The sequence below is a fragment of the Cellulophaga sp. L1A9 genome (assembly GCF_009797025.1).
Classification (GTDB): domain Bacteria; phylum Bacteroidota; class Bacteroidia; order Flavobacteriales; family Flavobacteriaceae; genus Cellulophaga.
This window is the reverse complement of sequence record NZ_CP047027.1, coordinates 3,806,315-3,863,985: the sequence shown is the minus strand read 5'-3', so window position 1 is coordinate 3,863,985 and position 57,671 is coordinate 3,806,315. Positions and strand designations below refer to the sequence as shown.

The following is a 57,671-nucleotide window of genomic DNA, read 5'->3' as shown; positions in this document are numbered from 1 at the left end:
TAGAAATTAATAATAATGATAATTTAGAAAACTTAAATGGTTTTCAAAACATAAATTCAATACAAGGGAATCTAAGTGTTAGGGGAAATGATGGCTTACAGAATTTAGATGAAATAAATAATCTGTCAATTTTGAGCGGTGAACTAGATGTTTTCGGCAACATTAATTTAGAAAATATTAATGGCTTATCGAGCCTAAGTTCGGTAGGTGGACAAATAAAGATTTATTTTAATGATATCTTATCCAACTTAGATGGTTTATCAAATATAACTTCAACTAGTGGTCGTCTAGAAGTTGAAAGTAATACAGTTCTAAAAGATTTTTGTGGATTGAATTCCTTATTTAACAATGGGGGAACACTTTTTGCTATAAGTCTAAATGCTTACAATCCAACTGAACAGGATTTTACAGACAGTAATTGCAGTGTTGAATAAATAAAAACTTTTGCTAACAATACCTATAACAAATAGGGCAGTAAATGCTGAATTTAAAGGCCTGTTCGTGTTTGTGAAGTCCGCCAAATCTTTTGATTTGGCTTTTAAAAAATGAAGGATAAAAAGAAATAAAAAGCTTTGGCTACGAGCGCAAACGGAAACGAAAAGTTTCCTTGCCTGCCCTACTTGCCATAGCCTAACCGTTACCACACATTGCCTAAAATAGGTCTAAGCTGCACGGTAAATTGCAAAGTCATCGGGTTCGGCCTAGATCCCTGGCAGGATTCATATTTCCACCGAAAAGAGCGTTAAGAATCAAATGCTGTTTGAGCGATAGCGAGTTCATTTGATTTAGCGAATAAGGATGTGAAATATATCCGAAGGGTCAAGCCTTGATTTTTTTGGTTCGTTTTTTTATCAAGAAAAAAATGAATAAACAAATACCTAAATCTTTCTGAAATTGCAATAAACTAATAATCAGTACACTACAACAAATTTATTTTCATATTACCTTGGAAAGGAGTAACTTGAGAAAGTCGTGCAAGCGAGGAGCGCTTAAGCACAGAATGAACAAGTTACTCCCTACCCCTTAATTTGAACATCGATTTTTAGCAGATTTCTACGGTAATTATACCATACTTCAAAAGGAATTTAGCTAGTTTACCTAAGCCGAAATTCTTACTCAAACGCAACTGTTACGGTCGGATTTTAGCCTGTTTATGCGCAAAAGAATTCTACACTCAAAACTAAATAGTAATCGCCAATCTTTACGGAAAATAAAAGCGGAAAAGCGTTACGTAGTCGTATGTTAGAATAAAAAACGTGTGGTAACAAACCCTATAAGTAATGCGGAGGTTTGGTGTTTAATTAAATCGTTTGTGTATATTTACTATGTCGCCAAACCAGTTTGATTAGACATTTAGAACGAAATAAAATTAAACGCAAATAAAATGCTTTGGCTAAGTGCTTAAAGGTAAGTTAAACGCAAGTTTGCTTCCGCACTACTCATAGCCTGAACGTTGTAGGTAAGCTAAAAAAACCGCAGGAAATAAATTAAAATTATGGATAATGACTCTTTTAGTGGACTTTCGTGGATGACGGAAAAAATGAAAGCTGAAATTCGGAAAAGAGATAAAATTGTACGAGATGAAGATATTGAAAGCTTATTTTTATTAGATGACAATTCTGATTTTTCAATTGCGTTATATGAAATTCTTGTAAATAGACACGAAAAAAATCCAAATTCGCTAAACTCAGTACAACTGAATTTATTTTTGTGTATGCATTTGGAAAATGCTGGTCAAGCGGATAGTATTTTAACTTTTTTACAAGAATGGTTTCCTAAACAGAAAAGACAAGTAATAAAATCACTGGGTGAAATTGGAGCGCCTAAATCTGCCGAAATTATAGAGCAAGCGATTGCATTACTTCCAGAAAATGATAGTTGGTTTTTTGAAAGTTCTGACGAAAATTCGGAAAGATTAATGACGGAATTTGACAGCGAATTTTCGAGTTACCCAGACGGACCAAAGAAAGACTTATATCGTGAATATGCACAAAAAAACAGAAACGAACTATAGAAAAGCCTACCTACAACACTATATATAGCAAATTGGGCGATTAGTTTTTAATCCAAAGGCTGTTGCCTATTTACAAAGTCGCCAAATCTTTTGATTTGGTATTAAATGAGAAAAATTAAAACAAAATAAAAAGATTTGGCTTGTGGCTAAACCGATAATAATCGTTTATTTATTGCCCAACATGCCATATATTTAACGTTGGCAACAAGCTGTGAAAATCCGTTAATTCAAGAAAAATGATGACTGAATTGATAATTTTGTATCTTTGATAAAAAGCTTAATAAAATGAATTTAGAAGCTCGAAAAATAGAATTTGTTCAGGAATTTTTAAAACTTCAAAGTGAAGAAGCTGTTTCTCGTCTTGAAAAAATATTGAGAAAAGAAAAAAATGCTTCTGACGAGCCGATATTTGAATCTATGACCGAAGATGAATTGAATAAACGAATTGACCAATCAGAATCTGATTTCCGAAACAATCGATTTAAAAACAGTTCTGAACTTTTAGCCAAATACGAATAATGGTCTTGAAAATTATTTGGTCTGAATTCGCTGAAACTCAACTTGACGAAATCTACGAATATTACGAAAAGAAAGCAAGTCCTAGAATTGCAAAAAAACTTCTGAAAGGAATTATCAACGAACCAAAAAAGTTGATAAAGACACCTCAAATTGGACAAGAAGAGGAATTACTAAAACAAAGAGAAATTCATTATAGATATTTAGTTTACAAAAACTACAAACTGATTTATTCTGTTGATACGGAAAACGGATTTATAAAAATTGCTGACGTTTTTGATACTCGACAGAATCCACCGAAACTCAAACGGACAAAATAAAAGCCAGTTGCCAACACCGCCTATAGTTTACTGCTTGGTAGTTTTTCCTTCGGAAAAACTACGCAAACGTGAATGGTCAGTTTTTATTTACTAAATTTATTGCTTAACCAACGCAGCAAACCATAGCCAAAAACGTTAGCACAAAGTCATCCAAAGTGGAAATTTGGGATCCACTCAAAGCTGTTTACATATAAAAATAGCTGAATTTTTTTTTCAAACTAAAACCTATTTTAAACGCTAAAATCACGCAAACAATTTAGGGGTTTTGCCAGTTTTCATAAACATAACAAAAACTTACTCATACTCAGTCCGATTTAAAACTCAAAAGCTTTAGGACTTTAGCTCGTTTATGCAATAGGATTTAAATGCTTACTCCTACGTAATCGGAATTCTCACTCTTAAGCAGGCGGATTTACAAAGCTGTGCGGTAAAGCAGAAGTTCAAAACTGGTTCGTAGTAGAACGTATAAAAAAACAATGTGCTAACAATACCTATGAAGTAATACGGGGTATGGTGTTTAATTTAATGTTTTGTGTATATTTACTATGTCCGCAAAATCTTTCCGATTTTGCTCTGGCAACAAAAAAATAAATCAAAACCAGCCTCGTCGGCAGGCAGGCAAAAAGCTTTTGCTAAGTGATAAGGCGGAAACAAATAGGTTTCCTCGCCTCCGCACTACTCATAGCTTAAGCGTTGTACATAATGCCAAAAAAAATGAAATTTATATTCTTATTGACATTAATTTTATTTAATATTTCTTGTAAAGAGAGTCCTAAAACCAAAAACTCTAATTTAAAAATAGATGTGATTTCTAAAAAAACTGCACCTATTATTGATGATAAATTAGACTTTAAAAAAGACACTATTATAAATAGCTATGACGAACTCGCTAATACTCAAAATAGAGAGAAATATACTGTTTCGGAATATAATACTGATGATAAAGAAATAGAAAACATAAAGCGTCCTAGTAAATCAATCGTTCGAAATCTTGAAATTGATACAACTAATGCTTTTGGAATTTGGACTTTAGACCCAGACGGCCCACACGCTGATTTTTTACTTGACAAAAACTCTTTTTATATCGTTGATTATGATGGTGATGGTGCAATGCCATATATTTTAGATAAAAATGAGATTACTGTATTTTATAATGACTTTATTCAAAAAGGAATCATTAACTCTTCAAATAAGGACACTCTGAAAATTAAATGGAAAGATTATAAAGAGGAAACTACTTATGTGAAATTCCCACAGTAAAACACTATGTACAACACTATATATAGCAAATAGGGCGGCTTATTGTTTATTCGAAAAGCCTTTGTTTGTTTGCTAGGTCGCCAAATCTTTTGATTTGGCTTTATGATAAAAAAGATAAATCAAAATACAAAAGTTTGGCTTAGTGCTTAACCGAAAATAAGCGTTTATTTTCCGCCCTAAATGCCATATATTTAACGTTGGCAATAATTAAAAAAAATAGAAATAATGATAATTTTTGGATTAAGAAGCTTAAAATTAAAATCATATTCTTTTGAAGAAATAGGAATAGCTAATGAAAATTCTCCTAAATCAAGAGTTGAATATAGACAGAAATATTTTCATCTTTTTTTCATTCCTTTCTTTCCTGTTAAGAAATTTTTCGCTTTAAGAAAAGAAGATGGTAAGCTTTATGATTTAAATTATAGTTTAACTTATAAAATAGAAGATGCAATTAAAGACAAACCAAAAACACCTTGGTATTCGTTCCTAGTATTTATTTTGATTTTTATTATGTATTTTTCAATCTTCTGTAACCTTCAATATAAGAGTTTTAAAGATAAACAATCTGACATAAAAAATTATGAGAAAAAAGCTCTTCAAAACAAAAAGGAATTAAATAATTTAAATACAAATTATTTAATAAAATTAACTCCTTCTAATTCTCCATATTATATGTATAAGACTGATAGATTCCCTTTAAAAGTTGAAAAAATAAATGGAGATAGTATATTATTAAAAAAATTGTTTCCTAATAAATTAAAATATTCAAGTAATAAAAATCTTCTAGAATACTACTTTATAAATAAAAATTTAGTGGATTCTATTTGGATAAAAAAGGAAACACTAAAAAGCACAATATATCTTGATTACGATAAAGTTTATGAGAGTGAAAAAGAAGTGGGATTAGATTTTTTTAATGAAAACAAAAAATATATTATTAGTGATATTGAAAGTATTGAAGGTAGAATAGTTTTACAATTTATTGAAAACAAATTTAATAAAGAGGAAATATCAATAACTTTAATTAATTATGGTGAACCTTGTGAAATCATAAAAATAGAAAATGTATTTGATAATTATATGTTTCCTAATAATATTAAATGGTCTAATCAATTACCTCAGTATTTAAAAAGTAATAATGCTATTGGCGAAAAATTCTATTTAAAAGGTCCAAACCCAAATAACGGGAAATATTCATATAACATTATTATTCATCTAAAAACTATAGATAATAAGATATATAAATTCCAAATAAAAAAAGAAATTCCAAAAGAGGAATCTCGTCCAGAGATAAAAATCATAAAATAAAAACTATTGCCAACAAAGAACTGAGGTAAAAAACAAGTAAATTCTTCCTTAATCTGAGACACTATTATTCTAGGCTCATAAATTCAAAAAACAGATTCTTGAGCTTTTTTTATTCGGTTTATTCCCTATTTATTTAGGTAATACAGAAACATAAGCTTCATCATAGGGTCTGCCAGATTTTGCGATAGCAAAGGACTGTTTAAGTAGTTTGTTAGCAACTGCTATCAGTGCCAGTTTCTTGCTCTTCCCTTTATTCACGATTCGCTCATATACCTCTCTGCATGCCTTGTTGTGTTTACAGGCATTGAAAGAACATAGAAACAATAAATTACGAAGCTTTCTATACCGACCTTACTTATTCTCGCTCGACCTCTTACACTGCTCCCAGACTCTCGTATCGTTGGGGTTATACCTACATAACTACAAAGCTGTGATGCCGTTTCGAACTTACTGAAACCATCAGTGACCACTATTAGGAACAATGCGGTCTTTTGCCCTATGCCAGGTATTGACGTCAACAGGGTCAATTGCTCTTGTTGGTCCTCTTTCACTAATGATAGAATCTTTGATTCGATTGCCGTTACTTCTTTATTGAGCTGCTTCTTGTTGCGTATCAACGAACGATAAACAAACTTTGAGGGTATACCTAAAACCGCTTCCCCATGTATTTTGTTCTTGGTTGCCGTTCGTTGTTTTAAATAGGTATCCAATAACCGGAACAACTGTAGACACTCACTCTGGGTATCCGTCAAAGCATTGTAAATAGGAACCTCGTTGATCAGGGCATATTCACATATAGCCTTGGCATCGCTCTTGTCCGTTTTTACCTTGGCCAGTTTCATTTGAATGAACCGCTTTATCGATAATGGATTTACTACTGAAACTACTACTCCATTCTTGTAAAGAAACTGTGCAAGTCTGTAATGATAATAACCGGTAGCTTCCATAACGACCAATGAACTTTTGGGTAATTCCTTAAGGAATTTCTTAAATCCAATTTCATCATTCTTATACTGGTCGTGACCTTGGTTACTACCATGTACATCAAAGACATCTTTACTGATGTCAACTCCAAAAGTTTCTTTATATTTATTCATAAGAAATGTTTTATGAAAGAACTAGCTACTTCTGCTCACAACAACTTGAAAACGAGATCTAAAGTCTCACACCTGTCTGCCGACAGGCAGGGAACTGAACGTGATTTAAGTAGTAAAAGAGAGAGGATTATCAATGTTGTCGAAGTCTAAAGCTTCACCGTGTATACTAACCTTAATTCTCTCTTTTGTTCTTTCTAGTTATAGCAACAATTTACTAAGAATCAAACTTAAGCCGTATATAATTTATTACTAGTTCTAGCCTACTTACGAAAGTCCTCGCGGACTTTCTTGGTCAGTAATTATTTACTAAATTAGGTGCTTGAAACACGCAACAAACCATATACAACAACGTTATCTCTAATTTTGATCAATAGTCAAAATTTAGTTTAAACGCAATACAGAAGTACATATTTTTAAGGATATACATTAATTACAGGTTAGTATTTCTTTAAGTAAATATTCTAAAAAAACATAAACTTACGTTAAAACAGAACTAATCCGTTTACTCCGCACTTACAATAACCCATTTTTTTAAACTTACGTCAGTATTAGAAATAAGCTCTAATGTTAAAGTACGTGACATATATATACCAGCAACAGCACTTATGGCACCTGCAGCAAGGCAAAGATTATTGTTACCATCTGGTCTAAACTCGCCGCTTTCATCATGATAAATAAACTTCTGCTCAGATGAGTTAGGGTCACTATCAACTAGGCTTAAAGTCATTCCTTCCACGGGACCTCCAGTCATTTCAACACAGAAATCAACATATTCTGCTGAACAAATTTGATTTGTTTCTTCATTATAATAAAATTGAACATCACCACCATCTGGTTTACAAGAATGCGCATGAAGATTTTCAGCGAAGCCATTGCCTTGCGTGTCAATACACCATCCTAATTCATCTTGTTCATCAAGGTTATCTGCAAGGTGAATAAGTGGTGCCGGAGTTTGAATAATAGGAGCATTCAACTCAATCAATACTTCAGGTTCACTTTCTTCATCCTTTTTACAACTCATAATAACAATAAAAAGCATAAGTATGCCTATACTTTTTATTGTTATTGAAAATGTTCTTACCATTTTACTCTGTTTTTTATTTTTTTTCATCAAATTGATTTCTTTAGATTTATACTTACGATTAAAATTTTATTTAGTTAAGATTTTTTTTGAATAGTAAAATAGAAGAACGCTTCAAAATATTAGACCCAACAAGATTAAACTAATTAATAGGTCTAAAGAAAAGTGTATAAAGCGAGCCTGTTCCACCAATTCCTACACCACCACCAAAATTTACTGCAAAAGAACCGTCTCCTTTTATATCTCCTACATAAGATATGGAACGTGCAAAACGATCATCTGAGCCAAGAACCAAATCAAAACCACCTTCCGTTGCACTAATTTTATCAAATGTTTTTACGGTCTTATCTTCATTTAGATATAGGATATACCCGTTACCTTCATTTTGCTGATTGGCTCCCGTAACTAAATCTGTTATCCCATCACCATCAATATCACCAGCTGCGCACATAGCATGCCCAAACTGCGCACCAAAAGTACCATTGGGGTTCTCTTCTAAATCAAGTGTTTCCGTAAAACCATTTAATCCTTCTGTTATTTTAATTTTAGAAACTACATTTAATGTTGTTACATCCAATGAAAGTATCCAGATTGCACCTTTACCACCGTCGGACAAAAATGCCCCTACAGCCATCTCTATAGCCCCATCATTATCTAAATCCCCAAGCATAGCAACTTCCCTTCCTCCAAATTCATCGCCATCTTGCAATCCTTCACCAAAATTGCCTTGTGTAGAACTAATGGTTACCGTACTTTCATTAAGAACTTCAGAACTATCATTTAAAAACAATATATCAATAGCGCCCCTATTTGAACCACCATCATCCGATACTGGGTCGCATGCTACTAAATCAATTCGATTATCGTTATTAATATCCCCGATAGCCGTTAAACCTTGAGCGTTTATATTTTCATTTTTTACATAGCTTTTTACTTTTCCATTCGTATCCAAGTGAATAATATACAATGAGTTATTGGGACTCGTTGGTGCGGAAACTGCAATATCAGGAATACCATCATCATTGTAATCCCCCACACCAGCAACACCGTAACCAAAGAAATTTCCGGCATTTAAAGTTTCATCAAAATTACCTTCTTCTGTGGATATTTTTTGATTAGATGATACAGAACCATCACTATTCATAAACAAAATATATACTGCTCCGGCATCAACCCCACCATCATCATCTGATCGCGCGCCAATAACATAATCTATTACACCATCCCCATTCACATCACCTATGGCATCATGGTCTCTCGCAAACCTGTCTCCAGCATCCAAATCAGCATCAAGCCCTCCCAAACCATTCTCTATCTTTACAAAGCTTTCTGCTTGATAAAACATTGCATCGTCATCAATTACTTCATCATCAATAATTTCTTCAGTACTATTATCGCTACTATTGCAACTAAAAAAAGTAAATGCAATTAAAATTATACTTAAAAGTAAATTGCTTTTTTTGGATTTAATAAACATCAATATCATGTAAAATTATTTTATGTTCTTTATTCTAAGACTTTGATCAACACAAAAGGTTTAATTTGGTCATTTAATAAAATGAGAATTATTATAATCTAATTAGAAAGAAAAACTGTTGCCAACACAAGTAACCGTTGCACAACTCCATAATTTATAAAATAATGGCCTTTATAACCGCCTTTTAAGGCGGTTTCATTTTTCAATTAGTCAAGTAATTGGTTATTTTTGAGGTGCTTAAACATGAGTTTTTTACAGCATATAAGGTCTTTTTTAGAAGAATGAACAAAGACCCCATTCCTGCTCCACTTTTTACGTGTTTTTGAGTGAATTTCAGGTACTCCTGCCTGCCGGCAGGCAGGTCTTCAGATTATAGGCTATTGCTGATAGGTGCATCACCTTATTGGCTTGTTTTAAGCCTAGCGTATTTATTTTCCGTAAGCCCATAAACTGCGTTAAAGTACCAAATACGGGTTCAACTGTACTTTGGCGTTTGCCTTTCATGTATCTGCCCTGTGGACTGTGTACCCTAGCATTATTACGTTCATATTCTTCTCGGTAATACGTTACACTAAACTTCTTTTCTTGGGCACTTTTCCCTAGACAACTACTGCGCATTGGGCAAGCAACACAAACATGTTTTCGTGCCCTATATTCTTTCTTCTTTGTTCCCGTTCTATAATCATTAAACGCTTTGGTAAAGGGATAATCTTTCCTTGGGCACTGATAATAATCTTCTTCCCTATTATAAATAAAACCATCCGGTCCACCTTTATAGGTCCCATGTGGAGGAATAAAACTTTTAAGTCCTTTTTGCTCTAAATAAGCATAGTTCTCGCCACTACTGTAGCCAGTGTCCGCAACACAATTTTCCCAAAACAGACCCTGTTGCCACAAACGCTTATGTAAACGTTCTACTATATCTGGCAATTGTTGATTGTCCTTCCATCAGCATGATACGCCCGAATGTCGGTGATGACATGACTAGCCGTATCCACACTTAACTGACTCAAGTAATTTAGCTTCCGAGCCTTGCCAGGCTTTACACTAATCCGAGCATCTGGATCAGTAGGACTATAATGGGTTTTATTACTGGTATACTTCGAGCCTTTGTTTCCTGACCCTGGTCGTTGGTCTTGATCTGTACTCCATTTCTTATTTCTGCTTTGGATAGCACCTAGTTCTTTCTTGCTCGCTGTAACGATACGCTGACCTCTATCTGACTTATCGCCTTTGCTTTTACGATGCGGTGTTTCTTTGTCCATAGAACTAAACACACGAACCTTTCGCAAATGTGCTTGCAAATCTTCTTCAGGTACTTTAAGCTCCAAAGTATCCATACTTGCATTCGCTTTTATAGGGGCAGAATCAATAGCTTGGGTATGACCACTCACCATTCCCTTTTCTATACACATACTAAGTACTTTAGTGAAAACTTCTTCAAATACTGACTCAGGAAACAACTGACGAGTCCTACTTATCGTACTGTGCCAAGGAAGCTCCTCGTCTAAATCGTAATCAATGAAATAGAGAATATCTAATCGCATAGAACAATGCTGTATTAATTTACGGTCACTGATAATATTCTCTAAATAACCAACTAAACACAACTTGAAAAACACTACCGGATCTATACTCTTCTGGCCGCTATCGCCATAGTAACTCTTGGTTTGAACATAGAGAAAATTTAAATCTAATACACCTTTTAATAAACGATAAAAATTGTCTTGAGGAACTCGTTCGCTTAAGCGAAAACTATTAAAAAGCTTTTCTTGATATGTTTTTTTGCCTTGCATCCTTAAAGTTAAGAAATCAATCAATAATTTACTTTAACGATATGTCAATTAATTGCTAACTTGTGCAACAGGCACAAAGTATATAATTTATTGCTAGTTTTAGTTTAATTAAGAAAAATAGAACTAATTTACCTTTTAGTTTTTATTAATTAAATTAGCTATTTAAACACGCAACAAACCATATACTAACCGTTGTGTGTAATTACACTGCTCCTGCCTCCATTCAATAACTTAATGCTACAAATCTAAGTTTATAGGTTTTTAAAATAAAAGTAAAAAATTGGAATATCTTAAAAAGCACATAAATAATATTGTTTCTTTAAATGAAGAAGAATGGAATGTTTTAAAAAATGGTATTCAAGAAATATCATGCGCAAAAGGAGATTTAATTTTATCCGAAGGGGATGAATGTGATTTTATTGGCATCATCAAAACAGGTCTTTTTCGTTTTTATACGACAAAAGAGGGCAATGAAAAAACAAATGAATTTTGGTTTCCCATGGATTATTTTTCAGATTACCGAAGTTACCTTACGAATACCCCTTCTAATTTTAATATTGAAGCGATGAGTCCTGGAACTATTTGGAAATTAAAGAGAACTTATATGTATAAACTTTATGAGGAATCTGTTAATTTTAATAAGCTAGGAAGAATAGTGTCAGAACAGCTTTTTTTAAAAAAGGCCTTACGTTTGGACGGTTTTTTAAAAGACTCTCCTAAAGAGCGTTATCTTCAACTTTTAATTAAAGACCCAAATATTCTTCAAGCTGTTCCGCAGTATATGATTGCTTCGTATTTAGGTATTACGCCAGAATCTTTAAGTAGAATACGAAAACGCATATAGTTTTATTGACGAAAGTCAATCATTTTAAGTCCAAATTGATCTTATTTTTACGTCAAATTAAATGTTAATTTGATGTCATGAAAAAACCATTAAAATATATTATATCAATTTTGTCCCTAATAATTCTAGTTGCATTATTTATTGGTTGTAAGCTAACTGATTTACGTCCTCAAGGTTATGAGTATCCGAACAATATTGAAAAAGCCAAGTATCTTCTTGAAGAAATGGGAAAGGCACATCAAATTGAAAAGTGGAATGATATTGAGACATACAATGTGATATTTGAGGATGAATTTTATGGCTTCCTAGGTGAAAGAACACATGGGTTTAAAGAACAAAAAATGGAGTTCTCTTTAAATTATATTCCCAAAACCTTTGATGGTCAATTAAAAATCCTGAATGGTAAAGAAAAGAGTGAAATTTGGGGAATTCAATCAGGGAATACATACCGTTTAGATGAAAAAGGTAATCTTAAAGTAGAAGAAAATAAGAATATGAAGTTTTACATTCCTACCTATCAATATTTCATAGAATTTCCGAGTAGAATTCAAGAGGCTACAGCAATTGATTACTTAGGCACCAAAATGATTAATGGTGCAAAAGCAGAAGGAATAATAGCTTCATGGAATACAGTTGAACCTCAAAATGATTTAGACCAATATGTTATTTGGATAGACGCTATCAGCAAAAGAATTATCAAAATAGCCTATACGGTTAGAGATAAATACCGATTTGTTTCTGGTGTAGCTCATTACCAAGATTATAAGGAGTATAATGGAATTATTCTACCCAGCACTATGCCAGTAGAATCGAATCTCCTTAAAAAAGGTTTCCTACATAAGATGTCTATTGTTGATTTTAAAATTAATCAGTTAGACCGTGAATTACTATTACCTATAAAATGATACAGGCTATTTATAAATATAATTTTTACTGCTTGTAAATATTAAAAATTAGCGAATGAAATCCGGTTGTTTAGATTGAATAATATCTATTTAAATATAAACTTTATAAAATAGAATATATGCTACAGGATAATAATACAAGAGTCGCAATAATTGGAGCAGGATGCTCTGGAATTACTGCTATAAAAAATTTAATATAAGCTGGAGTAAAACATGTAGTTTGTTTTGAAAAAGGAAATCAGATTGGAGGGAATTGGGTATTCACAGGTGATGTCTCTCATAGCAGTATTTGTGAAATCACACACTTAATTAGTTCCAAGACGATGTCTCAATATGAAGATTTCCCAATGCCGGAAGACTATCCAGACTATCCTTCTCATACACAGGTATTGGCTTATTTCCAATCTTATGCCCGACATTTTGATCTTGAAAAATATATTCGTTTTAATACAGAAATCAAAAAAGTAATTAAAAAGGAGAATGAAACATGGGAAATCACAAAGGGAGATAGCTCTAGCGAAATATTCGATTATTTAATCGTAGCAAATGGTCATCATGCTGTACTGAGACATCCAGATTTTGCTTCTGATTTTAAGGGAGAATATTTGCATTCGCATGATTTTAAAAATAATTCGCCTTTCAAAGATAAAAGGGTCCTTGTGGTAGGGGTAGGTAATAGCGGATGCGATTATGCTAGTGAAATCAGCAGGGTCGCAGACTATGTGGCGATGAGTATTCGTACACCACAATATATTATTCCCAAGTTTTTAATGGGTAAACCCGTCGATGTTGCTGCTAATATTATTTATAAAATACCAAAATTTATGCGACCATTGGTACAAAGGATCTCCATTGCTATACAACTCGGAAGTTACAAGAGCTATGGTCTTGAAACACCAAAGCATAAATTGCTCGAAGCCCATCCTACGATTAACTCTGAAGTACTTTACAAAATAAAGCATGGGAAAATTTCGCCTAAAAAAGGAATTGAAAAAGTAGAAGAAAAACAAGTAAGGTTCACCGATGGTCAAGTAGAAGAGTTTGATGTTTTATTGGCAGCCACAGGATATAAAATTGTTACGTCTTTCTTTGATAAAGACTTTTTGGATTATTCCGAAGCAGATGAAGTGCCCTTGTATTTGCGTATGTTTCACACAAAGCACCCTTCCTTATTTTTTATTGGCTTATTCCAACCTCAAGGAGCTATATGGCCATGTGCTGATCGACAAGCAAAAATCGCTGCGAATAAAATTATGGGGTGGTATAAAATTCCTAATAATATAGAACAGTTGGCTCTTAAAGATAGTGCTGATATTAATAAGCGATTTTTAAGTAGAAAACGACATACCATTGAGGTCGATTATCATGACTTTATGGACGAATTAAAAAAAGAGATTCCTAAAGATGCTCCTCTATGGAAAGTGGTGTGATATATTAATAAAGACAGCTCCTGAAACAATTGATAGAATATCACGAATAGGACAAACCATAGGTGGATTATAGTTAAGTTACTTGGTTCACTAATATCAACTTATTGTTCATATAGGCTTAAAATTGTATTTTGATTTATAAAAGTAAGCTAGTAAAATATAGACTAAAATGATTAACAGAAAAGTATACCATATAGAAAAGAATAAACTTTCAGTTTTAGAGAGTGGAAATGAACAGAACCCAGTTGTAGTTTTTATACACGGGATACCTGCCTCAGCTGAACTATGGAGAGATACAATGATTAAATTTTCTTCCAAAGGTTATTACTGTTTGGCTCCAGATCTTTCAGGTTATGGAGAGACTGAGATTGAAGATGATGAATATTATAACTTAACAAAATGTTCAGAACTTCTCATTTTGTTTTTTAAACAAAAAGGCTTCACTAACATCAAACTTGTTGCTCATGACATAGGAGGTGGAATTGCTCAGATTTTAATGACAAAAGAAGAAAAATTATTTGATAAAGTTATTTTAAGTAATTGCGTTACAGAAAAAAGCTGGCCAGTTTCTAGCGTGCAAATAATGATTATTGCAAGTAAGCTTGGTCTGTTCTATTGGATAGCAAAATTAGGCTTTCTTAGTTCAAAAATAATGTGTAAAGTAATTTCAAAATCTTTTTATAGAAACGGGATTTCAGAACATGATTTCAAAAGAATATTTTATGATGGGAAATTTAATAAGGACAAAAGTGTAAAGAAATTTCAGAAAATGCTTACATGTTTAGATAATGTTCATACTATGAATAATATGCAAGCTCTTTCAAAAGTGCAGTTACCTGTTGATTTGGTTTGGGCAATGAAAGATAAATTTCAGCCTTGGAATAAAGCTGGAATTACTTTGAATAAAACAATTACAAATAGTGAGGTTTTTAAAATAGAAAACAGTGGACATTTTTTACAAATAGATGCTTTTGAAGATTATGTTCAAATACTGGAAGAACGGTTGTCTTAACTTACACATTACGGTGGAGTAGGAATAGCTTTACGCAGCAAATAAAATTTAATAAAAATGAGTATTAAATCTTTTACTCCAAATAAAGTTTCTTCTATTTCACTCACCTTTTGAAGTAATTCTTTACGTGTATTAATATTTTAGTTTTTGGAAAATTTAAAGATATTAAAAGAGTAATTAGTAATTAAAAACCCGAAATCAAGGCACTAATCTCTTGCCTGAAGTTTCTTATACAGACCGAAATGAAGATTGACGGAAAAACGATTTGGATTACAGGTGCATCATCAGGAATTGGTGAGGCACTAACCTATAATTTAGAAAAAAGAAACTGCAAATTGATTCTTTCTTCACGCAAAGAAGATCAGTTGAATCAGGTAAAGTTAAATTGTAAAAATCAAGAAAATATTAAACTTTTACCATTAGACCTTTGTGATTATGATGGAATGCAGGATAAAGCCAGCAAGGCAATTGCTGCGTTTGGACCTATTGATATATTAATCAATAATGCTGGATTAAGTCAAAGATCACTGATATCTAACACCAATTTTGAAGTTTATAAAAAACTGATAGATGTCAATTACTTGGGCACCGTTGCAATATCTAAAGCATTATTACCTTATTTCATTGAAAATAAAAAAGGAAAATTTGTCATCATAAGTAGTCTTATGGGGAAATTCAGTTCTCCATATCGCTCTGGCTATTGTGGAGCTAAACACGCACTACACGGCTTTTTTGATGCCCTTCGAATGGAGCATGAAAAAGATGGCATCGGTGTTACCATGATTTGCCCTGGATTTATAAACACCAATGTGGCTCAAAATGCTTTAACAGAAGATGGATCTGCACAGAACCAACAAGATGACGCTACGGAAAATGGATTTGATGTGACGGTATTCGGTAAAAAAATGATAAGAGCTATAGAGCGAAATAAATTCGAAGCTTATATCGGTGGTAAAGAAGCGATGGCAACGTATCTGAGAATATTTCCAAAACTACTTCATAGGATTGTACTACGAAGTACTGTTAAATAAACACATTATTTGAAATTAAACCAAAAAATAGTCCTTTGGCTGTTTTATCAATATCTAAATTAGCACCAACATATACTGCTACATCTTTAGCTATTGTTGATTGGGAATGCATATATAAAATTGATAAAAGAATAAACAAAAACTACACACAACAATGGTAACCGTTGCACAACTCCATAATTTATAAAATAATGGCCTTTATAACCGCCTTTTAAGGCGGTTTCATTTTTCAATTAGTTAAGTAACTGGTTATTTTTGAGGTGCTTAAACATGAGTTTTTTAGAGCATATAAGGTCTTTTTTAGAAGAATGAATAAAGACCCCATTCCTGCTCCACTTTTTACGTGTTTTTGAGTGAATTTCAGGTACTCCTGCCTGCCGGCAGGCAGGTCTTCAGATTATAGGCTATTGCTGATAGGTGCATCACCTTATTGGCTTGTTTTAAGCCTAGCGTATTTATTTTCCGTAAGCCCATAAACTGCGTTAAAGTACCAAATACGGGTTCAACTGTACTTTGGCGTTTGCCTTTCATGTATCTGCCCTGTGGACTGTGTACCCTAGCATTATTACGTTCATATTCTTCTCGGTAATACGTTCACTAAACTTCTTTTCTTGGGCACTTTTCCCTAGACAACTACTGCGCATTGGGCAAGCAACACAAACATGTTTTCGTGCCCTATATTCTTTCTTTTTTGTTCCTGTTCTATAATCATTAAACGCTTTAGTAAAGGGGATAATCTTTCCTTGTGGACACTGATAATAATCTTCTTCTCTATTATAAATAAAACCATCCGGACCACCTTTATAGGTCCCATGTGGAGGAATAAAACTTCTAAGTCCTTTCTGCTCTAAATAAGCATAGTTCTCGCCACTACTGTAGCCAGTGTCCGCAACACAATTTTCCCAAAACAGACCCTGTTGCCACAAACGCTTATGTAAACGTTCTACTATATCTGGTAATTGTTGATTGTCTTTTCCATCAGCATGATACGCCCGAATGTCGGTGATGACATGACTAGCCGTATCCACACTTAACTGACTCAAGTAATTTAGCTTCCGAGCCTTGCCAGGCTTTACACTAATCCGAGCATCTGGATCAGTAGGACTATAATGGGTTTTATTACTGGTATACTTCGAGCCTTTGTTTCCTGACCCTGGTCGTTGATCTTGATCTGTACTCCATTTCTTATTTCTGCTTTGGATAGCACCTAGTTCTTTCTTGCTCGCTGTAACGATACGCTGACCTCTATCTGACTTATCGCCTTTGCTTTTACGATGCGGTGTTTCTTTGTCCATAGAACTAAACACACGAACCTTTCGCAAATGTGCTTGCAAATCTTCTTCAGGTACTTTAAGCTCCAAAGTATCCATACTTGCATTCGCTTTTATAGGGGCAGAATCAATAGCTTGTGTATGGCCACTCACCATGCCCTTTTCTATACACATACTAAGTACTTTAGTGAAAACTTCTTCAAATACTGACTCAGGAAACAACTGACGAGTCCTACTTATCGTACTGTGCCAAGGAAGCTCCTCGTCTAAATCGTAATCAATGAAATAGAGAATATCTAATCGCATAGAACAATGCTGTATTAATTTACGGTCACTGATAATATTCTCTAAATAACCAACTAAACACAACTTGAAAAACACTACCGGATCTATACTCTTCTGGCCACTGTCGCCATAGTAACTCTTGGTTTGAACATAGAGAAAATTTAAATCTAATACACCTTTTAATAAACGATAAAAATTGTCTTGAGGAACTCGTTCGCTTAAGCGAAAACTATTAAAAAGCTTTTCTTGATATGTTTTTTTGCCTTGCATCCTTAAAGTTAAGAAATCAATCAATAATTTACTTTAACGATATGTCAATTAATTGCTAACTTGTGCAACAGGCACACCGTATAAAAATAATTGCGGCTTAATAGCTTAATCAAAGGTCCTTGCGTGTTTGTAACGTCTGATTTTCCTTCGGAAAATCCTCGCATACAAACCCGCAACTATTCTTATACATAAACGTTAGCCACAAGTTAAAAAATATCGTTTTTCATAATTATATTATTGTTTATCAATAATTTTATTATATTTGAATAATAATTTATTCGAACATGAAAAACACCATTTTATTTAAATCGCTAGTCGACATTCTTTATTTCCTTCACTTTATTGGATTGATTGGAATAGTATTTATTATACCCTTTGGCATTGTAAATATCAATCAAGTCAATATAAATGTTGAAGATTGGAGTATGTTCTATTGGGCAATTCTAATTTTGAGTTTAATCACTTATGTAATATTTCTAAGAGGATTATATTTTTTAAGAAAAATGGCAAGGTTCTTACTATCAAATAAATATTTCTCGGAAAAAATTATTGGTAATTTAAAAAAATCAGGGAGTCATTTTTTGCTTACTGGAATTATTTCATTTGCACTTTATGCTATTCTGTGGCTAAATAAACTCTATGGAGGTAAATTTGAACTAATTTATGACACCAACTTATTAGTTCCTCTCTTTTTAACGATTATTGGAATGTTTTTTATCATCCAAAGTAACACGCTCAATTTGGCAAAAAATATAAAAGAAGAAAATGAACTAACAGTTTAATTTATGGCTATAATAATAAACCTTGATGTTATGCTAGCCAAACGAAAAATGAAAAGTAAAGAACTCGCAAAAATAATTGGAATTACAACAGCCAATATTTCAATTTTAAAATCAGGAAAGGCTAAGGCTATTCGTTTTTCGACATTAGAATCTATATGTAAAGCTCTTGATTGTCAGCCTGCCGATTTAATGGAATATTCTGATGCTGAATAAAAAACCTGTGGCTAATCGAGTAGACGGCTCCGCCCCTAATTAGGAACGGAGTGCGCCTCTCACACCACCGTACATACGGGTCTCGTATACGGCGGTTAGTAACCCATCTTTCCAATTGCTCTTTACACCAATCAAAACTATTTCTTACTTTATCAAATGGCTACAAATTTTCTAGGGAATCGGTCAACCAATAACGAAAATTAATGCTCCATCTGGCACTTCAGAAAGGATTACTTTCAGTCCTTCCTCACTTGTGAGACCTATGCAGATATGCTGCAACTCGTTTCTCGTGAGTACTATGACCTCTGCTGACTTCTCTACTATACCAACTCGTGGTTATAGAGATCTCCCCAGGTAAGAACATCTTCTTTCTCTCGATCCCTGCCGTATCTACATAACTATCATTTTGGTAATCTTTAGGGCGTTACAATGATGTGGTTGCTTACCCAGATAATTATGCCTCCTATACGGTTCCTGTTCGTCAGTACCGAGTTTTGTAGTCCTGCTTCCTTCAGTCCTAGTCTCACAACTAGCAACCTTGCAGCTTACTAATGGTTCAGGGCGTTACACCTGCCCATAAGGGACTTGCACCCTCTAGATTAATTATTTACCTTTCAGTAAATCAAAAGATGCCCATGCTGGGCACACACAATGTATAAAAAACATAGGGCGTTTGTGCTAAACCGAAAGGTCTGTGAATGTTAAGAAAGTCCGCTAAATATAAAATTTTGGCGTTTATAGTAGATAAGATAAAAGCAAAATATTTATATTTAGCTAAGTAATAAACCGAAACGAAAGTGCTTATCACCTACCCTACGTTTCTTATACTTAACGTTGCCATTAATTTAAAAAACGCAGAAATTGAATGAGAATTAAGGTTTTGAATTACATAATTTTTGGAATAATAACTCTGACTTTAGCAAGTTGCGGAAATAAAACTCAATCGGATTTTGTTTACTCAAAAGCGGATAAAAAAGTAGAAATGGTTTTAGAAAACAATGCGGAATATTTAGTTGTGGGAAAACCGACCAAAGCAAATTTTGTAACGGAAAATATAGACAACCAAAAATTTATGGTTTTCGGAGCAGGAATTATGGTAAATCAAGCCAATAAAAGTGGTTTCCGATTTACAATCACGCCGATTGAAAAAACTCTTGTGGACGGAAAGTTGGAAATACAAGTAACGGAACGAATTGAAAATGGAGAAAATTTCACTCATAAATTTTTATAATCGTGAATAACTCCTGAAAAATGATGCTTACAGAAATGCTGTAGAAAACTATAAACTACACTCTCTGTTTTTCCGCTTCCAGCAGAACCAATAATTGATGCCCCTCGCTTAATATTATTAATTTTGAAACTTCCATGTTTTACTTTGAATTGTACCTGGTATTTATTATTAGCGTCGAAAATGTCATTTTCATTATGAAGAAAAACATATAAAATGGTATTGATAAGCATTAAAGGACAACCAACAAAGAGCAGATGCGAAAACCATGGCGTAAGAAAGTGGTTTGTTTTGAAGAACAGCCACAAACAAACCATAATTAGAATAAGATTTATTGTAAAAGCGTATCGAATCAGTTTAAATGACGCATAAAAAATGATGCTCATTACAAATAACAATACTATCGTAAATGTGAGACCTTGAATTTCCATTTTATATACCTATTGAACCAGATTTAATCGCTAATTCAACACCTTTTTTTAAGTATTTCATCGTTTTTAATGCGAGTTGAACTTGATTTGTTGGAATACTCATTATTGGTACTCCCGATTTTGCAAGCATTTTAAATGCAATTGCTTTTTCACTTGTTGGCAAACCTAATAATGTTGTAAAATACTGTTTTGGATTTTTAATGAAATCCTTTTTCGATTTATAAGATTCTGCATAGTTTCGTTTGTATGCAAACGTTTTGTCGAAGGTTTTTTCTGCTTTTTCAAAGAACGAATCTCTATCAAAACCACGCTTAACCATTTTTCCGTGCATCTCTACTTCTGAAGCTTTATGTATAGATCCTGGGGATAAACTCACAGAATTTGAAACATCTTTTCGACTCACAATAATATGAATATGACTTTGATTACCATCTTTTAGCATCCCTTGAACAATCCGTTTTCCATTTTGTTGATGTGGAGCTTCAGCTTCAAGTTTGGCAATGTGGGATTTCATTTTCTTGATATCCCCCTCTAACTGTTGGTGCTCAATTTTACGAATGTCAGTTTTTAGTTGAAGTATTTTAGTAGCAAAAGGTTGATTTTCTCTTACTTATTTATCAGTACCTTTAAAAGTTCGTTGATGTTCAATTTTTGCAAAATATTTTATGTCGTCTACAGTAACTGGCTTTCCATTAATTTCTCTATTGAATGACGCAGCATAATCATTCATTATAGCACGGGTGTACTTTTTTAAATCTTCATAATTGTTCTGTAATTTTCTCAACTCAAACTGACTTGGACTGATGGTTATAGAATAAAATTTTGGTTCTTTATTTTTGAGTTTTGCAGTATTCCCATCAATTTCTTTTACCACTTCTTCAGGGTCTATGTCGTTGTCGTATTGATTGAAAAAAAACTCTTGATCTTCATGTTCCAATCCTTGATTTTCCTTCTCTAAATAATCCACAAAATCTGCTGAACTTTGCGAATAATTTCCACCTAATTTTTGAGCCGTTATAGTTATATACATATTTTTAAAATTGATTATTAGGATCTAATTTTTCAACAATTTGAACCTTCTTTTCCCTGGCATCCTTCTCTAAAACAAGTTTTTTCTCTTTAGGTTCAAATTCCATAAATAAGGATTGCAACATAGCAGTGGTGGGTTTATCATGGTTCTTTTCGATGTCTTTTATAATTGCAATTACAGCATTGATTCGTTTATTTATTTTGTTTTCTAATGTCTGCATATTTGGACCCATCTTTTCTTTTGGAGATATGCCATTATCTTCAAAAAATTCAATCATTAATAATAATGTCATTGACTGTGACTTAGACATTTTCTTGCAAAATTTTCGAAATCTATCTGCTATTGAAGTTTTAATTCCAAGCATCTCAAATCGCTCTTTTTCATATCCTTTATCCATTTTTTCTGAAAAAATTTATTGTTTTAATTGGGCTGACAAGGGTTTTTCTGAAAAAACAATTTTCAAAATTCAAAACCTAAAACGAAAAACCATATAAAACACTGATTTTGTTAGTGTTATAGAATATGAAAAAATGAAACATCGCGCCAGCGTGTTACCCTCTTGCTATTCCTTTTCGTCCCACTTTAGTGGGACAAAAAAATACCATTACATCCAAAAATGTAATGGCTTTTTCTGTAATAGGAATTGAAATTCAATTTTTTAAGAGTGTTATGTTTGAAGTTTAAAACTATCATTAGTAAACTGCTATTTTAGTTGCGGAATATAAAATATTGAAATAAAAAAAAGACCTTTAAAAAATTAAAGGCCCTGGGTTTTACGGTTATATTCTACATATTAAAAACGTAATCGTAGGAATAGAGATTTCTAATGGCTTCTTCTTCCAAAAGCGTTTCATATTCTAAATGATGCTCTTTGGCGTATCGTTTCAAATCATTTCCAAATTTCTGTTCAACATCTTTTTTGGAAACCGAAACCAAACGTTCTTGGGTTTCGTTATCAAGGTTCGAATAATTGAGATATACCACGTTAGAAAATCAATATTCACTAGGAAGCATCAACGTATTATCCACAAAAAATAATCGCAATTCGTCCAATGGAAAATCTGTCACATTATATCTATGAGTTTCAAAAATATTGCCATTTCCATCGCTATAATTAATCAAAGCCTCGCATTGCTTTTCTGCTCTTTCTTTTTCAGAAAGTCGTTTAAAATCGACTATTACAAAATAGCTTTTGTTCATAAAACTTTTTGCTATTACTGAAGCATCGGTTACTAACCAAAAACACTCGGCAGTATCTGCCAAATATTTTATCCCATCTGTAAATCTAGTTCCTATTAAAGGAATTTTATAAAAGGTTTCTGAACCTATAAAATGTTGCAGTTCCGCTTTTATTTTGTTAACTTGTGTTTTCATTGTGATTTTATTTTTAGAAGTTAATAATGAAAAAGAGGGCGCAACTTTCCACGGGAACGCCCTCTTTTATTTTAGTTATTCACTGGCGTTATCATCGCCTTTAATCCCCAAAAGCAGAATTTCATTGGCTACCACTTCGGTAACATATCTTTTTTCTCCTTCTTTGGTTTCATAAGAACGTGAAGTCAATTTGCCCTCTAAGGCAACTTCTTTTCCTTTGCCAACATATTTTTCTATTATTTCGGCAATCTTACCCCATGCCACGACATTGTGCCATTGGGTGTTCTGTTCTTTCTCACCATTTGAGTTTTTATAAAACTCATTGGTAGCGATTGAAAATTTGGCGACTTTCTTTCCGTCATCAAGGTTGGTGATTTCTGGCTCGTTCCCTACGTTGCCAATTAACTGTACTTTGTTTTTTAGAGTACTCATAATTAAAAAATTTAAAGATTAATATTGACCCATCTGAACCCTTCAGAAAGGTTTTAAAATTGATTTACTTATTATATCCAGAGCGTTTTCCTTTTTTTGTTTTTTTAACTTTTGTTCCGCTTCCTTTTTATTGATTTTGTAAGATTTCATAAGATTCATTTTAGATTTACTTCCCATAGTGCCGACGCTGTTACCTTCTTTTGTTGCTTATTTCTTTCGATATTCAGCTTTGTTTAGACATATAAAAAGTGCGAGGAACGAAGCCTGGTTATGCTGTCGTTCAAAGCTGAATGTTGTTATTTTGCCGTCAAAAAAAGGTATAGTGGTGTTGGCACGGGATGTGGATCTAAATTCTTTGTGAAATACAAATGCATAGGAAGTGGAACACAATTACAAATATATGTTCCTATTAAGCGGGCGCTATTTCAAAGTTTTATATTGGGAACGAAGCGTTCCTGCCTGCTTCGGCAGGAAAAAGTGAAGTGGAAATCTAAAACTTTGGGATTGTGTTCAAGACTTTTGTAAGGAAGCTCTTTTCTCGAAATGAAGTTTTTCACGGAATGCAGGGGAATGTGCTGAACGTGTTGTGTAAATGGATCACTCTCTTTTATTAGTATTTCAGGCGGACTTTATTCACGCTTTTTACTTGGAATATAGTGTTCCTTTCCAGCGGAAGGGTCAACGGAATGAAAAGTCAAAAGTGAGGATTATGTCCAAGACTTTTTTTAAGAGAACTAAATGAAGCAAACAAAGAATTGATACTAGGCATACTTGGACTAGGAGCGATTTTTGTGAAGGTGAATGAGGTAATTTATTGTATATAATTAATTGTTAATTATAGAGGTAACAAATTGTAATGAAACTTGTTTTTTCTTAAAGTAATCATTTAATATATCTTTTAGATCAATAGAAACAACTTTTAGTTTATATGAATTATGAATTAGTGTTATTAAATGCTTTGATTCTTCACTAAGAATAAAAACTATATTTAGTTGTGAATTACCATTTGCTATATTGTAAGCATATAGTGCAAAAAACGACAAGACAATACCACCCTCAGCGGAAAAAAAGTGAGCATAGTTAAAATATCAATAACTCATTGTATTGTATTAGTTTAAAGCCGTAAATGGTCTGGTTCAAATTATCCGCTTTTAATGTTTCTCATCATCCGTCCCATTCAACCAATACCTAAACTGGGAAAGTTTGTAGCCATCTGGATGTTTGGTGAGGTACTCTTGCCAGAGCAGCTCTTTGGTTACCCCTGTTTTACGCAGTTCTTTAACAAAATAAGGAAAATACTTTTCCAGGGTTAATAGTTGTTGACTCTTGTCTTTTTTATCCGTTTTAAAAAGCCTGTTCAACTCCTCAAGTATCATAGCGGACACTTCGTAGCTAGTCAGTTGGTACCGCTTAAAAAAATCTATATATTTAGTGATGGTATTTCGAGATAACCTCAATTGTAGGCTCATTTGACGCTTGCTGACTCCTTCACTCTAAAATTTGAAAATCTGTTTTATTTTTCGCATATCTATTTGTAGTGGTTCACTTTCACCCGCCGCACTATGCTCATTTTAATCCGCTGTGGGTGGTATACTATGCCCGTTTTCTGCAGTAATGGCTCATGATAAATCTCAGTTGAAAAACTCAGAAAACTATTATACAGTGATTCTTTAAAATTATTTCATAAGTTATATTTTAGACCCATTTCTTAATTGATATGGTTTTTTTTTATACATTGTATTTTGAAATATAATATGTCATTTGTTGTAGTAATAACCAGTAGAAAAGACAAATTGATATTACTTTGTTATACATATAGGCTAATTATATTTAATTTAAAACACAACAAAAGATTAAAACAATATAATTTACATTGAAAATATTAAACGAACATTTAGACTTCTATGAAATAAACATAGGGAAAAAGAAAATCGTCTCAATAAATTATATAATAAATATCATTTTTAACGAATAAAAGAAACAAGACCATTAGTGGTAATTAATAGGTTTCGGAATGAAAGATGAAATTTTCTACATCATAATAAAAAACAGATATTACATACACGATTACAACAACTATCATATTGAAAGAATATTTTCCAAAAATGATGTCTTGAAAGCGATAGATGAAATATTGGAACAAATGGGTTATGATGATTTCATTGATCATTACAATTCTTATATTATTACAAATGACCGCGAGCTTTTGATGAAATATATTTTTACTTTAACGGTTTCAGATTTTGAGTTATTGTGCGGTTCTAATGACTACAAAATTGAAGAAACTAGAATTAGTAAATATTATTTAAGAAGTTTTAACGAGGAAGTATTATTTTATTTTCGAAAAGTAAAAAACAAAGAAATTGTATCAGCTAATGAAGAAACGGTATGCACATCATTTGAAAGGTTCGGTAATGGAGAATTTCATACATTAACTGGTACTGGATATGGAGATGTTGCAAGTTATTATGAAGGCTGGGTGATGAATAAGAATTTTGAATATTTTAAAACACCTGCTCATTATTCTAATTTAGAAAATAGTAATACAATTTTTTGCCTGAAAAATATAAAAAAAGCAAACTTAGAAGAAATTAATGAACTATTGAATTTTGATATATTGAAGGGGTGTCAAAATATTAATTTATGGGAACAAAGAGATGGGGGACTTTTAAGATATTTTGACAAAAATTCTAATAAAAGATTATATATAGCTCAACATATTTTAGATGCACTGATTATAGATATAAATGCGGTTTTAAGAATAGAGACTACAATTGACCGAGACCAAATTATAGCTTATTATGTTAATGGAATATTTAATGAAAGTACAAAATTGCGAAGGACTACCAATTACGAAAACAGAAATTCTGACTACCCAATAAAATATATTAGAAAACCAGAGGATGATGATCTACTATTTACATAATGATAAATTGGAATTACTACATTAGACTAGACATTCGATTGCGAGATTTAGAGTTACATAAATTAACTTTGAATCATGAAGAAACAACACAGAAATTACAGTACATCATTTAAGCAAAAGGCAGTAGAATTAAGCTAAGCCCGGGGTCATGTCAAGCAAGTTTGTGAGGAACTGGATATTCCTTACTCGGTATTGCACCGCTGGAGACGAGAATCACAAGTTTATGGAAAGAACAGTTTTCCAGGTAGAGGAATCCCAAAATTGACAGATGAACAAAAAGAAATAGCCCTATTAAAGGATATATCGGAAGAACACGAGATATTAAAAAAGGCGGTGAGCATTTTCTCCAAGAGCGACAGGAAAAATTTAGGTTCATAAAACATCATAAATTTAAGTTTTCAGTTGAGAAAATGTGCAAGGTTTTAAAAGTCAGTACCAGTGGTTATTATAATTGGTTAAAATCTAAGTTTTCAAAGCTTTGGTTATATAATCAGAAATTATCCGAGTTGATTACAGCTATTTTTAAAGACAGCAATGAAAGTTATGGAGCTCCACGAATAAAAAAGGCATTGGAAAAACTCGGACACCATGTTTCCAGACCACGAGTGGCAAGACTTATGAAATCCTATGGCTTATTTGCCAGAAGAAAACGCAAGTTCAGAACAACAACAGATAGTAACCACAAATACCCTGTTGCTGCCAATATCTTAAATCAAAACTTTAAAGTATCTAGGGTAGATCAAGTTTGGGTGTCCGACATTACATATATTGAAACCAAGCAAGGTTGGATGTATTTAACAGTGATTATTGATTTATATACTCGAAAAGTAATAGGTTGGTCTATGAGCGCCAATTTAACAACTCAGGACACTATAATACCTGCATGGAATATGGCGGTAAAATCCAATGTAATTACCGAAGAACTTATCTTCCATTCCGATAGAGGTTCTCAGTATGCCAGCTATTTGTTTACTGATATTATCAAAAACTATAATGAATTAGTAATACAAAGCATGAGTAGAAAGGGGAACTGTTGGGACAATGCCGTAGCGGAATCTTTTTTTAAGAGCTTAAAAACAGAATGGGTGTATTTGCACAAATACAATTACAGGTCTCAGGCAGAACTATCCATCTTTTCTTGGATAGAATTTGGTACAATAAAAGAAGAATACACTCTACTTTAGGTTATAAAACTATTAACGAATTTGAAATGGAAATGTATAACCAAAATGTAGCAGCTTAAATCTCGCAATTAATTGTCCAACTTTTTGTTGCAAGTCCATTGTTGTTAGTACAGCTCTATAATTGGCATACTGTCCTCCGCCATGTATTTGCACTAAACCAGGTAGGTTACTCGCGTTTTTTGGATAGCCATAAATAGCGGCCACCATAGCTTTTTTGCCTTTAAAAACTCCAACTCTATATCTTAGAACTTTAAAGATGACCCCATCTTCTTCCCACTCTTTAAGAATATCTGTATCTAAAGGTTCTTTTCTTGCATCATAGTGACTCCACAGCTCATGGAAATTCTGAGGTACATTTCTAGCTTCATTTAGAGTAATAAAAGTATCATTTTCTTGATTTTGGGAAATTAAAATACATGGCATTATAAATAATAATGCGACAATGATATTTTTAAAAATCATCTTTACTTATTTAATTGATAATATTTGAAGATGCGATATTAGTAAAACCTACAACATCAACTAGCGCAATTTTTTCTCTAGCATCACTATTACGCGTAGTCATAATTACATTTTTAAATTCAATGTTTTTTGCATGACGAATATATGCTCCCCAAGAAGGCAATACTCCAAAGAAAAATTGCTCTGGATATCTCGCAATATCTTCAGGGACACTTCTTTTTAGATCCTCTTCAGTTCCCCCTCCTGGATAAGAAATCGTAATGTTTTCTAACAAAACATTTTCCACATAATGACCTGGAATACCAGTAATCATAATGCCACAACGTTTTTGAATAGTGCTAACCACTGTAGCTTTTATATTTCGGATGGTAATATTTTTTATGGAACCCGTTGGAGCTCCTTCACTTCCTCCATCTTTCAAATTATAAATTTGCTCTGTTGGCTTATCATAAATTCTACCTCTATTTCCAAGCCTAATAAAAAGAGGCCCCTCTATATTATTCATAGTAATGTTTTCTATTGTAATATCTTCTAGAATACCACCATCAACTTGTAAAAGTTTTATAGCTCCCATTCGTGTATTAGAAAAATCACAATCAGAAACTTTAATATTTCTAAACCCACCTCTTGAAGATGTTCCGCATTTAAAAGCTGCTGTATGGCTTTCAACCCTGCAGTTTTTAACAACCATATTTTCTGTGATTTTTGAAGTGGTGCTTTTTGGGCAGATAGCATCGTCTCCAGTCTTGATGTCACAATCTTCAATTAAAATATTTGTGCATCCATCTAAATCAAAACCATCGTTATTTATGTTAACTCTACTATCGATTGTAACTTTTTTTACTGTAATATTTTCACAAGAAACCATATGAACACACCAAGAAGCACTATTTAAAAATGAGACATCTTTAAATTCTATATAATTACAATTAATAAATCGCATTAACATGGGTCTCTCTCCTAAGCTATCAGCAACTTTTACTGGGAAATTATCTTTAGTACCTCTACCGTTAATGAGTCCTTGTCCTGTTATTTTGATGTTATGAGCATTCTCCGCATACAATAAACTCTTATTAAATGCTGGTGCCTCTATAGCACCTTTATTTTTTGTGGAATAGTCTTTTAAAGACAAACTCCCCAAAAGTTCTGCTCCTTTTTGAATATGTAATTCAACATTACTTTTTAAATTAATTGTACCTATAACATATTTTCCAGAAGGAACGATTACTTTTCCACCATTCTCAGCACATTTATCAATAGCTTTTTGAACTGCTACTGTATTTACAATTGTAGTATCATTAATTGCTCCATAATCTAGGATATTGTACTCATTATTATTTTTACAGCTTCCAAAACAGATTAAACATAGTGCTATTACAGTAACTTTTAATAATTGATTTTTCATACTTAGTTTTCTAATTATTTAGTTAAATTTTCTCTTTCTTTAGAAAAAGTATTACTTAGAGGAGCTGTAGGTAAAGTGTGTTCAAACGCCTTAATTTTATTTAATAAATCTGAAGTTTTTTCTGGGTATTTATTTGCTACATCTGTTTGTTCCGACCAATCTGTATTGATATTATATAATTCAGTTTTGCCTAATTTTGAATTTGTTAAAAGCTTCCAGTTATCTTCTTGAATACCTGCTGAAGGCCAGAATCCTGGTCTATTATTTGAGAACTTCCAGTCCCAAAAAATTGGTTTTTCTCGTTTAACAGCTTTACCTTTTAAAGCCTCTACAATACTAACACCATCTGATTCATATCCTTCTGGTAATTTACCTCCTGCTAATTCTAAAAAAGTAGGTAACAAATCTACCGTGGATAATTGTGTTGTTTTATCAATAACTCCAGCAGGTACTGAACCTGGCCACCTTACGATAAAAGGAATACGAACACCGCCAGCAAACAACGAGCGCTTTTGTCCTTTAAGACCTGCCGTTTCTCCAACTGAATAATATGATCCAAGACCACCTCCAGTTGAATTATCTCCCTGTGTTTTTGTAGTTCCTGTAAATTCTGGACCATTATCAGAAGAAAAAAGTACAAGTGTGTTATCATCTATTCCTAAATCTTTTAATGTTTGAAATAATTGCCCAATACGATTATCATATTCAGCCACTACTGCAGCATACACTTGCTGTTGTTCATTTAAATCTGAAAACTTATCCATATATTCCTTCTTTGGATAATGGGGTGTGTGTGTTGCATGAATCCATGCATTTACAAAGAAAGGCTTGTCTTTATTTTTCTTTACAAAATCTATGGTTTTATATAATGTAGAATCCACATTCATTTGATGCAAATTACTTGGTAAGTTGAAAGCTCCATATTCATCATACCCATATTCTAAAGGAGATGGTGCATCTGCTACATGCGTATTGGACAAATGCCACTTTCCATAATGAGCAGTTACATACCCTGATTTTTTAAGCATTCGTGGTAACAAAGGTGCTTCTGTACTTAACCAATCGGGCATATTACGTTTCATATGAGACTCAACAGAAGCAAAATGCCCATGCACACTATGTCTCGCAGGAAACTGACCTGTCATGACTCCAACTCTACTAGGTGAACATACTGGGTTTACTACTGAAAAATCCTGGAAATCAATTCCTTCAGCGGCCATTTTATCCAGATTAGGCGTTTTACAAAATGAGCTTTCGTGAATTCCTAAATCACCATAGCCCCAATCATCGGCAAATATAAAAATAATATTAGGTTGGGTTTCTTTGTTTTCAATAGGTTTATCGCTAGTATCAGTTTTACAACTTTGCAAAAGTAAAGTAGTTAAAAATAAACATGTAATAAGTTTAATGGCTTTCATAATAAAATGGTTTTTAGCGAAAATATTTAAATAATAAACTAACCATTTACTCATTTAGATTTATTTGTTTCTCAAATCAATTATTGTAAAATAAAAACACAAAACAGCTCTAAAGTAGTGATATCTAGATTTATTTTTTTAAGGATTTTACTAGCTATACATTAATAAAACAATAGAATAAGCCAGATGTTCTGTGTTTTATTAACTTTTTAGTAAAAAAACCATGATATATGATATTAAAATGATGAGTTTAAAAATGCGAATATAACTACCCGAAGACCAGAATAGTATTAAAACATAGTATTGGTTGATGTATTGGATTTGCTATCGATCAAGGAAGTGTTTATTAGAAATTAATTCTCAATACTTTTATAATTCTAATTGGTTAAATCTTAGTTTATCTAGTTTTAATCAGGTAGAATTTATAAAATATTTTTTACAAAATAGAGAAACGCATTAATTGATTAGAGCAACTGTTTTTTAAGTACCCAAGGTATCTTTACTAAAGAATATATCTAAAAATTAACTAGGACTAATTTTGACAATGGGGATCAACAAATAGCCAAAGCGGTAACGGGACCAAACATGATACCTGGGATACCTAATCATTATATAGAAACGGTGAAACTGGAAAACGTTGAGATTTCTTACCCAGTAGAAGGAACTGCAAAGGACTCGGAAATAGAAGTGCTGGAAGATATTGCACGCTATCCATAACAGTTTTTCTTCGGAGTTCTACTGGCATAGGGAGCATACATCCTCTATGCTAAAAATATTGAATTTAAAAATGATAACACAATCTACCGACAAAAGAGAGATGATTATCTTGGAAGATGTGAAGAGTTTTTGTTAACAACTAGATTTTATTATGATTATGAAAAGACTTGTATTAGCCATTGTGTTTTGTGGTTTGTTTACCACCACCTATGGTCAAAGTAGTCCTAGTGGCAAACTTTCTAAAAATGAGAGAAAACCCAATTTTATCCAAATTCTTACAGATGATCAGGGTTGGGGTGACCTTGGTTCTTTTGGACATGAATATATAAAAACCCCCAACATCAATCAATTGGCTAGGGAAGGCATCAAATTAGTACAATGCTATTCATCTGCTGCAGTTTGTTCCCCTTCTCGCTCATCTATATTAACAGGCAGAACTCCGTTTCGTAACGGTGTTTTCAGATGGGTGCCGGCAGATCATTTCTGTCATTTGCAAAAGGATGAAGTGACTTTGCCTCAGTTGTTAAGGAAAAATGGATATCAAACAACTCATTTTGGAAAATGGCACCTAAGTAATTATACAGAGAAAAAGCAGGGGGAGAGTAAGTGGCCTCAGCCATACTCCGATTTTGGTTTTGGTACTGATCCAAATCAGCCAAGTATGGAGGACTATGGGTACGATTACTGGTTTGCAACAGGAAATGTAGCAAGGCCTTCTCATGAGAATCCGGATAATTTTTTCCTTAATGGAAAACCAATGGGACCGATGAAGGGCTATGCCGCTCAACTTGTGGCGAAAGAAGTTGTGAAGTGGATTCGTAAGTATAAAAATAGCAATCAACCTTTTTTTATGACGCTTTGGTTTCATGAACCCCATGGACCAATAATGAGCGATCCTAAGTTTATTGAAAAATACGATGATGAAATAGACGATCCTAACCTTAAGCATTACTATGCTAATGTGACCCAAATAGATGAAGCAGTTGGAGAAATTGTACGTGTTATGAAAGAAGAAGGGATTTACGATAAAACGCTAATCTGGTATACGAGTGACAACGGACCGGAAGGAGATAACGAATTTGGTTTCCCCGTTAAAAAGGACAATATTGGTAGTGCTAGATATCGTGGAAACACAGGGGGATTAAGAGGAAGAAAACGACATACTCATGAAGGAGGTATTCGAGTTCCAGGGATTATATCTTGGCCTGCTGGGTTTAAGAGAAATGGTCTGATGCCAGGAGGAATTGCAGAAGAGCCCATTATTGGTTCCGATATATTTCCAACCTTTTTGGATATTGCAGGAATTGACTTGCCAAAACACATTACCCTTGATGGTACTTCTATTTTGCCAATTCTTGAGAACAAGAAATTCTGCAGAACAAAACCACTTTATTGGAGGAACAACAGTAATGAGTTTAAGGTAGCATTAAGAGAAGGAGATTGGAAAATACTAGCTAATGGTGATCTAACAAGTTTCGAGTTATACAATCTTGCAATTGATCCAAGGGAAACAACTGATTTATCGGCTCATAAACCAAAGTTATTTGAAAGACTAAAAAAAGCACTTATAGAATATGATGATGAAGTACTCACAGAAGGTCCGAATTGGTGGATAAATGATAGAGTAGTAAATGCTATACCTGAGAAATACCATAAAAAACACTAAGCTATGAGGTGTCTAATCATGCTAATATATAAGTTATGTATTTACAAGCATCCATTTTTCACAGACACAGTTTTTGTCAAGACATTACGACTCTAAATCAATAAATTTTCAGTTTCAAAGATTTTGTACTCTAGGTAAAAGAATAGATTCAAAAATTTTAATTCATGCACAGAACTTAATGTATTCTTTTTTTTGATAGTTCTGACTAGAGGTTTCCATCTTCATTACTTGAAGTTTCAATCCATGTAGAAGGAGTTCATTGGTTATTTCCAATCGATTTTGGCAATTTTGTTTTCTAAGTCAACCCAAATAGAGGCATGTTCAAAATCACGAGTTAACTCCCAACCATTCACTTTCATATTGTTTAATGGTTTGCCCAGTGGTTTATCAAATTCAGGATACCAATCTGTTGCACCGTGTTTAAAGCGATAGCCCCAATTATATATGAGATAAGAGTTTTCTTGTGCGCCTGCTAAAAATGAAGCCAAAGGAAATGTTATATTTTTTCTAGAAATTTCTTGTTTTTCTTTAAGAGGTTTTGCCATAAAATCTTTTTCTAGCCAAGTATATCCAGGCCACCCTTTAAAAATTACTATTTTTCCAGTTTTTCCGGCTTTCTCCATTTCTTGGATGTCTTGTAGCATGCTTTCTTTGGAGCTACTGTTAATAATGCCAAAATGTTCAATCATTACGGCGTCGGTATAATCTGGAAAGTTATTTCCAACATTTCTTCTTGGGTTACTTCGAATACCGTTGTAAACTATTAGATTGTTATTTCCAAGAGCAGCTCTGGTCTCGGCTATTAATTTTTTTAACCCTTCTTGAATCCTATCGTATTTCTCTTGGCCCCATAGTTTAATATTGGCTGGACTTGATACTTGAATAAAAGCATCCATAAAAACCCCATCGGTAGAGCCGTTCGAAATTTCGTTTTTTACTGTTTCTACCCACCATTTACGAACTTCTGGGTTGGACAAATCATAGCGTTTTGTTTTTCCTTTTTTTAAATCAAGTTCCCCCTTCTTTGTTTTTAACCACCATTCTGGATGACTTTTATATACATGATGTGCTTCGTATGTTGAGATATCTAGAAAAGCATTCCAATAGAAAATGACTTTCATATTGGAATTCAATTCTTTTAATTTTTTTGCGTCTACTTTAATGCCAGTTTCGGTGTTTTTAGAATCTGGTAAACCATGTCCTTTTTCTAAAACGACATAATTTGAATGCGATGCAATAAATTTTGCTTCATCGTTAGTTAAAGCTCCCTGTTTTCCAAAATGAAATGCCACAGGTACTTTATCCCAACTGAATTTGGGAAAAGCTTTATTTGATTGTCCTCTTGATTGAAAACAGATAAACAGGATTAAAGCATTAAAAATAACTTTTAAAGTGACGCGCTTCATATCCTAATTAATCATTTATAGGTCTTAAAGCTATTGATTTTAAACTGGCTGTTTTTCTATCTCCTTCTACTAAAGTTGTTGTTATGGTGTGTTTTCCGGGGGTTTTAAATTCTAAAATACCCATATTGTAAAACACATACTTTTCGGTAGCGGCTTGTTGGTTTTGTACTATAATACCTTCATCTGTTGTTGTTTTCCAAACCAAACGATCAGCACCCCTATAATCTAAATCTAAATAGTAATATCCAGCTTTTTTTACGTCGATACTCCAAGATATTTGACCATTTTCTTCCCAATTTCCAACTTGGTTGACGTGTTTCCATTCACCGAACTTCTCCATCCATTTTTTGTTTGCTTGTGTAGCATTGCTAACAGTTCCAAACTCAGTAATTAATTCTGTTCTTGTATTTGGATAGATTCCTAAAGCTGTGTCTTCAGCAATTATGTCTTCTCCCTTTTTGATATTAACTTCAACTTCTATAATGGAAATTAAATGATCCGGAGCTTTAAAGGGAACATTAAAAGTAACCCAATTGTCTTTTCCTTGTTTAAATTTAATTTTTTGATCTCTTCCTTCAGGATTTAGAATTTTAGCAGATTTGATTTTAGTTTTTAAACCAGGTAAATACAATTTACCATCAGTAGGCCATTCTGAAACTGCTAAATACATCTTGTTACCTTTTGTTGTAACATCTCCCCAAGGTAATTTATAATCCCATGGAGAATAGCCGGCATCATAAACCACTTGAGGATATCTTTTTAGCCATTTTCCTGTTTCTCTTAAAAATTCAGCGCCAATTTCTGGAACAATTCCTAATTCGTTTGGACCTACATTAAACAAATAAGAACCACCACGTGCTACTGTTTCCAATAATCTACTTAAAATGACTTTTGGACTTTTAAAATTATTATCGTACCAAGCATAAGACCATGAATCATTATTAGTATCGCATGTTTCCCATAAACCTTCAATACGTTTTGTTGGAACTTCCATATCGCCAACACTGGCATAATCGCCCAAACCATAGCCAACGCGACTACACATCATGGCTTTTGGTTGTAATTCTCTAACCATAGCAGCTAATTCTTCTACATATTCCTTTGGCATATCTCCAGGTGTATCAAACCATACAAAATCTATATCACCATAATTTGTACAAATCTCTTTTACCTGAGGTTTGCATTTATTATAGAAGTAATCTTTAAAAATAGCTTCTTTTCCATTTTCATCTGTCTTAGGACCTCCTTTACCTCCAGGAGCTGTCCAATCTTGGTTGTGCGAGTAATAAAACCCGAAACCTAAACCTATTTCATGACAAGCATCTGCTAACTCGTGCATTGGGTCTCGTCCAAAAGGGGTAGCGTCTACAATGTTAAAATCGCTTACTTTAGAGTCGAACATAGCAAAACCTTCGTGATGCTTACTAGTAATTACAATGTATTTCATTCCAGCATCTTTGGCTAATTGTGCTATTTTTTTTGCATCAAAACCAGTTGGATTAAAGTCATTTGCAATTTGCTTGTAATCTTCAACAGGTATTCCCGCCATTCTTGGATTCATAATCCATTCGCCAATACCATAATAAGTTTTATTGTTCCAAACACCTCCGAGATTTGAGAATAAACCCCAATGAATGAACATTCCGAAATTACTTTCATCAAAGAATTTACCTTTTCCGCTTTTTAAAGCGTCCGGTGAAACATTAGATTCCCCCCACATTTTATCCATACTTTCTGTTTTGACTTGAGCTCTACTAGAAAAAGCGATTAATAGACAAAAGACTACAAGGGATAAATTACTTTTATTAAATATATTCATTTTTTATTAATATTATTTCTTTTAAGCAAGAGAAGGGGCGAATCGGTTAAATAAGCCACTCCTCTTGGTTGTTTCATTTTTAATAACCTTCGTTTTGTTCCCAACCTGTCAAAGTTATATCAACCTGAGGAATAGGCAATAACCATTCTCTATCAGGAAAAGGCGCACTACCATATAAAATATGCATGTTTGTATATTCTGTTGCAGAATCTTCCTCTTCACTCCAAAATCTATCCATTTGATTAGGTACAGAAGGATCTGTAGCAGTAAACAAACGATTGGTTCTAATTAAATCAAAACGTCTCTTAACTTCTCCATTAAACTCACGTCTTCTTTCTAGCCATACTGCAGTTCTAAATTCTTCTTGTGAAAGACCTGAAAAGTCTCTAGAATCATCTGTAACTTCAAAAGCCCTTCTTCTTATCTGGTTTACTGCACCATATGCCAAATCACTTGGTGATCCTTCTGCTTCATTTGCTGCCTCTGCATAGATCAAAAGTGCATCTGCATATCTATATAATATAAAGTTAGAATTGGTTCTAAACTGCGATGTCTCTGGTAATCCTAAATAATAATCTATATCTACATATTTTCTAAATACTGGTGCTATTACATACTCAGTACCATCAGCTGTTTTATACCTAGTCATTAAACTCCATTCTCCTCTAATATCTCCATCTTCAAAAGCTCTGTAAAGATTTGGAGTTGGTATATAATTCCCAGCTGTACCTGGCTTACCAGGAAACCTCATTTGAGAAACTGTAGACGAATTTCCTTCATCTAATAATGGTTGAGCACTAAAAAGTCCCCAATAACTAACACCACTATTAGAGGCTGCACATCCTTTACTTAATCGAGATCCTAAACCATCTTCAGCTAAAGTTGCTACTTCCATCATCGATTCACTAGTAAAAGGATTGTTCCATGCTACTCCATAAGATGGCGTCACATGAAGTCCATCAACCTCTGGTACTGTATTTAAAGAATGAGGAGAATTCTCAATAATTTCTAATGCCTTATCTCGAGCTAATGCCCAATTAACAGGATCTCCTTGTACAAATTCACCTTGAGATGTTCTTCTCCAACCTGCTCTCGTTAGATACACATCAGCCAAAATTATTTTTGCAGTCCATTTAGTAACTCTTCCAAAATGAAGTGCATCTTCGCAGTGTTCTTCTGCAAACTTAAGATCTGGAATAATTATCTCATCGTACACATCATCTACCGGTGCTCTATCTACATTTATTTGAGCTTCCGTAGATACATAATTCAACATTAACGGTACATCTCCAAATGTTTTAACCAAATGCAAATAATAAAGCGCTCTTAATGCTCTAGCCTCACCAACCATACTATTCTTGGTCGCATCATCCATATCTGGTACGTTAGGAATATTTTCCATTGCATAATTTGCTCTAGAAATTCCTTGCCACCATATTGCATATTGTTGTCTTAAATTTATAAAACGGAGGGTAGACGATATATTATGAGATAGAAAATCAGGACTTTCATTATTTTCATTCAGCTTAGAAGAAACATCATCTGTCCCCAAATCTAACATAGGCCATGAAAACCCATAAGCAGATGTTACAGAACTGTGATTATCCAATGAGTTGTAGGCAGCATCTAATCCAGATCTAGCCTGGCTCTCATCTTGATAAAAGTTAGCAGTAGAAATAAATGTTGGAGGATTTTCTTCTAAAAATCCTTCACAAGAAACTACCGATGATAAAGAAATCGTCAATAAAATTTTATATATACTTTTCATTTTTTAGTTTTTTTTTAAAATTGTACATTAACTCCAATTCTTATTAAAGAAGGAACAGGATAGGCCGCATTATCATGACCAAGACTTATAACTCTGGTTCCTGAAAGCGAAACATCAGGATTATATCCAGAATACTTAGTAAGTACAAATAAATTTGATGCTGAAGTGTATAATCTCAGATTATTCAGTCCTAAACTTTGCGTTACCTTTCTAGGGAAAATATAACCTAAGGTTATATTTTGCAACCTAATAAATGAACCATTTTCAATAAACCTATCACTAAAAACATATTGTCCATTATTTTCGCTATTTAATCTTGGATAAACTGAGCTTGGATCTGTAGCTGTCCAAGCCTCCTTAACTATACTCGATTGCTGGTTACCACTAAAAGCTAAGGTCTGTAAAGACATCATGTTAGCAATCTCATTACCTACTTGTCCATCTATGAAGAAGCTAAGGTCAATATTTCCAAATGAGAATGAATTATTTATTCCAAAAACCACATCAGGTTGTGCTCTACCAATTACTTGTTGATCCTCCCCGTTTATAATTCCATTTCCATCAATATCCTCATATAATTGTGCCCCTGGGTTTAGCTGTGTAGTACTTCTAGGTGCTTTTCCTGCTACTTCTTCAACCAATGTATAGTTGGCTGTTGGATTTGCATTATATGTATCTATGCGCTCCTGTTCTGAAAGTCCTTGAAATTCTTGAAAATCATCAAACTGAGCTATTCCAGCAGTTTTATATCCGTAGAAAGCACCAAATTCTTCACCTATAATTAATCTTTGAGTGTCTGTAACAATACCCCATTGTAAACCAGCTTGAACATAATCTTCTGCCAAATCTTTAACTATTGTTTTTCCAAAACTTACATTTCCTCCTAAAGTCCAACTAAATTTTGGTTTGCTAATAATATGAGCATTCATAGAAAACTCAAATCCATTAGTTTCAAGTGATCCATAATTTTTAGTGTATGAAGTAAAACCAGAATGCGAAGGAATCGCTATACCATTAAAGAGTAAATCATCTGTTAATTTATTATAGTATTCTACAGTACCTGTAATTTTATTTTCATACAATCCAAAATCTATTCCAAAATCTAACTGCTTTGTATATTCCCATTTTAAATCTGCATTTGGTAATTGTGAAGGAGCAACAATTGTAGTTGCAGCTTCACCTCCACTACCATCTCCAAAGATATGTTGATCTGTTCCTAGAATAGACAATGATTGATATGGTGACACAGATTGATTTCCAGAATATCCGTAACTTAATCTTAATTTTAAATTGGATATTACATTCGTGTTTTTGATAAAATTCTCTTTATGAAGATTGTATGCCGCAGCTGCTGCTGGGAAAAACCCCCATTTATTATTTTCTGCAAATCTTGAAGAAGCATCCGCTCTAGCCGTAAATGTAAAAAGTAACTTACTGTTATAATTATAATTTAACCTACCAAAGAATGAAAGCAAGTTAGAATCAACAGCACTAATAACATCATCATCTTGATATGTTGCAGATCCTGGGTCATAGATACCTAAAATATCATTAGCAAAACCAAAATTCGACGTTCTAACAGAAAAACTCTCACTCGTATTGATAGACTGACCAATCATTGTTGTGAATTTGTGTTTCTTCCCAAAATCAAAATTATAATTAAAAGTATTTTGATTTACAAGTCCCGTAGACCTACTATCCTGGGTTTTTGCCCATCCACTTCTACCATCTTGAGTACCGCTTCTTGTAGAAAGAGATTTTAACTGATAAAATGTTTGTCCAACATATCTAGTATAATAGGATACATCTGACCTAAAGTACATCTTTTTATTTAGTTCGTATTTCAAGAACACACTTCCTCTAAATTCATTCACAATGTTATTATATATATTACCTTCTAAAGCTTCTAATGGAGAATATAAAGTCAAGTCACCATTAGTCCCATCAACATCATCAAACTCAAAAACAGCATCAGAAGCAACAGTTGGTGCGGTTCTAAGCGCTCTACTAATAACACTATTTGTTCCGTATGCACCTTCTGTATTCGTTGATGTACTTTTTTGATTTGACGTTACATTTGTGTAATTAATTCTTGTTCCAAAGGACAATTTATCATTCACCTTTGTATCTAAATTCAAACGACTTGCGATACGATTAAAATCTGTTCCTTTAAGTATTCCATCAATATTGGAAATATTAGTAGAAAAATTATATGTAGTAGCCTCACTACCTCCACTTATACCTACATTAAAATTTGTACTTTGACCTGTTCTAAAGATTTCATCTTGCCAATTTGTTGTAGGCAACTCTCCTGCAAGAGCACTTTGTAAATCATCTTGAGAAACACGATTTGGATCACCATCATTTGTATACGCCTCGTTCCTAACTATAGTATACTCATTAGCATCAAGTACATCATAATATTTTCTTATCTGTGCCAAACCAGTATCAGAGCTAATTTGCACTTTTCCTTTCCCTGACTTTCCTGTTTTTGTAGTAATTAAAATAACTCCGTTTGCCCCTCTTGATCCGTAAATAGCCGTAGAAGAAGCATCTTTTAAAACCTCAATAGACTCTATATCAGACGGGTTAATTGTTGACAAAGGACTCATACTCGCTGATTGACTTTCAGCATTTAAGCCCTCTATTTGCTCGTTATCAAAAGGGATACCATCTACAACATACAAAGGTTCTGAACCATTCGTAGAAGTAATACCTCTAATTCTAATACTTGCCCCAGCACCTGGAACACCAGAGGTTTGTGTTACCAATACACCTGCTGCTCTACCAGCCAATGCCTGATCTAAAGATACGGCTCCTACTTTGGTAATCTCTTCAGCTTTTACGGATACAACAGCTCCCGTTAAATCGCTCTTCTTTACCGAACCATAACCAATAACAACTACCTCATCTAAGGCCCCGGTATCTTCTAACATGATAATTTTAAGATTCCTATTACTCAATAAAGAAACAAGTTGTTCTTTATATCCAATATAAGAAACTATTAATAATTTATCATCTACTGGTTCTGAAACTTTGATCGTAAAGTTCCCTTCAAAATCGGTGACACCACCAACTTTACTTCCTTTTACAATTATTGTAGCACCAGGAAGAGGGTTTTCATTTTTATCTACAACAAGCCCAGAAACATTCTGCATTTGACCCAATAACAGCATTGAGTTAAACAACATAAATGCACTTAATAATTTTTTCATAATTTTAGTTTAGTTAATAGTTAGGTTTTATAATTCCAACTTGATTTATAAAACACTTTTTAGTTTGTATGCCAAATTTAGTGTCAAATCCTAAAAATGTATTTCTTAAATCACTTTTTTTGTTGCTCAAAAAACCGATTTTCTAAATTTTTATGCTTTTATTACCTAATATTTGTTTTTGGTAGCCAAAATAGAATTCGAAATTTTCTAATTCTTTATTTTACCTCTGCAATTTTTATTTTATCTAAAAAAAGAATAAATTAATAAGAGTAATTCATTTAAAAAGAGATGTAAGGTAATTTTGAATTCATCTTGTTATTTAGGACTAAATGGAAGCAATAAGTGAACAAGAAAAACAGGAAACTTATAAACAAATGCAAATTGGTTAGTCGTTTCTTTGAGAACAAAATTCCCCGTTTTTGGAAGTGAGACAATAAATACTCTAAAAAAAACTACTTTTAAATAATTTTAAAAGATTGTGAATTAATTAATTTTTTTTTGAATATTCAGAAGGTGTAACTCCGTGTAATTTTTTAAACGAGGTAGAAAAATATGATTTAGAACTAATACCTATTTGATACATCACTTCATTAATATTGGCGCCATCATTTTTATTCAATAATTCTGCGGCCCTTTGTAGTCTAAAGTTTCGTAAATAAGCATTGGGAATTTGACCTGTAAGTTGTTTTAGTCGTTTATAAAAATGAGAAGTACTTAAATTCATTTTTGCTGATAATTCTACAACACCAAAATTGGAATCAGAAATATTTTCTTCAATAACTTCAATAATATCACTTAAAAATGCTTTATCTCGCGTAGATAATTCAATTCCTTTTTTAGGAATTGTACTGTTCTTTTTGAAATGTTCTTTTATTCTTATATGATTTTCAATCAGTTTTTTTATACGTAATTCTAAAACTTTTATAGAGAAAGGCTTACTAAGGTATTCGTCTGCTCCAAATTCTAAACCTTTAATAATATCTTCGTTAGTACCTAGTGCCGTGAGTAGTAATATAGGAATGTGGCAGGTTTCAGGGTTTGATTTAATTTTTTCGCAAAAAGCAAACCCGTCCATTTCTGGCATCATGACATCACTAATTACAAGTGTTGGTTCGCATAATTTTATTTTTTCCAGGCCTTCTAATCCGTTATTTGCTAAGGTAATAGAATATGTTTTCGAAAGTGTACTGGTTAAAAAGTTTTGTACATCTTCTTCGTCTTCAACAATTAATAAATGATGTTCCTTTAATTCATCATTTAAAGTTTCATTTTTATATTCGGTTGATAATGGTACCCAATCTTTAATAAATGATTTTGTATTGGTGTTTACTTCAATATTATTATAATCTTTAATGCTACCAGTAGGTATTAAAACTGTAAACCTGGTTTCTTTAAAAGGTTCACTTTTTACAGAAATATCTCCTTCAAATAAATTGATAAGCGATTTACAAAATGTAAGACCTATTCCACCCCCACTTAATTTATTTTCATTGTTTCCTAATTGGTAAAATCTTTCGAAAATATTATCCAAATCTTCTGCAGGTATCCCTTTGCCATTGTCTATAACATCTATTTGTATCATTTTTGTTCCGTTTTTATGAATGATATCAGATTCGATACTAATGTTTCCGTTGGCAGGTGTATTTTTAAAGGCGTTAGATAGTAAATTGAAAAGGATTCGTTCTACTTTTTCTGTGTCTATTACAATGTATTCATTAGGAGAATTAACTTTGTAAAAGAAATTTATGTTTTTTTCGGTAGCATAATTTTCAAATGCTTCTGTAGTTGGGTATATAAAACCTCCTAAAGTATTCTGACTAAAATTTAAGTCTAAATAACCTTGCTCTGCTTTTCTAAAGGTTATTAATTGATCTACTAAACTAAGTAGCCGTTTGGTATTCTTTTGGATAATAGCTAAATACTTAGTCTTTTCGGAATCTTTATTAATGGAAATTATATGCTCAAGCGGTCCTGAAATTAACGTAAGTGGTGTTCTAAATTCATGTGATATATTGGTAAAATATCTAAATTTCCCTTGGTTTATGGTGTCCAATCGTTCTTTGTCGAGTTGTTCATATTTTAAGCGCTGTTTTAGCTTTTCATGCTGAACAAAATAAATAATAATACCAGCACATATTAAAACGGTTAGTAAAACAAAAAGCAAATAACTCCACCAAGTTTGATACCATGGTGGTAAAATTACAACAGCTAAGCTCTTTATTTCGTTGCTCCAAACACCATCACCGTTTGAGGCTTTTACCTGAAACACATAATCGCCCGCAGAAAGATTAGTATAGGTTGCTGTAGTTTTTCCGTTTGGATCTTCAATCCAAGTATCGTAAAACCCCTTTAGTCTGTAAGCTAATTTATTTTTCGATGGCGTAGAGGTGTGTTCTGCTACCAATTGAAAAGCAACAATGTGTTCGTTTTGGCTTATAGAAATGCTTTCTGTTTCTGAAATGGACTTATTTAGAACAACATTATCATCAAGCTTCTCACCAATTTTTATTACTTTATTATTTACAAGTAAAGCCGTGATTATTATTTTTGGAGGCGTGGTGTTTAATTGAATATTTTTAGGTTTAAAAAGTGTTAAACCATTTAATCCTCCAAAATAAAAATAGCCAGATGAACCTTTAAAATATGCACCTTTTCTAAAATTGTTTTGAGCTAAACCATCGTCTCTTACATCGTAAACATTTGTTTTAGTAGTCTCAGTATTAAATTTAACTAATCCCATATCTGTACTAAGCCATAGGTTGGTGTCGTTTTCTGGTAAAATACCATAAATGGCATCATCTGGTAAAATATCGTTTTTCCTGAAATAATCTATTTTAATTGGCGTACCAGTATCATCTAAAGTTATTTTATTTAACCCACCACCAAATGTACCAACCCAAATATTGCCTTTAGGGTCTTCATAGAGTGAGAAAACAGTTGAGTAGCTTAATTTCAATCTGTTATTTCCTTCATCAGAAATTTGATTCTCAATATTGATTTTTTTTCCATCAAAAGTTCCATACAGCAAACCTTTACTGGTTCCGAACCATAGTTTTTTATATTTTGTCTATTATTAGGGTCTGAAATACAATTTTATAATCAAAATCTAAAATGCTTTTAACTTCTAATTCAGGATGTGTTTTATTTTTTATGCTAGTCCATGGATTTTCTACTATTTTAATTTGATTACCTGCAAAAAGTAAATGGTTCTCATCTATTTGGTGGATAATATGGTATAATTGTTTAGGAATTATTTTTCCGTTATGTTTAAAATCAACATGTTTAAAATTGTTTTTTAAAGGATTGTAAACCATTATATTTGAATCTGTAGCAAACCAGATATATCCTGCTTTGTCTTCATATATATTTGTTATTATATCAGAGTCTTCTTTTAAACTATTTTGATTTAATACATTTTCAAACTTAATGTTGTTTACGGTTTTATCATTAATTATTTCGGTACTTCTAAATAAGTCTTTATTATATGTGGAGATCCATAATTTACCTTTACTATCTTCCAAAATGGAATTTATTAAATTATCAGAGATAGAGTGTTTGTCATATGGGTTTTTTGAATAGTTAATAAATTGCTTTTGAGCAATGTCCAATTTATTAATACCTCCTTGCCCTGTTCCAATCCATAAAACATTATAATTGTCTTGATAAAGGGCATTGATAATATTACTGCTCAGTCCATTTTCATTTTTCTGAGTATGTAAATAGTTTAAAAACCTGTCTTCTTTTTCTAGATATTTTAAAAGACCATGTTTTTCTGTTCCAACCCAAACAATATTATTGTTATCTTCAAAAATAGTATTTATTCTTATAGGGGATTTGATATCACCAATATCATATTTACGAATAATTTGTATGCGACTATTTTTAAAACTTGTTTTGAATAAACCATCAAAGGTCCCTATCCAAAGCATGTCTTTTATGTTTTTTATTGTAGAAATATTGTAATTATGAAAATTTTCAAAATCAATTATTTTTTCAATTCTTGAATTAATACCTGTTGATTCCTTACTGAAAAAAGCTTCTTTAAGACCTTTAGAAGTAGCTAAGAGCAGTGCGTTGTTATCCGTAAAACTGAATTGTTTTATAGTAGCTATGTTGGTGTAAGCATCTAAAGAAATATTTGATACTTTAAAAACGCCATCAATAACATCTTCAATATTGCAAGCATATAATTTATTTTCGCCCGAGAACCAAATTGCTCCATTAGGACCAGAGCTAATATGGCTAATGTTTAATTTAGAATCTATAGGTATGGTATGAAATTTTTCAAGCCAGGGCACATATACATTTATTCCTTGTTTGGTACCTATCCATAATAAACCAGAAGGATCATTATATAAATGTGTAATGTAATTACTTGATATGCTCCCGTCGCTTTTGCTTTGCGTGGTATAGGTTGTAAAGTCGTACCCGTCATATTTTATAAGGCCATTAGGAGTGCCAAACCATAATAAACCATAAAGGTCTTTGGTTATTGTAATTACCGTATTTTGATTAAACCCTTCTTTATTCGAAAACTTTTCAAAATTTTGAGCGCTTAAAATACATGAACCAGATAAACTAAAACATATGCAAATAATTAATAAAATTTGTTTGATATGTTTTAGAGCTATAGTCATTAAACTAGTTTTTTTTAGTTTTAATTTATTTTTATTAGCAGAATACATCAAAGATAAAAATAGAGATTAATAATTTTTTAAAAAATGATTTTAATTATCCAACTTTTTTTTGCAAGTCTAGATTAAATAGTAATATATTTTCTATATTCTTTTAACGAATAGCTATTTTAATTACTGCAGCCCTAGCGGGAGGCATTTTGATCTCTATAACATCATCTTTTACCATTCCAATTTTGCATAGTCGAGTCCATTTTTTATCCCATAAATATTTATTCGTTACAACTCTGGTACTCAATTTTATTTTTCCTCAAGCACCTCTAAGCCTCTACCAGAATGCTTATAGAAATATGGAAATACTCCATCACCATGATCCATGTATTCATGTGCTGATTTCCAAAAAGATCCATTTCTATACCCTCTGAATTCAGAAGTATAAGGCTGCTTACGTATTTTTGCAATCACACCTTTTAACATCAAACGTGTTTTATATATATCCATTAAACGAACATGCATAAACATAGTGTCCCATTTCCCATATTCGGATTTGTGAGCTTCCACAATTATGTTTTCAATTTCTACCAAAGCAAGCTCCATCTCATTTGCAAAATCTTGTGGGCTTAGATTTTTCTCATAAGCTTCCAATGCATCTGAAATAATTTGTAATGCTCTTGCAGAATACATATGAACTGCTACTTGATATGTAAAATGTGCTTGATAAAAATCCTTTCTATCTTCTGGAATTTCTTCGGATATCTTTAAGGTTGATTTCCATAAACTAGGAAAGAAATCTGCTGTTTCGGCTAGAGGTTCTTTTGTCTGAGCCAGATTATTCATTCTTTTTCTACCTTTTGTACTTTCTATCATTGCATTAATAGTTTTACCTTTGGCAATTCCATCTCCAAAACGTTGCAATGCAGCTTGTATTAGATACTGTAACAAGTGCTCACCTCGAGCTCCTACCCATCTATCTCCTGAAGGCATTTTTTCTCGCATATAAGGAATATTGTAATAGTGTAATCGTAAATCTGTTAACTCTGAAGCTAATTCCTCTCCAAATTCTTTAGCATACCACCCCTTTAAATAATCTTTCATAGATGCTTCAGGAGATTTACTAAGAGCAGGTGTTGCATCCCATAAAAAGTCATTAATTGCATTCACAGATAGTGCTGCTGGACGAATACCACTCACATTAATTACCGCATATTTTGTAGCTCCTTTATCTACGTAACGTTTTAATTCTTTATAAAAACGTGCAGGTGGAACTCCTTCTGTAGTACGGTTTTGTGTTAACATCATCATCATTACATGATAGTACAAACCATCTCCTTTCTCCAAATATTTTCCACCACTATCTCTCATAAAACCACGACCATCATCAGCAAACATTTTGGTCACTCCTTCAGGTATTTTTAATAATCCTTTATTGTAAAATGCTCCTTGTTCATTCCAAAGTGCAGCTACTATGGTTGCATCTGGCTGGTATTTTCTAATAATATCTGTTTGTGCTTGCATTGCTTCTGCAATTACTTTTGCTCTTCCTTCCTCCGTTTTTGGAGCCGCAGGGTCGCTATGCCAAAAAGCACCATCACTTTCACCTCTAAAACCAATAGTCCAAACAATTTCTTTATCAGCTTGTACTTTTATTGCTTTTTCCCAAGCATCTAACAAAATTTCTTTTTCTGTAATAAACGAAAAAGGAACTTTTTTAGGCCAATTCATCATATTTAAACCAACAGGTGTCACATGATGATGATTTACGGCAACCCCTCTTCTTTTACATAAATCGTACACATTCGCATCTGGATATTGTGCAGATTCAGGAATGATCATATTTCCTTTGGTTCTTAACAAAGTTTCCAAAATTTTATCCATCCACTCTGATGCAATTACATTTCCTCCTAAAGGATCGCGGTGCATACCATCATGCAACTCTTCATCATTTATAAACCAACCTCTATACTCAAATGTTGGCTTTTTAGATTTGATTTCAAAGTCTCCCTTTACTACTATTTCCGATTGCTTTTTTGGAATATGGTCTGTAAAAACATACATAGGATCTATCCCTAAAACTTTTTCTGTAAAAGTATAAATAGCATAAATAGTTCCTCTATCATCTGCTCCAGCAGCAAAAATGGCAGCGTTCTTATTTTTTGATTTTATATTATCTAAAAAAATATGAAAATGCTCTTTCTCTTTAGGAAGCTTAACGTTTGTTAAATTTTTAATATTTTTTGAAGATCCAAATACAATAACTGGACCATCCCAGTTACTGCTTGAATTGTTATGAAAAATTACAGGTGGATAACCAAAAACTCTATACCAATCCTTTTCGGCATCTTTTATAGCCTTTTGTATTGGCATTCTTTTATAATCTGCATCAGTAATTACCCAAGGGGTATCACCAGTAATCTTTATGCCATTTATAACTTTTGTTTGTGCATTCATCGCAATAACAAAAGCACATAAAAAAAGTGTTAAAAAGGTTATTTTTCTTGAAAAATTGTTTTTCATAATTTATATTTATTCATTTTATTCAAACATTCTACTTAACTAAAACTAGTCAACCCAAAATAACTTTTTAAAAGCAGGGATTTTCATATTCTATTTCCCTTCAAGGTTTCTCGTTTTTAGACTACATAATCGTAACCACTCTATATTGAAAACCAAACAATTTACACTAAACTGTCTTCATATTGGATAATTATTTTTTAATGATTTTAAACGTTTCTGTTAGTCCATTTTCAGAAACAATTTTTAAAACATAAACTCCAGATGATAGCTCTAAAATATCAAAGTTAGTCTCATTCCTCGGAAAGCTCTTAACCAACTGTCCACTCATACTATACACCTCTACTAGAGTTACATTTTTTGAAAGTGTAAATGTTGATTCCGATAGATTTGAATATACTCGAATAGCATTATCATTCTCTAGAGATGTACTATTTTTACTTACAGCTATATCTGTCTTGCTACTAACCCCACATGAAACAGCATTTGCATTAAGACCTTCAACCTTCATATAATCAATATTACCTAAACCATTGGTACTTATAGACTCTATTCTTATGTCTTTAACCCCGGCTGGAAGATAAACAGTGACAGAAGTATTTTCTTTCCAAATATTCCATTCTGTTGTTTTATTAAATGTAATTGCATCTAAAACAGATACCCCGTTTACAAACAACTCTCCTTGTCTGTCACTTGGACAGGCATGATTCCAGGTAAATGTATACGAACCCGAATCTCCAAATATTTTCCAATTTACGCCATTACCTGATGCATTATCAGTATTGGCAAAACCATCTCCTGTGTAACCCGGTTGATTATTATTGATCGCCCCATCAACAGAACAAAATCCGATCTCGTTTTCTTGTATTGTAAAAGAAGTTATACTACTACATAAAACAGGCTCAGTATTAGCTCCTACAACTTTCATATAATCAATATTACCTAAACCATTGGTACTTATAGATTCCAATCTTATGTCTTTAATTCCTGCTGGAAGATTAACAGTCACAGAAGTGTTTTCTTCCCAAATATTCCATCCAGTTGTTTTATTAAATGTAATTGCTCCTATAGCAGATACTCCATTTACAAACAACTCGCCTTGCCTATCACTTGGACAAGCATGATTCCATATAAAGGTATATAAACCTGCATCTCCAGATATTTTCCAATTTATTCCATTACCTGTAGCATTATCAGTATTAACAAAACCATCTCCAGTGTAATCTGGCTGATTATTATTAATCGCTCCATCAACAGAACAGAATCCGGTTTCGTTTTCTTGTATTGTGAAAAAATTTATATTGCCACTATTGCATGAAACAGCGGTAACATTAGGCCCTTCAGCCTTCATATAGTCAATATTACCTAAACCATTGGTACTTACAGACTCCAATCTTACATCTTTAATTCCTGCTGGAAGATTAACAGTAACAGAAGTATTTTCTTCCCAAACTGCCCAATCCCCTGTACCGTCAAGTGTTATATTATTTAAAATAGACTCTCCATTTACCAATAAATTCCCTATCCTATCGCTTGGACAGGCATGTCTCCATGTAAATGTATAAGAACCTGCACTTCCTGATATTAGCCAATTGATACCATTACCTGCTGCATTATCTGTATTAACAAAACCATCTCCTGTGTAACCTGGTTGATTATTATTAATCGCCCCATCAACAGAACAAAATCCGACCTCGTTTTCGTTTATAAGTAAATCATCTGAATTAAGACTATTGTTTTGCCCCCAAATAATTGATGATGTTTTATTATCAATATCTATTTCTACCAAACAATGCTCGAATACCCTAGTATATACATAACCATTTTTAGTAGCAACTCCTAAAGGTTCACCTATTTCTTTTGAAAAATCATCTGTCCAATAGGCAAGAGTATCATCAGCAACATAAGAGTTTTCATCTCCTCCCCATGAATAAAATGTGTTGTCGTTTGCTACTATTAAATATGCTGCTAAAGAAAAATCGTGAGTTAAACCAAATTCTCCAGCAGAGCTTCGACAAATAATATATTTATCGTTGGGGATTTCTAATAATGCATCCATTAAAACTTCCGCTGTAGCTGTTGCAAATACTGTACCTCTAAAAAACACTTCTACAAAAACTCCATTTGCGTTATCTAAAACACTTGAGTCTGCATATATCTCTAACCATTGCCTAACATAATAGCCATTGTAAAGCACAAAAGAATTCATATTATCTAAATTCTCCTTTATAGGATCTAACACATTACGTATCTGTGCCCCCGAAAGACCATCTGCAAACACGCCATCAAAATCCGTATTATCAACAACATTATCAGCAGTATTTACCCACCAATTTTGTGCTTCTGTAGTTGGGTACGTCCAACGTAGTACACCTGTAGCATCTTCTTCTACCCAATTAGGATTAGTGGAAACTATATTATCTATACTAGAATAGTTAAAGTCATAAGCTGAATTAGCACTCCAATAATATAAAATCTTAGCACTGGGGTTGTTCTGGCGAATCTTAGTTGCTGTCACTGCCAATGCTTCATCTGAATTTCCAAACCCGTAAATGGCACTAGCATTTCCTTTAGCAACACCAAACATGTAGTAATTATCTTTAATAAATTCATATTGCTCATCTGTAAAATCCTCAGCTCGATATGCATGACCATATAAACGAACTTTAGACCAATCACCAGGACCTGCAGGCTGCGCATAAGTATTAGTTAATAAAAAAAAACTAAATAGTACCAGTAAAACTTTCATAACTTTCATAACTTTTGATTAATGTTAATTACTTTAAATATTGCTTTTAATTCATTCTTGGGAATTACTTCAACAAAACAAACACCTACTGAAAATTCAGAAATATAAAAACTGGTTTCATTAGGTGTTTTTTTTTGAGTAACTACTCATATACAACACCTTAACACTTAAAACAATATTAAATCGAATAAAATGATTTGTATTTCGTGAAATATTAAACTTTTATTATTTTCAATATTTCCTTTGCTCCATTTTCTGAAACAACTTTTAAAAGATACACCCCTGATGACAATTCAGAAATTTCAAAGTTCCTCTCATTCCTAGGAAAACTCTTAACCAATTGTCCATTCATATTATACACCTCTACTTGAACTACGTTTTCGGAAAGCGTAAATGTTGATGAAGATAGATTTGAGTATACCCGAATAGCATTTTCCTCCTCTAAATATATACTGCTATTACTAAGAGGCTCACATGAAGCAGCAGCAGCAGTAGCATTTGGACCTTGTACATTCATGTAATCAATATTACACAAACCCGTATCACTCACGGATTCCAATCTTATATCCTTAATTCCTTCTGATAAATTAACAGTAACAGAGGTTTCTCCCCAAACCGCCCAATTCCCTGTAGAACTAAGCGTTATATTATTTAATATAGGCTCTCCATTTACTAATAAATTAGCTATTCTATTAGTTGTAGCTGCATGTCTCCATGTAAACGTATAAGAACCTTCATCTCCAGATATTTGCCAATCTATACCATTCGCAGCTGCATTATCAGTATTGGCAAAACCATCTCCTGTGTAACCTGGTTGATTATCATTAATCTCCCCATCAACGGAACAAAAACCAGTCTCGTTTTCTTGTATCATAAAAGAGCTTATAATTTCACTATTATCTCTTATTAATAATTCATTAGAATTGAATTTTTCTCCTGGAATAAAGCAATCGTTACAAATTACATCTGAAAGGAGTACCATATTGTCTGTACCAACTTGTGAATTTTCGTCACTCTCAGGCATTATATAGCCTAACATAGCCACCCATTCTGTTTTTCCGTCATAAGGCTGATAGATATCTCTATCTGTAAAATCCGGATGTATAAACTCTTTTCTTCCACAAATAGCATAGGGATCTGTAGTCAAATTATAACTACCAGTATCATTGTCTTTTATCAAAAATAAAGGCACCGAGTTTGTAACCGGAAGGGCATAAGTGTATGCTATCGGTTCAGAATCTGTCGTTGGCATAGAATTCGTGAAAATATTTTGATCATCTACACTAGTAATGTAAAGTGGCAACATTTCAGATGCTTCCTTACTAATGTCTACAATACCATATTCTACCTTATCAACTAAATCATACGATTTTTGAATAACTTCATCTCGTTCTCCCAAAACCATATAAATACGTTTAAAAAAGCCCCTACCTGGCCCAACGTCTGTGCCGTTGTTAAAAGCCGTCATAATAGTAATATCTCTGGTGGAATTAGGAACCCCAGAGATACCAATACTACATAGTGATTTTCTAGGTTGCCAACTTTCTCCATAATGCTTATCCAAACCATGAACAGTACTTATGGTTAACGCTGAAGGATTATCCATTCCATTTTCATCTAATAGCGTTGTTTTAGCTACCCAACCTCCTGCATCGGCGATATTAAATCGAGTCGAATAAGTACCTTCAAACTGCTTAAAACTAACTCCGTCAGGCATAGATTTTATAGAGTTTGCAAATACTGAGAGACGCATCATAGCCCAAGGCATAGCAATGTCTCCATAAGTATTAGATCCGAAATTATATCCGTAATAGGTAATCTCTAACACATTATCGCCTATATGACGATATTTGTGGTAGAACATTATATCTCCTCTATTTATACTTGGTTTTACAACGGGACCCCAGTTAACACAGCTATAACTTCGATCACCCTTATCAAATTTTTCAGTAAATAATGGATGATAAAAAGGAGTTTCGGGATCCATAACAGGATCAAAATCTGTACGAACATACATACCAGCTCCATGAACAAATCCATTTGCGTAAGGAATACCATCCATCAATACACTATCATCATGATTTATTTTATCTCTCCATGTTTGAAGGACCACATCATCTACCCAAGGACTCTCACCTCTAGCACCTGCTTGCGGTGGAATTAACTCCCCTGTACCTTCTAAAATCCAAGAATATATTTGTCCTCCTTTACCTATTCTAATAGACAAATCAAGATCATCTGATGTATGATTCAATTGCGTATGAAAAACATCATCTTCATCCCAAGGTTGACCTGGAAACCAATCTGACTCTGTCCAGTTTTCATCTGCAGTAGTTAATGATAAACTACTTGTTCCTTGCGTTGCCGTTGGTGTGATGCCAAAAGCATCAAAAACATTAAAAAAAGAATTTTGCCCTTGTACTTTAGTAGTGGTAATGACAACTAACAAAAACACAAGTTTAACTATCAATATTTTCATAATCATTTATTTGTAGAAAAATCTTACTATACTAAAGCAAAGACTTAGATAGTTGTTGAATTGGGATGTTAATTTTAAATTATTTAATCTTTATATTAGATTTAATTGAAGCAATATAAAAATCAATCTTTTCTGCTAAGTAATCAGAATCAGACGAAGGGTTTTCAGTTACTGTATAATATTTTTTACCATTAGAATGCCCAGCAAGTGGCTTTCCAAAAACAATTTTAAATTGCGTATATTCATTTATGTTTGATGCATCTTCTTTATCGACTTTAATAGTCCCCTTAAGCGTTTGCCAACCGGGTTTAAAATCTTTTAAATGGCATATTTTGTACCTTCTTTTAACAGCATCTCCATCAATAATAAAAACAATTTTACGTTGCTCTTTTGGCACAGTACTTAAATCCAAACCATCCATCTCTAAATTTACTGAAACATATATTTTTACTTCAAAATTAACAAGTAAAATATCTTCAATTTTCTTGCTTTCTAGATTATTTTTAAATTGAAAAGTAACAGATGGAAAACCAGATGTGCTTTTTGCATTTTTTGTAAACTTAAATGCTTTATGCATATTAACCCCTTCTAACTTAGGTATTAATGGAGTGGCAGATATAAAACTAAAATCATCTTTAGACAATTTCTTATCTTGACTTGATATATCTGCTAACTCCATGTTTTTTATACCATTTCCATAATCTAACCATATTTCGGAGCAATTTTGAGCATTTATGGAGTAAGAAAACAACAACGCCAAACTAATTAAATATATTCTTTTCATTATAATACTTTATTTTATAATAAAAATGAGGTTATGTTATAATTATAAACAAAACCTCATTTCTTATTTACTCTTTCTTATTTTTTCACAAAACGCTAAACCGTTTTTTTACCATTTTCTGATTCCATCTCAATAAGATAAACACCTTTAGAAAAACTACTTATATCTATTTGCTTTACATTAGACTCTTTAACTAGAGAACCTATTGTATTAAAAATTTTAACCGATTCTACATTATTAGATAAAAATATTTTACCTTCTGCTGGGTTAGGATAAAACAAAAGTGACTCAGTTTTATTAATATCGTTATTAGTAGATAATACAGTTGCATCTAAGGCAGTATCAGATACTATACTACTAACATAAATAGATACGTCTTCCTCTAAAAAGTTAGTACCATCTGTGTAATACTTAAGAGTTCCACCAGGCTTTGTTGTAGTAGAACCTAAAACAAGTGTCGCTTGATCATATTGGTTTAAATTTGTAGCATCTTGAGTTCTAATTTGAACCTTAAAATCTAACTCTTGCCACCCCGTATTAAAATCAATCTTAGCACCTAAAGGTCTTGCACTTGTTCTTGTACTAGCTACTCCATCAGAATCTTTTAGTTGCAATGTAAACCTCATGTCAGCTCCTGTAGAAGTTACTAAACCAGCTAAGTCTACTCCTGTACTAGCATCTGGATCTGCAACTATATAAACACTAACCTTTACATTAATATCGATGGTAGCAGTAACTTCTGCATCGTCTAAATCCCCATTAAGCTGAACTGTAAAGCTTGGAGTTTCTGAAGTTGCAACTGTACTAGCTTTCACATATTTAAATGCTGTCTGGTTTGCAGCACCTGTAGGTAGAGGAACCGCAGGCGAGTCTGAAGTGTAATCATAAAACAGAGAAGATCCTGGTTCATCTTGAGATGCAATACTAATTACAGCCCCATAGTATTCTGAGTTTCCATAATCCATCCAAACTTTATCAAAAGTTTGTGAACTCGCAGTAAACGAACCAATACATAAAGTTAATAGACTGCTTAAAAATAATTTTGTTTTCATAAAATATTTAGTTTAAATGTTAATAGAGGGTAAAACTAGCTAGAAATCACATTATTTTGTTTCTCTAATTACTTCTTTTATTGCTTATTTCAATTTATTTAAAAATAAAAAAGCTTTTGCAGCTAGCTATTACAGTAGTCTCTTATAATATTCAGAAGTACTTTAGAATATGCTTAACTAATTAAATAATATCACTAATCATTTTCTTCTTATTAGAAGTCTGAAAGTTGTTTTTTCTGCTTTTTCTAAATCGTTATTTGAAGTTTATTTATCATCGTCAAACCAAGATTGAATAATAATTCTTGATTATGGAGGCGTTTCACCTAAGTAGTATTTAATGAGAGCTGTTTCATCATTTTTAATGTCCTGGTTTACATTGTATACCAAATTAAATAATTTTGTTTCGGGATTGTAATTTGTTTGCCAAAAATCTTTTCCATGTACCGATTGGTCTACAACTTTCCATTCACCACGATAGTATTTCCATAGCACTGGGTTTGTCACAGAACTTAGTCCAGAAAAAACAATAGGAACATATCCTTTTCCTCCAGTAAGGGTAACAAGTCCTGTGTTATTAGAAGTTTCAACAGTTAAAGGGTAAGAGGTGTGAATAGTATTTGTTGATGATGTTGCTCTTATTTTGTTACCAAGAGACTCTCTATATAACAATTCATACGAATTTCCATAAGTAGTTAATGCATTTAAGAAATTTTCATTAGGTCCATAATAATCTACAACTTGTTTAGGGAATACAACAACTTCTACTAACAGCGCTATTTTATCTCCTTTAGTAAAAGAAGTTACCTGAGGAGGTGTTACCAAACAATAGGAAGTAGGATTGATATCTTTTTTTTCTGAATATCCTTTAGAACTAGATCTTTCCATTACGTAGGGCGTGTTGTTTTCAATTCCTCCAAAAGTTGCTGAATAATTTCTGATAATCATTCCATTATTTGTGTCAATTTCTTTTTTGTTTTTAGCACCTTCTTTGTACAATCCATCTCCTGCCCATAGCCATGGGTTATCTCCATTTAGGGCAATTTCACTTGTAGTGTAATCATTAGATCCATTATTTGTGGGGGTAAATTGACCAATCATACCAGAATCATTTCCGTAAACAACACTTTGTGAATTAAAATAGTTATAAAAATCACCTCCTAGTTGAAAAATATCAAATCGATTAAAGGCTGTGTTTTCAAGTGCTTCTACGTTTATTTTGTAATAAATTCTTGTAAAATCATCGGATCTATTTATGTGAAATGTATAATCAAACTTTAGTTTTTTGTCTTCAGATATTGCTGAAATCGAAGTTTCGGTTAAGTTTGGGGAATATGCTTTAAAATCTGTTTTTACTTGTGAGTGATAATTTCTACTTCCAGTTTCGTCTTCGTAAACAAGGATGTCAATTCCACCAACATTACCTGTCCATCCACATTTTTCAGAATTACCTCCATAAGCTTCATTGGTCACTAAAAAAGGACGAACATCTGCACCAATGGTATTTCCATATTCATAATCAGGAGAATGTGTTATAGATTCTCCAAAACTTCCTAAGGCTGCTTCTAGCCATGCTCCTCTAGGAAATCCTGCTCCAACGACTGATAATTGGTGAGAAGATGCCGTGTAGGTTTCCCCCCATTTTGCACCTGTTTTTTTGTAAACGAGATTCATTGTTGTGTTTGCAGGAATAATTATTTCGGTATATTCTTTAATCCAAGAACCTGAATAAAATTGTGAGGTAGTATCATGCCAGTTTTTAGAAACCTGAAGAGGCAAACCTGATGGATCTCCATTGCTGTTACAAATTATCGAATTAAAACCAACTATATTACCTGGGGGAATTTGTCTGAAACATAATTTAACGCTTTGTTCTTTAGAAGATGAATTTTCCAACGTTAAATTAATACTTTGTAATTTATCTGTTGTATCGCAACTACCATATCCCATTGTGTATTTGGGAATATCAATATAATGCATACCTTCATCTTGATTATATGAGATGTTTGATATTTTTTTAACTGAAGGTAATGTTTGTGAAGCTGTAATACTTATTTCTTGTTCATCTCTAA

General features: G+C 32.9%; 41 protein-coding genes and 4 pseudogenes (2 of these 45 running past the window's edge). 17 read left to right on the top strand and 28 right to left on the bottom strand.

Annotated features, from left to right (window positions below):
• The 6 genes from GQR94_RS16960 to GQR94_RS16935 all read left to right on the top strand — a co-directional run.
• Positions 1 to 434 carry the 3' portion of a hypothetical protein gene (locus GQR94_RS16960; RefSeq protein ID WP_158977321.1) on the top strand. 670 nt of this gene lie to the left of the window's left edge, so only the last 434 of its 1,104 coding nucleotides appear in the window; its start codon lies off the left edge, out of view; the stop codon is at positions 432 to 434.
• Between the two features lie 1,061 nt (positions 435 to 1,495).
• Positions 1,496 to 2,014, top strand: coding sequence for a hypothetical protein (locus GQR94_RS16955; protein ID WP_233268395.1), 519 nt, complete (start codon positions 1,496 to 1,498; stop codon positions 2,012 to 2,014).
• Between the two features lie 285 nt (positions 2,015 to 2,299).
• Complete coding sequence (locus tag GQR94_RS16950) at positions 2,300 to 2,533, top strand: hypothetical protein (protein WP_158973594.1); 234 nt, start codon at positions 2,300 to 2,302, stop codon at positions 2,531 to 2,533.
• Entirely contained in the window at positions 2,533 to 2,850 is a 318-nt protein-coding gene (locus tag GQR94_RS16945; RefSeq protein ID WP_158973595.1) for a type II toxin-antitoxin system RelE/ParE family toxin, read from the top strand. The genes GQR94_RS16950 and GQR94_RS16945 overlap by 1 nt, the downstream gene beginning before the upstream one ends.
• Positions 2,851 to 3,564: 714 nt before the next feature.
• Entirely contained in the window at positions 3,565 to 4,110 is a 546-nt protein-coding gene (locus GQR94_RS16940) for a hypothetical protein (protein ID WP_158977318.1), read from the top strand.
• 225 nt (positions 4,111 to 4,335) lie between these two features.
• Complete coding sequence (locus GQR94_RS16935) at positions 4,336 to 5,418, top strand: hypothetical protein (protein ID WP_158977315.1); 1,083 nt, start codon at positions 4,336 to 4,338, stop codon at positions 5,416 to 5,418.
• Positions 5,419 to 5,547: 129 nt separating this feature from the next.
• Here the strand turns inward: GQR94_RS16935 and GQR94_RS16930 are convergent.
• The 5 genes and pseudogenes from GQR94_RS16930 to GQR94_RS22485 form a co-directional block, all read right to left on the bottom strand.
• A pseudogene (locus tag GQR94_RS16930) lies at positions 5,548 to 6,515 on the bottom strand (IS110 family transposase).
• Positions 6,516 to 7,017: 502 nt separating this feature from the next.
• Positions 7,018 to 7,599: a hypothetical protein gene (locus GQR94_RS16925; RefSeq protein WP_158973597.1), complete on the bottom strand. Its 582-nt coding sequence runs from the start codon at positions 7,597 to 7,599 to the stop codon at positions 7,018 to 7,020.
• Between the two features lie 139 nt (positions 7,600 to 7,738).
• Positions 7,739 to 9,082, bottom strand: a complete 1,344-nt coding sequence (locus tag GQR94_RS16920) for an integrin alpha (RefSeq protein ID WP_199271487.1) — start codon at positions 9,080 to 9,082, stop codon at positions 7,739 to 7,741.
• 324 nt (positions 9,083 to 9,406) lie between these two features.
• Positions 9,407 to 10,003 (bottom strand): transposase, encoded by a 597-nt coding sequence (locus tag GQR94_RS22490; RefSeq protein WP_233268394.1) that lies wholly within the window; start codon positions 10,001 to 10,003, stop codon positions 9,407 to 9,409.
• On the bottom strand, positions 9,991 to 10,869 hold the full coding sequence (locus GQR94_RS22485; RefSeq protein WP_199271486.1) for a transposase: 879 nt from the start codon (positions 10,867 to 10,869) through the stop codon (positions 9,991 to 9,993). The genes GQR94_RS22490 and GQR94_RS22485 overlap by 13 nt, the downstream gene beginning before the upstream one ends.
• Positions 10,870 to 11,149: 280 nt before the next feature.
• On the opposite strand from GQR94_RS22485, the gene GQR94_RS16910 reads away from it, so the two are divergent.
• The 5 genes and pseudogenes from GQR94_RS16910 to GQR94_RS16890 all read left to right on the top strand — a co-directional run bounded on the left by GQR94_RS16910 (position 11,150) and on the right by GQR94_RS16890 (position 16,091).
• A complete protein-coding gene (locus GQR94_RS16910) occupies positions 11,150 to 11,713 on the top strand; it encodes a Crp/Fnr family transcriptional regulator (RefSeq protein ID WP_158977312.1) in 564 nt (187 codons plus the stop codon).
• Between the two features lie 77 nt (positions 11,714 to 11,790).
• Positions 11,791 to 12,618, top strand: coding sequence for a hypothetical protein (locus GQR94_RS16905; RefSeq protein ID WP_158977310.1), 828 nt, complete (start codon positions 11,791 to 11,793; stop codon positions 12,616 to 12,618).
• Between the two features lie 230 nt (positions 12,619 to 12,848).
• A pseudogene (locus GQR94_RS16900) lies at positions 12,849 to 14,048 on the top strand (flavin-containing monooxygenase); the annotation flags it as partial.
• Between the two features lie 169 nt (positions 14,049 to 14,217).
• Positions 14,218 to 15,060 (top strand): alpha/beta fold hydrolase, encoded by an 843-nt coding sequence (locus tag GQR94_RS16895; protein WP_158977307.1) that lies wholly within the window; start codon positions 14,218 to 14,220, stop codon positions 15,058 to 15,060.
• Positions 15,061 to 15,302: 242 nt separating this feature from the next.
• A complete protein-coding gene (locus GQR94_RS16890) occupies positions 15,303 to 16,091 on the top strand; it encodes an SDR family oxidoreductase (RefSeq protein ID WP_158977305.1) in 789 nt (262 codons plus the stop codon).
• Between the two features lie 360 nt (positions 16,092 to 16,451).
• Here GQR94_RS16890 and GQR94_RS16885 read toward each other — a convergent pair whose 3' ends face one another.
• Positions 16,452 to 16,622 (bottom strand): transposase, encoded by a 171-nt coding sequence (locus GQR94_RS16885; RefSeq protein WP_158977302.1) that lies wholly within the window; start codon positions 16,620 to 16,622, stop codon positions 16,452 to 16,454.
• Positions 16,619 to 17,917: an IS1182 family transposase gene (locus GQR94_RS16880; RefSeq protein ID WP_158977299.1), complete on the bottom strand. Its 1,299-nt coding sequence runs from the start codon at positions 17,915 to 17,917 to the stop codon at positions 16,619 to 16,621. The genes GQR94_RS16885 and GQR94_RS16880 overlap by 4 nt, the downstream gene beginning before the upstream one ends.
• 284 nt (positions 17,918 to 18,201) lie before the next feature.
• Between GQR94_RS16880 and GQR94_RS16875 the strand changes: the two genes are divergently transcribed.
• The 3 genes from GQR94_RS16875 (at position 18,202) to GQR94_RS16865 (ending at position 20,143) form a co-directional block, all read left to right on the top strand.
• Entirely contained in the window at positions 18,202 to 18,699 is a 498-nt protein-coding gene (locus GQR94_RS16875) for a DUF2975 domain-containing protein (protein WP_158977296.1), read from the top strand.
• 3 nt (positions 18,700 to 18,702) lie between these two features.
• A complete protein-coding gene (locus GQR94_RS16870) occupies positions 18,703 to 18,912 on the top strand; it encodes a helix-turn-helix transcriptional regulator (protein WP_158977293.1) in 210 nt (69 codons plus the stop codon).
• Between the two features lie 865 nt (positions 18,913 to 19,777).
• A complete protein-coding gene (locus GQR94_RS16865; protein ID WP_158977290.1) occupies positions 19,778 to 20,143 on the top strand; it encodes a hypothetical protein in 366 nt (121 codons plus the stop codon).
• Between the two features lie 429 nt (positions 20,144 to 20,572).
• On the opposite strand, the pseudogene mobB reads toward GQR94_RS16865, so the two are convergent.
• The 6 genes and pseudogenes from mobB to GQR94_RS16835 form a co-directional block, all read right to left on the bottom strand.
• Positions 20,573 to 21,601: pseudogene (gene mobB / locus GQR94_RS16860) on the bottom strand (MobB family relaxase).
• A 4-nt stretch (positions 21,602 to 21,605) separates the two neighbouring features.
• Entirely contained in the window at positions 21,606 to 21,998 is a 393-nt protein-coding gene (locus GQR94_RS16855; RefSeq protein ID WP_158977287.1) for a BfmA/BtgA family mobilization protein, read from the bottom strand.
• Between the two features lie 389 nt (positions 21,999 to 22,387).
• Positions 22,388 to 22,585 carry a hypothetical protein gene (locus GQR94_RS16850; RefSeq protein ID WP_158977284.1) on the bottom strand — a complete coding sequence of 66 codons (198 nt, stop codon included), beginning with the start codon at positions 22,583 to 22,585 and terminating at the stop codon, positions 22,388 to 22,390.
• 9 nt (positions 22,586 to 22,594) lie between these two features.
• Positions 22,595 to 22,975: a DUF6876 family protein gene (locus GQR94_RS16845; RefSeq protein ID WP_158977281.1), complete on the bottom strand. Its 381-nt coding sequence runs from the start codon at positions 22,973 to 22,975 to the stop codon at positions 22,595 to 22,597.
• Positions 22,976 to 23,050: 75 nt separating this feature from the next.
• Positions 23,051 to 23,407: a single-stranded DNA-binding protein gene (locus GQR94_RS16840; RefSeq protein ID WP_158977278.1), complete on the bottom strand. Its 357-nt coding sequence runs from the start codon at positions 23,405 to 23,407 to the stop codon at positions 23,051 to 23,053.
• A gap of 1,151 nt (positions 23,408 to 24,558) precedes the next feature.
• Positions 24,559 to 24,864 (bottom strand): hypothetical protein, encoded by a 306-nt coding sequence (locus tag GQR94_RS16835; protein WP_158977276.1) that lies wholly within the window; start codon positions 24,862 to 24,864, stop codon positions 24,559 to 24,561.
• Positions 24,865 to 25,421: 557 nt separating this feature from the next.
• Here GQR94_RS16835 and GQR94_RS16830 point away from each other — a divergent pair.
• Positions 25,422 to 26,333, top strand: coding sequence for a hypothetical protein (locus GQR94_RS16830; RefSeq protein ID WP_158977273.1), 912 nt, complete (start codon positions 25,422 to 25,424; stop codon positions 26,331 to 26,333).
• A 75-nt stretch (positions 26,334 to 26,408) separates the two neighbouring features.
• Positions 26,409 to 27,576, top strand: a pseudogene (locus tag GQR94_RS16825) (IS3 family transposase).
• Here GQR94_RS16825 and GQR94_RS16820 read toward each other — a convergent pair.
• The 3 genes from GQR94_RS16820 to GQR94_RS16810 are packed head-to-tail and all read right to left on the bottom strand — an operon-like array spanning position 27,530 to position 30,802.
• Positions 27,530 to 27,979, bottom strand: a complete 450-nt coding sequence (locus GQR94_RS16820) for a hypothetical protein (protein ID WP_158977270.1) — start codon at positions 27,977 to 27,979, stop codon at positions 27,530 to 27,532. The pseudogene GQR94_RS16825 and the gene GQR94_RS16820 sit on opposite strands and share 47 nt — an antisense overlap.
• Positions 27,980 to 27,989: 10 nt before the next feature.
• A complete protein-coding gene (locus GQR94_RS16815; protein WP_158977267.1) occupies positions 27,990 to 29,384 on the bottom strand; it encodes a glycoside hydrolase family 28 protein in 1,395 nt (464 codons plus the stop codon).
• Positions 29,385 to 29,398: 14 nt separating this feature from the next.
• Complete coding sequence (locus GQR94_RS16810; protein WP_158977264.1) at positions 29,399 to 30,802, bottom strand: sulfatase-like hydrolase/transferase; 1,404 nt, start codon at positions 30,800 to 30,802, stop codon at positions 29,399 to 29,401.
• A gap of 874 nt (positions 30,803 to 31,676) precedes the next feature.
• On the opposite strand from GQR94_RS16810, the gene GQR94_RS16805 reads away from it, so the two are divergent.
• On the top strand, positions 31,677 to 33,185 hold the full coding sequence (locus GQR94_RS16805) for a sulfatase (protein WP_158977261.1): 1,509 nt from the start codon (positions 31,677 to 31,679) through the stop codon (positions 33,183 to 33,185).
• 263 nt (positions 33,186 to 33,448) lie between these two features.
• Here the strand turns inward: GQR94_RS16805 and GQR94_RS16800 are convergent, their stop codons facing one another.
• From GQR94_RS16800 to GQR94_RS16745, 12 genes are all read right to left on the bottom strand, one after another.
• The gene (locus tag GQR94_RS16800) at positions 33,449 to 34,591 is read right to left on the bottom strand and encodes a putative glycoside hydrolase (protein ID WP_158977258.1); all 1,143 of its coding nucleotides are present in this window, start codon (positions 34,589 to 34,591) and stop codon (positions 33,449 to 33,451) included.
• A gap of 7 nt (positions 34,592 to 34,598) precedes the next feature.
• On the bottom strand, positions 34,599 to 36,320 hold the full coding sequence (locus GQR94_RS16795; protein WP_158977256.1) for an alpha-L-fucosidase: 1,722 nt from the start codon (positions 36,318 to 36,320) through the stop codon (positions 34,599 to 34,601).
• A 169-nt stretch (positions 36,321 to 36,489) separates the two neighbouring features.
• Positions 36,490 to 38,178: a RagB/SusD family nutrient uptake outer membrane protein gene (locus GQR94_RS16790; RefSeq protein WP_158977253.1), complete on the bottom strand. Its 1,689-nt coding sequence runs from the start codon at positions 38,176 to 38,178 to the stop codon at positions 36,490 to 36,492.
• A gap of 14 nt (positions 38,179 to 38,192) precedes the next feature.
• A complete protein-coding gene (locus tag GQR94_RS16785) occupies positions 38,193 to 41,393 on the bottom strand; it encodes a TonB-dependent receptor (protein ID WP_158977251.1) in 3,201 nt (1,066 codons plus the stop codon).
• A 487-nt stretch (positions 41,394 to 41,880) separates the two neighbouring features.
• Complete coding sequence (locus GQR94_RS16780; protein WP_158977248.1) at positions 41,881 to 44,421, bottom strand: hybrid sensor histidine kinase/response regulator transcription factor; 2,541 nt, start codon at positions 44,419 to 44,421, stop codon at positions 41,881 to 41,883.
• 28 nt (positions 44,422 to 44,449) lie between these two features.
• On the bottom strand, positions 44,450 to 46,030 hold the full coding sequence (locus tag GQR94_RS16775) for a two-component regulator propeller domain-containing protein (RefSeq protein WP_158977246.1): 1,581 nt from the start codon (positions 46,028 to 46,030) through the stop codon (positions 44,450 to 44,452).
• 297 nt (positions 46,031 to 46,327) lie between these two features.
• Positions 46,328 to 48,541 (bottom strand): glycosyl hydrolase 115 family protein, encoded by a 2,214-nt coding sequence (locus GQR94_RS16770; protein WP_158977243.1) that lies wholly within the window; start codon positions 48,539 to 48,541, stop codon positions 46,328 to 46,330.
• Between the two features lie 190 nt (positions 48,542 to 48,731).
• Positions 48,732 to 51,287 (bottom strand): putative glycoside hydrolase, encoded by a 2,556-nt coding sequence (locus GQR94_RS16765; RefSeq protein WP_158977240.1) that lies wholly within the window; start codon positions 51,285 to 51,287, stop codon positions 48,732 to 48,734.
• Positions 51,288 to 51,501: 214 nt separating this feature from the next.
• The gene (locus GQR94_RS16760; RefSeq protein ID WP_158977238.1) at positions 51,502 to 53,766 is read right to left on the bottom strand and encodes a T9SS type A sorting domain-containing protein; all 2,265 of its coding nucleotides are present in this window, start codon (positions 53,764 to 53,766) and stop codon (positions 51,502 to 51,504) included.
• 79 nt (positions 53,767 to 53,845) lie between these two features.
• Entirely contained in the window at positions 53,846 to 54,550 is a 705-nt protein-coding gene (locus GQR94_RS16755; protein WP_158977235.1) for a hypothetical protein, read from the bottom strand.
• Between the two features lie 95 nt (positions 54,551 to 54,645).
• Positions 54,646 to 55,602 (bottom strand): T9SS type A sorting domain-containing protein, encoded by a 957-nt coding sequence (locus tag GQR94_RS16750; protein WP_158977232.1) that lies wholly within the window; start codon positions 55,600 to 55,602, stop codon positions 54,646 to 54,648.
• A gap of 306 nt (positions 55,603 to 55,908) precedes the next feature.
• A protein-coding gene (locus tag GQR94_RS16745; RefSeq protein WP_158977230.1) for a hypothetical protein crosses the window boundary here: on the bottom strand, positions 55,909 to 57,671 show its 3' portion. Its footprint extends 847 nt past the window's final position; the window shows 1,763 of its 2,610 coding nt (coding positions 848–2,610); the start codon falls outside the window, past its right edge — the gene reads right to left on this strand; the stop codon is at positions 55,909 to 55,911.

Coding starts and splice junctions, on each gene's coding strand:
- GQR94_RS16955 (WP_233268395.1), top strand. CDS start 1,496: ATGGATAATGACTCTTTTAGTGGACTTTCGTGGATGACGGAAAAAATG.
- GQR94_RS16950 (WP_158973594.1), top strand. CDS start 2,300: ATGAATTTAGAAGCTCGAAAAATAGAATTTGTTCAGGAATTTTTAAAA.
- GQR94_RS16945 (WP_158973595.1), top strand. CDS start 2,533: ATGGTCTTGAAAATTATTTGGTCTGAATTCGCTGAAACTCAACTTGAC.
- GQR94_RS16940 (WP_158977318.1), top strand. CDS start 3,565: ATGAAATTTATATTCTTATTGACATTAATTTTATTTAATATTTCTTGT.
- GQR94_RS16935 (WP_158977315.1), top strand. CDS start 4,336: ATGATAATTTTTGGATTAAGAAGCTTAAAATTAAAATCATATTCTTTT.
- GQR94_RS16925 (WP_158973597.1), bottom strand. CDS start 7,599: ATGGTAAGAACATTTTCAATAACAATAAAAAGTATAGGCATACTTATG.
- GQR94_RS16920 (WP_199271487.1), bottom strand. CDS start 9,082: ATGATATTGATGTTTATTAAATCCAAAAAAAGCAATTTACTTTTAAGT.
- GQR94_RS22485 (WP_199271486.1), bottom strand. CDS start 10,869: ATGCAAGGCAAAAAAACATATCAAGAAAAGCTTTTTAATAGTTTTCGC.
- GQR94_RS16905 (WP_158977310.1), top strand. CDS start 11,791: ATGAAAAAACCATTAAAATATATTATATCAATTTTGTCCCTAATAATT.
- GQR94_RS16895 (WP_158977307.1), top strand. CDS start 14,218: ATGATTAACAGAAAAGTATACCATATAGAAAAGAATAAACTTTCAGTT.
- GQR94_RS16890 (WP_158977305.1), top strand. CDS start 15,303: ATGAAGATTGACGGAAAAACGATTTGGATTACAGGTGCATCATCAGGA.
- GQR94_RS16885 (WP_158977302.1), bottom strand. CDS start 16,622: ATGAAAGGCAAACGCCAAAGTACAGTTGAACCCGTATTTGGTACTTTA.
- GQR94_RS16880 (WP_158977299.1), bottom strand. CDS start 17,917: ATGCAAGGCAAAAAAACATATCAAGAAAAGCTTTTTAATAGTTTTCGC.
- GQR94_RS16875 (WP_158977296.1), top strand. CDS start 18,202: ATGAAAAACACCATTTTATTTAAATCGCTAGTCGACATTCTTTATTTC.
- GQR94_RS16870 (WP_158977293.1), top strand. CDS start 18,703: ATGGCTATAATAATAAACCTTGATGTTATGCTAGCCAAACGAAAAATG.
- GQR94_RS16865 (WP_158977290.1), top strand. CDS start 19,778: ATGAGAATTAAGGTTTTGAATTACATAATTTTTGGAATAATAACTCTG.
- GQR94_RS16855 (WP_158977287.1), bottom strand. CDS start 21,998: ATGGATAAAGGATATGAAAAAGAGCGATTTGAGATGCTTGGAATTAAA.
- GQR94_RS16845 (WP_158977281.1), bottom strand. CDS start 22,975: ATGAAAACACAAGTTAACAAAATAAAAGCGGAACTGCAACATTTTATA.
- GQR94_RS16840 (WP_158977278.1), bottom strand. CDS start 23,407: ATGAGTACTCTAAAAAACAAAGTACAGTTAATTGGCAACGTAGGGAAC.
- GQR94_RS16830 (WP_158977273.1), top strand. CDS start 25,422: ATGAAAGATGAAATTTTCTACATCATAATAAAAAACAGATATTACATA.
- GQR94_RS16820 (WP_158977270.1), bottom strand. CDS start 27,979: ATGATTTTTAAAAATATCATTGTCGCATTATTATTTATAATGCCATGT.
- GQR94_RS16815 (WP_158977267.1), bottom strand. CDS start 29,384: ATGAAAAATCAATTATTAAAAGTTACTGTAATAGCACTATGTTTAATC.
- GQR94_RS16810 (WP_158977264.1), bottom strand. CDS start 30,802: ATGAAAGCCATTAAACTTATTACATGTTTATTTTTAACTACTTTACTT.
- GQR94_RS16805 (WP_158977261.1), top strand. CDS start 31,677: ATGAAAAGACTTGTATTAGCCATTGTGTTTTGTGGTTTGTTTACCACC.
- GQR94_RS16800 (WP_158977258.1), bottom strand. CDS start 34,591: ATGAAGCGCGTCACTTTAAAAGTTATTTTTAATGCTTTAATCCTGTTT.
- GQR94_RS16795 (WP_158977256.1), bottom strand. CDS start 36,320: ATGGATAAAATGTGGGGGGAATCTAATGTTTCACCGGACGCTTTAAAA.
- GQR94_RS16790 (WP_158977253.1), bottom strand. CDS start 38,178: ATGAAAAGTATATATAAAATTTTATTGACGATTTCTTTATCATCGGTA.
- GQR94_RS16785 (WP_158977251.1), bottom strand. CDS start 41,393: ATGAAAAAATTATTAAGTGCATTTATGTTGTTTAACTCAATGCTGTTA.
- GQR94_RS16775 (WP_158977246.1), bottom strand. CDS start 46,030: ATGACTATAGCTCTAAAACATATCAAACAAATTTTATTAATTATTTGC.
- GQR94_RS16770 (WP_158977243.1), bottom strand. CDS start 48,541: ATGAAAAACAATTTTTCAAGAAAAATAACCTTTTTAACACTTTTTTTA.
- GQR94_RS16765 (WP_158977240.1), bottom strand. CDS start 51,287: ATGAAAGTTTTACTGGTACTATTTAGTTTTTTTTTATTAACTAATACT.
- GQR94_RS16760 (WP_158977238.1), bottom strand. CDS start 53,766: ATGAAAATATTGATAGTTAAACTTGTGTTTTTGTTAGTTGTCATTACC.
- GQR94_RS16755 (WP_158977235.1), bottom strand. CDS start 54,550: ATGAAAAGAATATATTTAATTAGTTTGGCGTTGTTGTTTTCTTACTCC.
- GQR94_RS16750 (WP_158977232.1), bottom strand. CDS start 55,602: ATGAAAACAAAATTATTTTTAAGCAGTCTATTAACTTTATGTATTGGT.